Origin of the sequence: Marinilactibacillus sp. GCM10026970 (assembly GCF_042660675.1) — a bacterium.
Lineage (GTDB): Bacteria > Bacillota > Bacilli > Lactobacillales > Carnobacteriaceae_A > Marinilactibacillus.
Genome location: NZ_JBHSUL010000002.1, coordinates 173,015 through 230,685, shown reverse-complemented (window position 1 = coordinate 230,685; position 57,671 = coordinate 173,015). Strand labels below are relative to the sequence as shown.

At 37.8% G+C, this 57,671-nt stretch carries 57 protein-coding genes and 1 other annotated feature (2 of these 58 running past the window's edge); of the genes, 9 read left to right on the top strand and 48 right to left on the bottom strand.

Translation table 11 applies throughout. The features are described 5' to 3' along the window. The 6 genes from ACFP65_RS01420 to ACFP65_RS01395 form a co-directional block, all read right to left on the bottom strand. Positions 1 to 1,159, bottom strand: partial view of a beta-galactosidase gene (locus tag ACFP65_RS01420; RefSeq protein WP_379915208.1) — the 5' portion only. The gene continues 899 nt to the left of window position 1, outside the view; only the first 1,159 of its 2,058 coding nucleotides appear in the window; it begins with the start codon at positions 1,157 to 1,159; the stop codon falls past the left edge of the window. A gap of 53 nt (positions 1,160 to 1,212) precedes the next feature. Further along, positions 1,213 to 2,067, bottom strand: coding sequence for a sugar ABC transporter permease (locus tag ACFP65_RS01415; RefSeq protein WP_305067558.1), 855 nt, complete (start codon positions 2,065 to 2,067; stop codon positions 1,213 to 1,215). Next, a complete protein-coding gene (locus tag ACFP65_RS01410; RefSeq protein WP_379915206.1) occupies positions 2,063 to 3,319 on the bottom strand; it encodes a sugar ABC transporter permease in 1,257 nt (418 codons plus the stop codon). Before ACFP65_RS01410 ends, ACFP65_RS01415 begins: the two co-directional genes overlap by 5 nt. Before the next feature lie 73 nt (positions 3,320 to 3,392). Continuing rightward, complete coding sequence (locus ACFP65_RS01405) at positions 3,393 to 4,664, bottom strand: sugar ABC transporter substrate-binding protein (protein ID WP_379915204.1); 1,272 nt, start codon at positions 4,662 to 4,664, stop codon at positions 3,393 to 3,395. Between the two features lie 127 nt (positions 4,665 to 4,791). Further along, positions 4,792 to 5,784 carry a LacI family DNA-binding transcriptional regulator gene (locus ACFP65_RS01400; protein WP_379915202.1) on the bottom strand — a complete coding sequence of 331 codons (993 nt, stop codon included), beginning with the start codon at positions 5,782 to 5,784 and terminating at the stop codon, positions 4,792 to 4,794. 71 nt (positions 5,785 to 5,855) lie between these two features. Then, on the bottom strand, positions 5,856 to 7,160 hold the full coding sequence (locus tag ACFP65_RS01395) for a TIGR02679 domain-containing protein (protein ID WP_379915200.1): 1,305 nt from the start codon (positions 7,158 to 7,160) through the stop codon (positions 5,856 to 5,858). A 285-nt stretch (positions 7,161 to 7,445) separates the two neighbouring features. Between ACFP65_RS01395 and ACFP65_RS01390 the strand changes: the two genes are divergently transcribed. After that, positions 7,446 to 9,659: a S8 family peptidase gene (locus ACFP65_RS01390; RefSeq protein WP_379915198.1), complete on the top strand. Its 2,214-nt coding sequence runs from the start codon at positions 7,446 to 7,448 to the stop codon at positions 9,657 to 9,659. A 58-nt stretch (positions 9,660 to 9,717) separates the two neighbouring features. Here ACFP65_RS01390 and ACFP65_RS01385 read toward each other — a convergent pair whose 3' ends face one another. From ACFP65_RS01385 to ACFP65_RS01345, 9 genes are all read right to left on the bottom strand, one after another. Continuing rightward, entirely contained in the window at positions 9,718 to 10,038 is a 321-nt protein-coding gene (locus ACFP65_RS01385; protein WP_225743008.1) for a hypothetical protein, read from the bottom strand. Between the two features lie 103 nt (positions 10,039 to 10,141). Beyond that, entirely contained in the window at positions 10,142 to 10,855 is a 714-nt protein-coding gene (locus ACFP65_RS01380; protein WP_379915196.1) for a hypothetical protein, read from the bottom strand. A gap of 42 nt (positions 10,856 to 10,897) precedes the next feature. Then, a complete protein-coding gene (locus ACFP65_RS01375; RefSeq protein WP_379915194.1) occupies positions 10,898 to 11,578 on the bottom strand; it encodes a hypothetical protein in 681 nt (226 codons plus the stop codon). Between the two features lie 43 nt (positions 11,579 to 11,621). Beyond that, positions 11,622 to 12,500, bottom strand: coding sequence for a hypothetical protein (locus ACFP65_RS01370; protein WP_379915193.1), 879 nt, complete (start codon positions 12,498 to 12,500; stop codon positions 11,622 to 11,624). Further along, positions 12,481 to 13,428 (bottom strand): ABC transporter ATP-binding protein, encoded by a 948-nt coding sequence (locus ACFP65_RS01365; protein WP_379915192.1) that lies wholly within the window; start codon positions 13,426 to 13,428, stop codon positions 12,481 to 12,483. Before ACFP65_RS01365 ends, ACFP65_RS01370 begins: the two co-directional genes overlap by 20 nt. Then, on the bottom strand, positions 13,425 to 14,618 hold the full coding sequence (locus ACFP65_RS01360; protein WP_379915190.1) for a hypothetical protein: 1,194 nt from the start codon (positions 14,616 to 14,618) through the stop codon (positions 13,425 to 13,427). Before ACFP65_RS01360 ends, ACFP65_RS01365 begins: the two co-directional genes overlap by 4 nt. A 12-nt stretch (positions 14,619 to 14,630) precedes the next feature. Then, positions 14,631 to 15,263 (bottom strand): hypothetical protein, encoded by a 633-nt coding sequence (locus tag ACFP65_RS01355; RefSeq protein WP_379915188.1) that lies wholly within the window; start codon positions 15,261 to 15,263, stop codon positions 14,631 to 14,633. A 104-nt stretch (positions 15,264 to 15,367) separates the two neighbouring features. Further along, entirely contained in the window at positions 15,368 to 15,820 is a 453-nt protein-coding gene (locus tag ACFP65_RS01350; protein WP_379915186.1) for a hypothetical protein, read from the bottom strand. Between the two features lie 231 nt (positions 15,821 to 16,051). Further along, complete coding sequence (locus ACFP65_RS01345) at positions 16,052 to 16,534, bottom strand: GNAT family N-acetyltransferase (RefSeq protein ID WP_379915184.1); 483 nt, start codon at positions 16,532 to 16,534, stop codon at positions 16,052 to 16,054. A 127-nt stretch (positions 16,535 to 16,661) separates the two neighbouring features. Here ACFP65_RS01345 and ACFP65_RS01340 point away from each other — a divergent pair, with 127 nt between their 5' ends. Together ACFP65_RS01340 and ACFP65_RS01335 are read left to right on the top strand one after the other, a co-directional pair. Next, the gene (locus ACFP65_RS01340) at positions 16,662 to 17,630 is read left to right on the top strand and encodes an ABC transporter ATP-binding protein (protein WP_379915182.1); all 969 of its coding nucleotides are present in this window, start codon (positions 16,662 to 16,664) and stop codon (positions 17,628 to 17,630) included. Beyond that, positions 17,627 to 19,147, top strand: a complete 1,521-nt coding sequence (locus ACFP65_RS01335) for an ABC transporter permease/substrate-binding protein (protein WP_379915235.1) — start codon at positions 17,627 to 17,629, stop codon at positions 19,145 to 19,147. Before ACFP65_RS01340 ends, ACFP65_RS01335 begins: the two co-directional genes overlap by 4 nt. Before the next feature lie 61 nt (positions 19,148 to 19,208). Here ACFP65_RS01335 and ACFP65_RS01330 read toward each other — a convergent pair whose 3' ends face one another. The 6 genes from ACFP65_RS01330 to ACFP65_RS01305 all read right to left on the bottom strand — a co-directional run bounded on the left by ACFP65_RS01330 (position 19,209) and on the right by ACFP65_RS01305 (position 26,858). Next, positions 19,209 to 19,703 (bottom strand): GNAT family N-acetyltransferase, encoded by a 495-nt coding sequence (locus ACFP65_RS01330; RefSeq protein WP_379915180.1) that lies wholly within the window; start codon positions 19,701 to 19,703, stop codon positions 19,209 to 19,211. A gap of 16 nt (positions 19,704 to 19,719) precedes the next feature. Then, a complete protein-coding gene (locus ACFP65_RS01325; RefSeq protein ID WP_379915178.1) occupies positions 19,720 to 20,898 on the bottom strand; it encodes a M20 family metallopeptidase in 1,179 nt (392 codons plus the stop codon). A 452-nt stretch (positions 20,899 to 21,350) separates the two neighbouring features. Further along, on the bottom strand, positions 21,351 to 21,554 hold the full coding sequence (locus ACFP65_RS01320) for a hypothetical protein (protein WP_379915176.1): 204 nt from the start codon (positions 21,552 to 21,554) through the stop codon (positions 21,351 to 21,353). A gap of 116 nt (positions 21,555 to 21,670) precedes the next feature. Next, on the bottom strand, positions 21,671 to 22,564 hold the full coding sequence (locus tag ACFP65_RS01315; protein ID WP_379915174.1) for a fructose bisphosphate aldolase: 894 nt from the start codon (positions 22,562 to 22,564) through the stop codon (positions 21,671 to 21,673). A 101-nt stretch (positions 22,565 to 22,665) separates the two neighbouring features. Then, positions 22,666 to 25,725 carry an AAA family ATPase gene (locus ACFP65_RS01310; RefSeq protein WP_379915172.1) on the bottom strand — a complete coding sequence of 1,020 codons (3,060 nt, stop codon included), beginning with the start codon at positions 25,723 to 25,725 and terminating at the stop codon, positions 22,666 to 22,668. Then, positions 25,725 to 26,858 (bottom strand): exonuclease SbcCD subunit D, encoded by a 1,134-nt coding sequence (locus tag ACFP65_RS01305; RefSeq protein WP_379915170.1) that lies wholly within the window; start codon positions 26,856 to 26,858, stop codon positions 25,725 to 25,727. Before ACFP65_RS01305 ends, ACFP65_RS01310 begins: the two co-directional genes overlap by 1 nt. A gap of 163 nt (positions 26,859 to 27,021) precedes the next feature. On the opposite strand from ACFP65_RS01305, the gene ACFP65_RS01300 reads away from it, so the two are divergent. Beyond that, entirely contained in the window at positions 27,022 to 27,270 is a 249-nt protein-coding gene (locus tag ACFP65_RS01300) for a hypothetical protein (protein WP_379915168.1), read from the top strand. 115 nt (positions 27,271 to 27,385) lie between these two features. Continuing rightward, positions 27,386 to 28,126 (top strand): tRNA pseudouridine(38-40) synthase TruA, encoded by a 741-nt coding sequence (gene truA, locus ACFP65_RS01295; protein WP_379915166.1) that lies wholly within the window; start codon positions 27,386 to 27,388, stop codon positions 28,124 to 28,126. A 178-nt stretch (positions 28,127 to 28,304) separates the two neighbouring features. On the opposite strand, the gene ACFP65_RS01290 is transcribed toward truA, so the two are convergent. Both ACFP65_RS01290 and ACFP65_RS01285 read right to left on the bottom strand, forming a co-directional pair. Next, positions 28,305 to 28,589, bottom strand: coding sequence for a hypothetical protein (locus tag ACFP65_RS01290; RefSeq protein ID WP_379915164.1), 285 nt, complete (start codon positions 28,587 to 28,589; stop codon positions 28,305 to 28,307). Between the two features lie 105 nt (positions 28,590 to 28,694). Then, the gene (locus ACFP65_RS01285) at positions 28,695 to 29,909 is read right to left on the bottom strand and encodes an MFS transporter (protein ID WP_379915162.1); all 1,215 of its coding nucleotides are present in this window, start codon (positions 29,907 to 29,909) and stop codon (positions 28,695 to 28,697) included. A 175-nt stretch (positions 29,910 to 30,084) separates the two neighbouring features. Continuing rightward, positions 30,085 to 30,321 (bottom strand) — a binding site (T-box leader). Between the two features lie 231 nt (positions 30,322 to 30,552). Between ACFP65_RS01285 and ACFP65_RS01280 the strand changes: the two genes are divergently transcribed. Continuing rightward, on the top strand, positions 30,553 to 31,446 hold the full coding sequence (locus ACFP65_RS01280; RefSeq protein ID WP_379915160.1) for a PhzF family phenazine biosynthesis isomerase: 894 nt from the start codon (positions 30,553 to 30,555) through the stop codon (positions 31,444 to 31,446). A 172-nt stretch (positions 31,447 to 31,618) separates the two neighbouring features. Here the strand turns inward: ACFP65_RS01280 and ACFP65_RS01275 are convergent, their stop codons facing one another. From ACFP65_RS01275 to ACFP65_RS01260, 4 genes are all read right to left on the bottom strand, one after another. Continuing rightward, positions 31,619 to 31,903 (bottom strand): hypothetical protein, encoded by a 285-nt coding sequence (locus tag ACFP65_RS01275; RefSeq protein WP_379915158.1) that lies wholly within the window; start codon positions 31,901 to 31,903, stop codon positions 31,619 to 31,621. Positions 31,904 to 32,348: 445 nt separating this feature from the next. After that, a complete protein-coding gene (locus tag ACFP65_RS01270; RefSeq protein WP_379915156.1) occupies positions 32,349 to 32,897 on the bottom strand; it encodes a GNAT family N-acetyltransferase in 549 nt (182 codons plus the stop codon). Between the two features lie 187 nt (positions 32,898 to 33,084). Next, the gene (locus ACFP65_RS01265; RefSeq protein WP_379915154.1) at positions 33,085 to 33,459 is read right to left on the bottom strand and encodes an ASCH domain-containing protein; all 375 of its coding nucleotides are present in this window, start codon (positions 33,457 to 33,459) and stop codon (positions 33,085 to 33,087) included. A gap of 386 nt (positions 33,460 to 33,845) precedes the next feature. Then, the gene (locus tag ACFP65_RS01260; RefSeq protein WP_379915152.1) at positions 33,846 to 34,874 is read right to left on the bottom strand and encodes a Gfo/Idh/MocA family oxidoreductase; all 1,029 of its coding nucleotides are present in this window, start codon (positions 34,872 to 34,874) and stop codon (positions 33,846 to 33,848) included. A gap of 195 nt (positions 34,875 to 35,069) precedes the next feature. On the opposite strand from ACFP65_RS01260, the gene ACFP65_RS01255 reads away from it, so the two are divergent. After that, positions 35,070 to 35,930 carry a MurR/RpiR family transcriptional regulator gene (locus tag ACFP65_RS01255; RefSeq protein WP_379915150.1) on the top strand — a complete coding sequence of 287 codons (861 nt, stop codon included), beginning with the start codon at positions 35,070 to 35,072 and terminating at the stop codon, positions 35,928 to 35,930. 79 nt (positions 35,931 to 36,009) lie between these two features. Here the strand turns inward: ACFP65_RS01255 and ACFP65_RS01250 are convergent, their stop codons facing one another. The 9 genes from ACFP65_RS01250 to ACFP65_RS01210 all read right to left on the bottom strand — a co-directional run bounded on the left by ACFP65_RS01250 (position 36,010) and on the right by ACFP65_RS01210 (position 44,742). Then, positions 36,010 to 37,125, bottom strand: coding sequence for a lactate oxidase (locus tag ACFP65_RS01250; RefSeq protein WP_379915147.1), 1,116 nt, complete (start codon positions 37,123 to 37,125; stop codon positions 36,010 to 36,012). A 101-nt stretch (positions 37,126 to 37,226) separates the two neighbouring features. Beyond that, the gene (locus ACFP65_RS01245; RefSeq protein ID WP_379915145.1) at positions 37,227 to 37,853 is read right to left on the bottom strand and encodes a class I SAM-dependent methyltransferase; all 627 of its coding nucleotides are present in this window, start codon (positions 37,851 to 37,853) and stop codon (positions 37,227 to 37,229) included. Positions 37,854 to 37,890: 37 nt separating this feature from the next. Continuing rightward, positions 37,891 to 38,109: a DUF6440 family protein gene (locus tag ACFP65_RS01240; protein WP_379915143.1), complete on the bottom strand. Its 219-nt coding sequence runs from the start codon at positions 38,107 to 38,109 to the stop codon at positions 37,891 to 37,893. Between the two features lie 169 nt (positions 38,110 to 38,278). After that, positions 38,279 to 38,986 (bottom strand): HAD family hydrolase, encoded by a 708-nt coding sequence (locus ACFP65_RS01235; protein ID WP_379915141.1) that lies wholly within the window; start codon positions 38,984 to 38,986, stop codon positions 38,279 to 38,281. Continuing rightward, positions 38,983 to 40,479, bottom strand: coding sequence for a CehA/McbA family metallohydrolase (locus ACFP65_RS01230; RefSeq protein ID WP_379915139.1), 1,497 nt, complete (start codon positions 40,477 to 40,479; stop codon positions 38,983 to 38,985). The genes ACFP65_RS01235 and ACFP65_RS01230 overlap by 4 nt, the downstream gene beginning before the upstream one ends. 3 nt (positions 40,480 to 40,482) lie before the next feature. Further along, positions 40,483 to 41,808: an extracellular solute-binding protein gene (locus ACFP65_RS01225; protein ID WP_379915137.1), complete on the bottom strand. Its 1,326-nt coding sequence runs from the start codon at positions 41,806 to 41,808 to the stop codon at positions 40,483 to 40,485. A 41-nt stretch (positions 41,809 to 41,849) separates the two neighbouring features. Beyond that, positions 41,850 to 42,752 (bottom strand): carbohydrate ABC transporter permease, encoded by a 903-nt coding sequence (locus tag ACFP65_RS01220; RefSeq protein WP_379915135.1) that lies wholly within the window; start codon positions 42,750 to 42,752, stop codon positions 41,850 to 41,852. Between the two features lie 15 nt (positions 42,753 to 42,767). Continuing rightward, positions 42,768 to 43,649, bottom strand: coding sequence for a carbohydrate ABC transporter permease (locus tag ACFP65_RS01215; protein ID WP_379915233.1), 882 nt, complete (start codon positions 43,647 to 43,649; stop codon positions 42,768 to 42,770). A 7-nt stretch (positions 43,650 to 43,656) separates the two neighbouring features. Next, positions 43,657 to 44,742 (bottom strand): ABC transporter ATP-binding protein, encoded by a 1,086-nt coding sequence (locus ACFP65_RS01210; RefSeq protein WP_379915133.1) that lies wholly within the window; start codon positions 44,740 to 44,742, stop codon positions 43,657 to 43,659. 168 nt (positions 44,743 to 44,910) lie between these two features. Between ACFP65_RS01210 and ACFP65_RS01205 the strand changes: the two genes are divergently transcribed. Next, entirely contained in the window at positions 44,911 to 45,663 is a 753-nt protein-coding gene (locus ACFP65_RS01205) for a DeoR/GlpR family DNA-binding transcription regulator (protein WP_379915131.1), read from the top strand. A gap of 131 nt (positions 45,664 to 45,794) precedes the next feature. Next, positions 45,795 to 46,337 (top strand): metallophosphoesterase, encoded by a 543-nt coding sequence (locus tag ACFP65_RS01200; RefSeq protein ID WP_379915129.1) that lies wholly within the window; start codon positions 45,795 to 45,797, stop codon positions 46,335 to 46,337. A gap of 126 nt (positions 46,338 to 46,463) precedes the next feature. On the opposite strand, the gene ACFP65_RS01195 is transcribed toward ACFP65_RS01200, so the two are convergent. The 12 genes from ACFP65_RS01195 to ACFP65_RS01140 form a co-directional block, all read right to left on the bottom strand. Further along, positions 46,464 to 47,192 carry an amino acid ABC transporter ATP-binding protein gene (locus ACFP65_RS01195; protein ID WP_379915127.1) on the bottom strand — a complete coding sequence of 243 codons (729 nt, stop codon included), beginning with the start codon at positions 47,190 to 47,192 and terminating at the stop codon, positions 46,464 to 46,466. Then, positions 47,185 to 48,648 (bottom strand): amino acid ABC transporter substrate-binding protein/permease, encoded by a 1,464-nt coding sequence (locus ACFP65_RS01190; protein WP_379915125.1) that lies wholly within the window; start codon positions 48,646 to 48,648, stop codon positions 47,185 to 47,187. Before ACFP65_RS01190 ends, ACFP65_RS01195 begins: the two co-directional genes overlap by 8 nt. 353 nt (positions 48,649 to 49,001) lie before the next feature. Further along, on the bottom strand, positions 49,002 to 49,973 hold the full coding sequence (locus ACFP65_RS01185) for a CehA/McbA family metallohydrolase (RefSeq protein WP_379915123.1): 972 nt from the start codon (positions 49,971 to 49,973) through the stop codon (positions 49,002 to 49,004). 4 nt (positions 49,974 to 49,977) lie between these two features. Beyond that, the gene (locus ACFP65_RS01180; RefSeq protein ID WP_379915121.1) at positions 49,978 to 50,445 is read right to left on the bottom strand and encodes a hypothetical protein; all 468 of its coding nucleotides are present in this window, start codon (positions 50,443 to 50,445) and stop codon (positions 49,978 to 49,980) included. After that, the gene (locus ACFP65_RS01175) at positions 50,430 to 51,296 is read right to left on the bottom strand and encodes an ABC transporter permease (protein WP_379915119.1); all 867 of its coding nucleotides are present in this window, start codon (positions 51,294 to 51,296) and stop codon (positions 50,430 to 50,432) included. The genes ACFP65_RS01180 and ACFP65_RS01175 overlap by 16 nt, the downstream gene beginning before the upstream one ends. Positions 51,297 to 51,406: 110 nt before the next feature. Continuing rightward, positions 51,407 to 52,555 carry an extracellular solute-binding protein gene (locus ACFP65_RS01170; protein ID WP_379915117.1) on the bottom strand — a complete coding sequence of 383 codons (1,149 nt, stop codon included), beginning with the start codon at positions 52,553 to 52,555 and terminating at the stop codon, positions 51,407 to 51,409. Between the two features lie 5 nt (positions 52,556 to 52,560). Further along, positions 52,561 to 53,538, bottom strand: a complete 978-nt coding sequence (locus ACFP65_RS01165) for an ABC transporter ATP-binding protein (protein WP_379915115.1) — start codon at positions 53,536 to 53,538, stop codon at positions 52,561 to 52,563. A gap of 41 nt (positions 53,539 to 53,579) precedes the next feature. Next, positions 53,580 to 54,488: an ABC transporter permease gene (locus ACFP65_RS01160; protein WP_379915113.1), complete on the bottom strand. Its 909-nt coding sequence runs from the start codon at positions 54,486 to 54,488 to the stop codon at positions 53,580 to 53,582. Continuing rightward, positions 54,463 to 55,152, bottom strand: a complete 690-nt coding sequence (locus tag ACFP65_RS01155; protein ID WP_379915111.1) for a glycerophosphodiester phosphodiesterase — start codon at positions 55,150 to 55,152, stop codon at positions 54,463 to 54,465. Before ACFP65_RS01155 ends, ACFP65_RS01160 begins: the two co-directional genes overlap by 26 nt. Positions 55,153 to 55,368: 216 nt before the next feature. Beyond that, positions 55,369 to 56,103, bottom strand: coding sequence for a glycerophosphodiester phosphodiesterase (locus ACFP65_RS01150; RefSeq protein ID WP_379915109.1), 735 nt, complete (start codon positions 56,101 to 56,103; stop codon positions 55,369 to 55,371). After that, positions 56,100 to 57,251, bottom strand: coding sequence for an ABC transporter ATP-binding protein (locus ACFP65_RS01145; RefSeq protein ID WP_379915107.1), 1,152 nt, complete (start codon positions 57,249 to 57,251; stop codon positions 56,100 to 56,102). The genes ACFP65_RS01150 and ACFP65_RS01145 overlap by 4 nt, the downstream gene beginning before the upstream one ends. Before the next feature lie 20 nt (positions 57,252 to 57,271). Beyond that, on the bottom strand, positions 57,272 to 57,671 hold the final stretch of the coding sequence (locus ACFP65_RS01140; protein WP_379915105.1) for an ABC transporter substrate-binding protein. 980 nt of this gene lie beyond the right edge of the window; the window shows 400 of its 1,380 coding nt (coding positions 981–1,380); the start codon falls outside the window, past its right edge; the stop codon is at positions 57,272 to 57,274.

Genomic DNA, 57,671 nt, shown 5'->3' with positions numbered 1-57,671 from the left:
CTTTGAATACTCTATTTTCTGTGGAACCATCATGGTCAACGACTGCACCATGGAATTTTTCTGAAGACCCACGAGATTTTCTCCACTGGAAATATAGATTACTATCAGATCCATGTGCAAGCATCTGCATAGCAGAAAGAAAATGCATACCCGGTCTTTTGGCTTTATTGAACTGATGCCAGTTCACATGGCTTGGGGTCGACTCCATTAGTAACCAAGGTTTCTGTTTCATACTCTTGAATGAGTCATTCATAAAACCAACTTTAGAAGCTAGTTCATAGGTTTTCTCATAATCATTATGCCATGCTGGATAAGCATCCCAGCTGATTACATCGACTTCTTTGGCAAATTTACTGTAATCCAACGCTCTAAATGGTGTGAAAGAAGGATTATCTGACATGAAATTCGTTGTAATCGGCACTTCTGGTGTCAATTCACGTAAAGGTTGGATCTCATCTTTATAGAAACTAATTGTCTGGTCTGTTACAAATCTTCTCCAGTCCAAATTCAATCCATGTACAGCATTTTCTCCGATTGGAGAAGGCGACTCAATTTGTTCCCAGTTTGTAAAAGTGTGACTCCAAAAAGGCCCCCACCATGATTGGTTTAATTTGTCTAAGTCGTTATTATATTGTACTTTTAACCAGTCTCTGAAAGCAGCCTGACATAGATCACAGTGACATTCCCCACCATATTCATTTGAAATATGCCACATCAATAAAGCGGAGCGTTTTCCGTATCTCTCAGCTAATTTCCGATTCATTTCTTGTGTTTTTTCTCGGTAGTATGGAGACGTAAAGCAGTGGTTATGTCGAGCACCGTGAAGTTGTTTCCTTCTTAGCGCGTCCACTCTTAGCACCTCAGGATACTTCTGGGACATCCAAGCGGGTCTTGCTCCACTTGGCGTCGCTAGAATCACATTTCCACCTATCGCTTCTATTCTATCAAATATGTCATCGAGCCAATCAAATGTATATCTACCTTCTTCTGGTTCTAAAGACGCCCAGGAGAACATTCCTATTGAGAAGGTATTTGTATGAGCTTGCTTCATTAACTTGAAATCTTGATCGATAATTCCAGGATAATCTAACCATTGGTCAGGATTGTAATCCCCACCGTGGAGTAATCTTGCTTCTTTAGTTACTTGGTGCTTCTTCATTTAAACTGTCCCTCTCTTTTCTGCTTTTAAATTAAAATCATTAATAGAATACTTTATCCTTTTGTTCCTCCAGCTGTCAGACCAGATACAAAGTGCTTTTGTAAAAACAAGAATGCGATAGCTACGGGTATACTGATTAATATAGCTCCCGCGGCAAATGTTGTGTAACTTGCTCCTTGACGTTGGTTGACCAGATTATAAAGTCCCAAAGGTAGCGTATACGTCTGAGGTGATCTCAAAATAGTTGATGAAAGAATGAAATCTCCTAGTGGTCCAGTAAAACTATTCATCGCCACTACAGCAAGCATCGGTCTAGCAAGTGGCATCAGAATTTGCCAGAATATACGCGTACTTCCTGCACCATCGATACGTGCACTTTCATCTAATTCAATTGGAATCGAATCAAAATATCCTTTCATCAAGTAGGTGTTCATTGGAATCTGCCCGCCTATATATAAAAGAATCAATAACCAGTGATTGTTCATCATTCCGAGCATCTGAGCTAGTACATATAGCGCAATTAACGCGGAAAACTGAGGAATCATTTGTAATAACAGGAATAAAACCAGTCCATTTTTTCTACCTTTGAATCTGAAACGAGAAAAGGCATAGGCCGTTAGGGATACACAAAACAATGTACCGACCATCGTAAATATACTTACTTTCATAGAATTAAAGTACCATTGAATATACTGGATACTATTATCTCCAGAAAATAATCTCTGGTAATGAAATAAGGTCGGATTATCCGGTATCATTTTCGTACTTACGAGACTGTTGCCCGGATTAAAACTAGCTCCGATTGTCCATAACAATGGATAAATAATCATAATCATAACGACAATCAAAAAACTATAGGTGAAGAATAATCGTGTTAACTTACTTTTTTTTGAAGAGATCATTTTAATTTACTCCTTTAAATGACTTTGTTCTTCTAAATTGCCATAGCGCAATCGAAATAACGAAAATAGACAATAGGATCGTTAATGCCGCTGCCAAAGCAAACTGACTCGATGACATAGTCAGAGAATAGATCCACGAGACTAATATATCTGTTCCTCCTGCATTGGAACCTGATACCGCTGGTCCACCGCCATTGAATAGATAAATGATATTGAAATTGTTAAAATTGAATGTATATTGAGTGATGATGATTGGTGAAATCGAAATAAAAATTAATGGTAAAGTGATGGTTTTAAACTTTTGAATAGCTGATGCACCATCAATAATAGCCGCTTCATACAAATCATCAGGAATGGATTGAAGTACGCCTGTCGTGACAATAAATACGTAAGGAAAACCTAACCAGCCTTGAATTCCGATCAATGCAACTCTTGACCAAAATGGATTTGTTAACCAAGGAATAGCTTCAATACCAAAGAACGAAAGCAAGCCGGTGTTGATTACACCAAAACTATCATTAAATAGTCCTGCAAAAATTAGGATAGTTACAAATCCTGGTACTGCCCACGGTAATACTAAAATAGTTCGGATCAGCTTTTTAAACTTAAGGTCTTTTTGATTCACTAAAACTGCTAAGAAAATTCCTATACTAACTTGCAGCGTTGTTGCCAATAATGTCCAGATGATTGTCCAACTAAGTACATCAAAAAATGTGGTTCTCCAAATATCTACTGTAAATATTTGAATAAATGTGTCGAAACCTACCCAGTTAATTAAATTAGCAGGAGGAGAATTATAAAGATTATAGTTTGTAAAAGCGATTGAGAAACTGAATAAAATTGGAAAAACAACTGAAAAGATCAGTAATAATAACGCCGGTCCACTAATTAAATACGGATAACCTTGATCTATTAAATTGAGATATTGTTCTTTTAAAGTGAATAAAGGTAATGACTCATCTCTTCTTTTTCCCACTCGGTATGCATCTCTGATGTTGAATCCATAGAAAGCTATACCAAACGCGACGACGATTACCGCTAAAATTCCCTGTGCTAATAGGAAAACAGAATTATCTCGAGGAACTTCTGTACCAAGTGTCACAATTCCCCATAAACCAATATTGAGTAAATCTGCAAAGACAAAGCCAAAAGCTATTGTCAGTACCAAAAATATAGCGCCTTTCAGCCATTGTCGATTGTAAAGTTGTCCCAATCCCGGAACGAGAGACAAAAGTGCTGCCTTATTTTTATGTTGCATGTTTCATGACCACCTTTTCCTTCTTCTTAACAGCAAAGGTATCTCCCTTAAGAGATACCTTTTACAAGCTCTATTAATTTCCGCTATGGTTTGCTTCTATCTGACTCTTGACTGACTCAACTGCCCCATCTAGTGCTGCTTTTGGTTCTTCAGAACCTGTCGCAATTGTTTGTAGTGCTGAATCTACAGGGGTCCATACTTCATTCATTTCTGGAATTCCTGGCATCAATTCTGCATATTGAGATTGCTCAGCTATTGCTTGTGCTGACTCACTTTCAGTAACGATTGGATCGTTAGCTAATGCTTCGATTGCAGGTACTTCCATTGTCTTTTCGTAACGAGTTAATTGATTTTCTTCGTTCGTCAACCATTCAACTAATTCTTGAGCAAGTTCAGGATACTGTGAGTAAGAGCTTACGTTGTAACTTTTAACGCCTACAAAAGAGCTCATCTGATCACCATTTCCTAATTTAGGAAGTGCCATTACACCGTAATCGATTCCAGCTTGTTCAAATGGTCCAAGGTTCCATGGTCCAGATATAACTGCTGCTGCTCTTCCTTCACTGAATAGGGAATCCAAAACGTTAATACCTTGTTCTCCGATAATCCCACTTGGAAAAAGACCTTCTGCATAAAATTTCTGAATATATTCAGCTGCTTCAACAGCACCATCATTGTTCAGACCTATGTCTGTCGTGTCGTAGTTACCGTCGTTATCCATACCGAAAACATAACCACCATAACCACCCATAATACTTTGCGCGTAATAAATTTGATCCCACAATGCTAGGAATCCATAGTCATCGCCTTCAGTAGCTTCTTTAGAGAATTCATACCATTCGTCCAGCGTTTCTGGTAGATTTTCTTCATCCACTAAGTCGCGGTTATAATATAAAATAGTCGTTTCAACTGCGTAAGGTAATCCATATACAACGCCATCTATTGTCTGAGACATCATAGCGGATTCTGTGTACATACTTGTAACTTCTTCATCGACATTCAGAGCTTGAATCAAGCCTTCTGTTACAGCAGTCCCAAGATTATCATGAGGCATGGCGAAAACATCTGGTCCTGTTCCGCCCGGACCATCTAGACGTAAGTCTTCAATATTATCTCCATAAGGTTTTTCCTGAATGTCTACCGTTACATTATGTTCTTCCTCGAAAGCTTTAATGGCTTCTTCCGTTCCTACCATTTTGTCAACATCTTCCCACATAACCAGTGTGGCACCGTCACTATTTTCTGGTTCTGCTGATGTATCACTACTAGATTCACTTGGCCCACATGCTGCAAGAAGGGAGCTGATGATCAAACCACTACTCAATAAGTAAAATTTATTTTTCATAAAGTTACATTCCTTTCATCTCTTAAATCGATTGTCATTTAATTTACCTCTAAAGTATATAAAACCGTTTACCATATGTAAACGGTTTTATTTTACTTTTTTAGTAAAACATTTTACCAGAATGCAATCATATGGTTGTTTTCCGGACAATTAAATCAGATTCTATAAATAATTTTTTCCTGAAGGTTCTTTCTTCGAGAATTTGTTCCGACAAAAGCTTCATCGCATTCGATACTAAGGCGTTTACATTTATACTAAAGGTTGTCAGCGGCGGAGTAACGAATTTAGCTAAGCTGATATCATTGATGCTAATGATGCTGACTCTTTTAGGCACAGCGTACCCCCGCTTGTTCAAAACTTGAAGACATCCTAAGGCTATAGCATCAGACGCAACAAAAAAAGCCGTTGGCATCTGATCATTCAGTTCAGAAATAGCCTGTTCCATTAGTTCGACACCCGTCTTGAATGTAAATCCGCGTTTGGTAAAAATATATCGTCTATTCAACAACTGAATTTCTTCCATTTTCGCTACAAACTCTTTTTCTCTAATATCGGGGTAATCTTTGTCTATATTTCTATCTACATAAGTCCCACCGACAAATCCAATCTTTTCGTGACCACTTTGAACAAAGTAATCAATCGCTCGGTCTGTTATTTCAAATAGATCAGGTCTAACAGAATCGTACTTAGTGGTTTCTGGAGAAGTATCGATGAACACACCATTTTGAGTGATCGACTTCAAACGGTCCAACTCTTCTTTTTTAAAATTTCCTACTGCTATAAACCCTTGAATCGATGATGGAACAATGTCTATCCCTTCTTCAATCGTATAACACGTAATTTCAATATTATATTTTTTTGCTTCTCTTTCGATTTCTTGTCTCATTTCTCCAAAATAGACATCCTCAAGCTCTGATTCTTGAGTCAACCAATAAAGAAATGCAATATTCAATAGCGGAAAATCAAAGGTTTTTTTCCGATAACCTAATTTTTTTGCAGATTCAATCACTCTTTTTCTAGTAGCTTCCATAACATTCAAGCTAGGATCATTGTTCAGTATCCTTGAAACCGTCGCTATAGATACTTTAGCATCTTCAGCCACTTTCTTTATCGTACTCATGTCTTCACCTTCTCAATCTATTTTACTTTATAACTTGTGATGAGAGTATATTATAAAAGACGCCTAATAGTCTATTGGTAATAATACTTCAATTCACTGATCATCTCATCAAGCAGCATTTCTTGGCAGGCTGGATTCCCTCTATCTTTCATTTCATCTTTTAAACAAGAAAAAATGTCCAACGAGTAGGTATCCAGTATCTCGAGGTCTTTGTCATTCAACTGTTTATCTTTAGACCTCGAAGCAAGATAGGATGGAATATCCATTTTCCAAGGCTGAGAGTTTTCTGGATACCGCATCAGTATGGTTTCCGCTCGCTTGATGCCTTCTGGGGTAATATCTCCACAATATCTAATATCGGTTTCTTCTTCAGCAAGACGATCCAACAGTTCCATTGTTGCCAGTGTCAGCTTCCCGTGCGTACAAATCATAGGGACATTTGGAACTTCATCTAGAATATTTGAAAATATGACCGGATTTTCAATCACCCATACAATTTGAGCTTCATGAGCTGGATAAGCAGCCACAATATTGATCAGCTCTCGTATCGGAGCGTTCATCACACTATGCAAGTGTGCGGCAGACTCCCACATAGGATGGTATCCTTCTATGGTTTCAGCATAAAGATTCACTAGAGTTGTATAGTTCGTCACATCATCTCTCAAGATATTGAACTTCAATAAAAGCTGGTTCACTTCTTCGCTGCTCCCAGGAATGGTGACCGGCTCTATCGCATGGTATCTTGCATCTTCAGCAAGCACGTGAAGTAAAAGCTTTCCAAGGGTTGAATGGCGTTCGAAAGCGTGTGGTTCTCCGACAACGATCTGACCAAACAACGCTAAACGGATCGGTCTTTCCGGTAATAGTCTAATGGCTTCAGAAAGATGCAGGACATGGTCTTCAAACACCTTTGGCGATTCAGAAATCAGCTGATAAATCCACTGGCTATCATAAGTTCCTCTTTTAAGGTAGTTGAACCAGTTTGTCAGTAGAGCGTATTCTTTTTCGAGATAATCGAGGAAATTCTTCATTTCCTGATGCGGCTGCTTTCCTTCTGTTTTTTTAATACTCAGTATATCTTGAAAATATTCTGTCAGAAACGCATCCAATGATAAAGATAAATCAAACTGTTCCTGCATTCTAGCTTCAAATAAATTTGTGTCAATTTTTGTCGTTTCATTTTCTGAATATAGGTTTGTTTTTAGAAATGTTTTAACAGGCTCAAGCTCTTCTTCTGTAAACTCTGAGATATCTACGGGTCCTAAAGATTGTTTTGCAGCGTCATATTCATTTTTGAACAACAAAAATAAATGAAAAAATATTTCATTTGATTTGAAGTAGGTTAAAGCTTTTTTTATAGATTCTGATCTATCCATGGGTCATTACTTCCTTTTTATTGAATTTATAAGTTTGATGAATAAACGATTGTTTTTAATAAGCTGATTTTTTCTCAAAACACTTTGTTTTCCTGATAAGGTCATTATAATAGAACGATAGGGCAATTCTTTAACAAAATATGACAGTTCCCGTTACAATTTGAAAAAACAGAGTGATTTCTCTCTAATATTGTAACACGTCTATGATAAGATATTTTTAATGATTTAAACGATTATCATGATAAATCGATGATTTAGATGACAAGATTCAAAGGAGATTGTTTAGTGAAAAAGCTTATACTTAAATTTGGTTCACTGTTTTTAGCATGTATGTTTATATTTGCACTGCTCGCTCCAACCTATTCCGTGTTTGCTCATGAAGAAACGGCTGACAGTGGCGAACTCGTTGATATTATCGTTCGTTATGAAGACACCGTTCCAGATGCTGAAACGCTTGATCCAAGCTATAAAAATGTGCGAACGCTCGACTTCCTACCGATTCAAACGATGACCGTTCCTGCTTCAGCAGTGAAAGAAATCAGCCAGCAAAAAGGCGTCCGACGAGTCAGTTATGATCAGGAAATGACAACTTCTGAAGATACGGAAGTTTCTAGTAGAGCCTTAACAGATAATGATTGGAATAATGAAATGGTCGGAGCTTTCGATGCTTGGGATGAAGGCATTACCGGAACAGGCATAAAAGTAGCGGTTATCGATACTGGATTTTACAATCATCCTGACATCACTTACTCTGGTGGATATAGTATCTTTGGAGAAGAAGATCCTTACACAAGTGATACCGATGGACACGGAACACACGTTGCGGGTATTATTGGCGCTTCTGCTCAGTCCCGTGTTCGTGGGATTGCCCCTGATGTTCAATTATACGGTATAAAGGTCTATTCTTCTAAAGAAGGAAACTCTACTTCAGCTAGTAACTTGTTAGCTGGAATTCAAGAAGCAGTGAAAATGGGTGTGGACATTATCAACATCAGCTCTGGATTTCAAAATCCGAATCAAGATATTCACGATGCGATTATTTCTGCCAAAAATGCAGGCATCCTTGTTGTTGCCGCAAGTGGAAACGGATCTTCTGGTATAGATTATCCTGCAGCTTACAAAGAAGTTGTTGCCGTTGCTAGTGTGGATAGAAATAGAACAATTGCTAGTGACTCTAAAATTTCACTTGAAAATGAGTTGGCTGCACCTGGCCTTTCTATTCATAGTTTAAACAATACCGGAAGTGGTTATGCCGAAAACTCTGGCACCTCCCAAGCAACACCGCATGTTACGGGAATTGCTGCTTTATTGATGCAAAAACAAGGCACTCGACAAGTTCGTTCATTGCTTCGAAGCAATGCTACCGACCTTGGTCCTGAAGGTAGAGATGACCGTTATGGATTTGGGCTAGTGCGTTATTCAAAAGAAGTCCCTATTGAGGAAGAACCAACTGAAGAAACCCCAGAGGAAACCGTCCCTGAAGAAACGGAACCGGTTGAAGAAATCCCTTCTGAAGAAGTTGAAGAGGAAGCTGACACAGAACAACCTCAAGAAGAAGTAGAGACACCTGCAGATTCACAGCAACCGAGCACTGGAACTGAAATAGAGACCCCTTCTGAATCTACAAATGTCCCTGAAGAAACTCCAGAAAACGAAGAGACTTCAGAGGAAGAACAATCTGTAGATATTTCTGAAAATGCTGTCTGGATTCGTCCGTCAGAAAGCAATGGATCAGCCTTGCTTTCTGAAGAAGACTTTGCGTCTGTTGCGGACAATGGCGTAATTGCTGTATCATTTGATGCTACGATGGAATCTATTGATCAACTTTCCTTAACGTCTGAACAAGTTCTTATGTTAAGAGAAAGAAACATCAGCATCTTGATTGCTAAATTGGATATGGAATGGCTCATTCCTTCAAGTAATTTCCAAGAAGGAGAAACGGTTTTAAGGTTCAGTAAAGATCTTTCACAAGAGGTTTCTAACATCGAAGAAGCTAAAAGCCCTCTTTATCAAATGAATATGACCGTAAATGGCGCAAGTATCACAGAATTCGAATCCGACATGACGTATCGCTTCTTTTCAGATGCTTCAGAAGAAAATCAAGATCACTTATATATCTGGAGTAACGATGAAGAAGAATGGATCATTCTAGATAGTACTTATAAAAATGGTGCTGTCGTTTCTAGTTTAAACGAAGTTGGAACGCTGGGTGTCTTCTCTCCTGCTGCTTTTGAAGAGACTGAAGACGCAGAGGAAGAAGATATTGAAGAAGAAACAGAAGTCGACGAGGAAGAAACAGACGAAGAAGCTGTAGTGTCTGAAGATACACCGGCCGACAATAATCAAAACACAGAAGAGACTGAAGACGCAGAAGCGAATCAAGCTGGCGTTTCTGATTCTGTAAACATCCCCAAGCCAGTTGTTATCATTAGCGTGGTGACCCTCGCATCATTTGGCGGAGGATTCTATTTCTTTGGCGGTAAACCAAAAATAAAATAGCTGAAATAAAGAATAGGAGAACCGAGCGATAGACTGCTCGGTTCTCCTATTCTTATAGTTAACTGAATCGATAAGACCCTCGACGTTTTTGCTTATTTCTAATGTAGTAAATGAGAGGATTTAAAATACTCAGAAATAGTATGGCTAAGTAAGTGTAAAAGCTGATAGAATCGCCTTCCAAGGAAAATCTATCTAGTAACTGATTTTCAATTACAAGCAGTACGCTAGCTATGACCAAATGAGTTACTGAAATCAACAAGATAGAGACCATGTTGATTTTGGAATCTCTTCCTTTGGGAATAAGAGAGACAATCAAAGTCAGCACCAGAAATCCTAGTAAAATATAAAAGATTGGACGAAATAGTGTAAAAGCTTCCATAGTTGCATTCAAGCTCCTTTCTCAGTAGTCTAAACTATATTTTACAGCGTACTGAGAACAAACACAATATCCGTTTGATGCTGAACAGATTACAATATACCTTCTAATATCCTAAACTCGTCCCTTTCGTCGGCTGGTGCCCTAAGTTCCAATTCTTAAACACTTCTGAAGGATGAATAATCGTGACTGGAATATCGCCTGTTGCTTGATCGGCATCTGTTTGATTGATATAAAAAGTACTCAAATAAACTGGCGATTCAGCTATAAATCCTAACGATTCAAACCGGTTATCCAATAGTCGGAACTGACTACCTGAAAGATGCGTTGGTTCGCTTGTATAAACGACCTCTCCTGTATAACGCCAAGCATATTTCTCTTCTTCTCCCATAGAAAAATAATGTTGCCGCCCAGTTGTTCCCAAATAGGTATACTCTATTTGTTCTTCTACTGGCTGTTCTCCATACATATCCAACTCTTGAAAACGATCCAGCAGGTTCATAGACTGATAACTTTTTACGAGTTCTGGACTTTCCAAGACTTCGTAACCCATTATTTCGTAACGGTCTCTAACCCCAGCATTGACTAGGCTAGATTGCTCTAGCCAGTGACGATAGCTTGTGTGCTGAAAGTATCCATATCCAATAGCGCCAACTGCAGAAAGCAAAACAATCGCCGCTCCTATTTTTCTATTCTTACTTTTTTTATCTGTATAGTAAAAAAGAAATACGATGACAATTAAAAGAACCATTAAAACAACAAGTAATACCGGCAAGATCATCGTGTAAAGCGTTTCTCCTTTTACCCAAAATTCATACATTTGTTTACCTTCTTTTTATTCAAATTTAACGCTGCAACCTCGTTACGATGTAATCCATTCTGTGAATGCCTCTGAAAACGGAAAAACTTCTGACGGAATCTCTTGTTCCGCTTGGTCAAACTCTTCTTGATTGATATAAATGGTTTCTAAATAATTCGGGGTGATCGGTGTGAATCCAAGTTGTTCAAATCGGTCATCATTCAATTCAAAAGAAATCCCTGTCATGTGAGTATTCTCTTCTGTAAACTCGACGTCCCCTGTATACCAGAAGGCATACCGTTCGTCGCCACCCAGCGAAAAGTAATGACGGTTGTCTCTTAAGCCTAAGTAGCGATTCGACAGTTCCCTGCTCTCTTCACGAACACGATACATATCTAGCTGGCTATATTGTTCTCTTAAATCAATTCTCTGATAAGCTAAAGCCATCTTGGGATCTTCTAGTACAACGCTTCCCATAATTTCTCTCTGATTTCGAACACCGGGGTTGATATAAGCCGACTGCTCGATCCAATGTTGGTACTTTATGTGTTGCCAGACAGAAAAGACTAAGCTCCCTACAAAAATGGTCAAAAATAAACTTCCCATGATCTTTCTCTTTTTGCTATGTTTGGTCGTATAGTAAAAGATAAAGAGACCCACAATCAGGACTATAAAAAAAATAATGGCTACAATCGGCAACACTGTTCCATAAAAATATTCTGCTTGCTTCCAGAACTCGTACATTTGTTTCTCCCCCTTATGACCTTCTGATTCCCTTGCTTTTATATCATTCTACTTTAGTCAACTCTAATATATGAACCATCGGCAGAGATAAACGATCTCCTGTCTCAAGGTTCACTTTCGGTCTTTGTGTTTCAGCTTGTTTTATCGCTTCAAGTTGAAGCTGATATTCTGTTTCATTGAGATAACCTGCTTTTAGTTCTTCTGCGAGTTCTTCTTCAGTCATAGTAACTTGAGGTATGGACAGCTCAATAACTCTAGGCATCTCTTCCCCTTGAAACCAGTACATCATACCTATTCCAGGAGTAATGACATTCGCAATTTCATAGGTACCGGAATCAATCTGTTTTCCTATTTCATATTGACCAGTTATCAGTGTTGTACTTGTATCCACTTGCATCGGATCCTCATAATTAACCATGATTTCCGGATTTTCTCCGACTACTTTAATCCTATGACCTTCATGAAGATCTATATAAGCTTCTTTGATTCCTGCCGCATCATTGAATAAAGTTTCAAAGTAAAGATGGTCTTCTTCATCCATTATCGTTACTGTTCCTACATGAATGATCCGCTGATCAGGAGCAAAATTACTATCTGCCCCCCTCATATAAACTCTACCAGCCGGTAAATCTTCACCAATTATATATTGACCGGATTCTAAAAGAACGGGATCTTCCCCCGTAAAGTCCAGAGCCGGCTCGTTCAACGAAGGACTAAAAGGTTCTTTTAAATACAGTTCTTTATTTTCTCCAATGATTTCTCGGTGGTCTCTATAAGCAGCGACAGCTTCTTCGTCTACTTGAACAGGTTCTCCGTCATAAGTTGGTGTTCTAATACCTGCATACCCCGAGCAGCCAGACAAGAACCCTATCAGCATAATCGTTCCAACCATTTGAGTGAGTTTATTCTGCTGTTTCAGCATTCGTCTGACTCCCCCTATCAAACGAGTGAATATCTAGTCCATAAATGTGCGAGTAATATTCAGACGTGCCTAGCGGTCCAACTTTTAACTCTGTATTTTTCAGCGATCTAATTTGTTTAAACAACGCTATCTGTTCTTCTTCGGTCAATGCGTCAACCGGAATACAAAGCATACTATTGCCTAAATGAATGGTCTCTTCAGGTAATGACATTGTCTGTTCCAGCATCCCCACTTGTTCCTTTGAACAAACGACCTTGTAAAAATCTGGTTTTTGCTCATGATGATCATTGATTCTAAATAAGGTCTTGTCTTTTAAGAAAAAGACTTTATCGGCATACTCATCTAAATTGTCCAATAAATGAGAAGCAACGATAATGATTTTCCCAGATTTCCTTAACTCAATTAAAATGTCTGACACTAGTGAAACATTTTCTGGATCTAGACCATTCATTACTTCATCCATGAACATGACTGGTGTATTGGCAGCGACCATCATAGCAAAACAGAGTCTTTGTCGCATACCAAGAGAATAGGTTCTTACAGGTCGCCCGACATAGTCTCTCATCTGTAATTGATCAATAATATCATCCACAGCTAATTCTTTTCCTGACCAGACTTTTGCATACATTTGAATATGTTCGGTACCAGTAAAGTTTTCATAGAGATCATCTTGATTTGGGAAAAAAGTGATTTGTTTATGAAGAGCTAGTACATCTGCTTCTTTTTCTGTATATTGTTTCTCGTTCAAGTAGACTTCGCCTTTTTGGACTGGAATAAAACGCATCACTGCATTAAATAGGGTTGTTTTTCCTGTGCCATTTGGCGCGACTAAACCAATGATGGTTCCTTTATCTACTGTAAAGCTGATATTTTCTAGTACCGTTCTCTTTCCATAAGCAATCGTTAAATTTTTCACAGTCAATGTCATAATGATTTCCTCCTTTTCAATCCGAGCGTCTGTGTCGGAATTAGATTAAAAATATAGTTGAAAACAAGCTCTAAAACTACCCAGAATATAAACAGTATGATCGGTAATTTCCAGATTTCTATTGCCTCTATTCCATATAGTCTAGCGCTCGTTCCCTGCACGACTTGCTGAATATTAAAATAAAAAGAAGGTTGCCAAGAAGAGAGGGGCGCTCGTTGCCCCCAAGTTGCTGGAAGAAAATATAAGCTTGTTACAAGTAATATGGTTAAATAGATATTTCGAATCATCCAGCTTAACCCGTTTGCAATCAGTAATACGATAAAACTCAAAATCATACCCGAACCTAGCAAAATCAATGTATATTGCCAAATTGGAAGATATTCTGTGGTCTGATTCAAATAAATGGGGACTGGATAGTTTAGTGTTCCTGATGTCTCAAAAAACAGACTACTTAAATAACTTGTAACGACTCCTAGAAATGTCACAGACCAAATAATTCCCCACAACATCAAACTCCGTGACCGCCATTGCCACTTCCAAGAGATCGGAATCCCTTGCGTCACACTCCAGTTTTTGACTTGATCCCTAGTAAACTGATCCCCCGCTAGAAGTGCGATGAAGATGAATAAAATGACTCCTGTTACTAACTCTACTTGCTGTTTCAAAATTTGTGAGGAGGCTAGAGGATTCCATTCAATATTCAAATCATCGACTTCAAGTGCTTCGTAAAATTTCAAGTCTTTTTCTATCTCTTCTTCTACTGGTAGATACACTTCTTTTAGAAGATCGAGTGACTCAAATTCCGTCGCGTTGTACAAAAATTGATTGTTTTCAGCAATCTGACGACCGTTACTTAAATAATCCGATACCACCTCTTCGACACCAGATACTGTATTTCCTTCTTGTTGTGCTAATATGTATTGATTCAGTCCTATCAAAGTTGCATTTCGGCCAAGTGCCCGCTGAACGTCTTCGCCCGTCTCTCCTTCAAAGTGCTGATCGGGTATGAGCCTAAAGATTTGCTGTGCATCTGCATATTCTCCTCTTAGTTGCATAACCGGCAAAACCACTTCTTGCTGGCGATACAATAAAGAAAAAGTTCCGAAGAATAATAAAAACCCTACCGCTATGACTCTGGTTTTCCAATCTCGTATAATCTTTAACCACTCGAAATAGGCAATTTTTTTCATCCAACTCTCTCCTTATCGTACAAATTTCTGTCTTGTGATGTGTTTGGCAATCAAATAAACCAAAACTTCCGCTATCAAGATGGTTACGCTTAAAACGATTAGGCCTCGCAAATAGTAATCCCCTTCTAACATCGCTTCATTGACTCTTCCCGTAACGATTTTCCCAAAATCCAAATACGTTTGAGGAAACCAGCTGATATTGATCCCTAACAACTCAGTTGTTTCTACTCCATAATACAATTGCTGGAATAAAATCATGAAGGCACCACTGATCAAAACAACGACTTCTTGCTTGAATAGGAGACTAAAGATTGTGTTTAATTTACTGATCAAGTAAAGAATCAAAAGGAAAAATGGGATTGACCTAATTAGAAACTGACCGATAGAAAATAGCTCCAGCGGACTCGTGTAAATACTTTGATTCGTCTGATCAAACTGGAACAGACCTACAGGTAAAGAAAGGGTCTCGAAGCCATAAAGGAGACCGTTTAAGATAAAAAATATGCCCGCAGAAAATAGATAAAATAGCAGAACAAACGACACTGCAGTTATTGACTGGACAAACAAGTAACCGGCCCACTTCATAGGTACGCCTGCTTTTTGAGTTGTTAACTTGCGGTCTTTTACCGTAATATCGCTGATCATAAAAATTGCACCTAAATATAAAAGAACGGGTCCTAGACCAATGAGAAAAAGATGGATTTGCTGAAGACTCGTTCGGTCGTGCACGATATGGAAATTCAATGCGTCTACTTCATATGATTCTTTAAAGGCTGAAAAACATTCTCAGCTTCTCTCCCCATTACTGGAACGTTTAAATCAAGTGAGTCTTGGACGGTTACGCGCTCCGTAATGTCTGGCCTATAGTTGATTTCCAGGTACCGCCTTGCATCTCCCTGCTTCAGTGCCGTGAGTAGTTGTCGTTGATTAAGGAATTCCGTACGAGCTGCTTCATAAGCTGAAGTCCCTGTCATAACAGCCGGAACAGTCTGTCCTTTTAGCAAAGCATCTTTATACGTTTGCTCATTTCCAAGCAGTTCTCGTTCAAGTTGCTGGACATCCACTTCTTCAAGCCCGGCCGTATTGGGTAAGAGGACTATTGAGTAGACTAGCATCACTCCTAGAGTTAAGATCATGAAAAGACGATTCTTTTTACTACGCCACATATATTTAATTGTTTCAAATACAACTTCTCTGACCATTTAAAAAGCTCCTCTAAAATATAAAAAATGAATAATTTATCATCTTATTCTTATTCAAAACTTACTAGATAAGTGTACCACAACCCAAACCTAATAAAAGGAACAATTTAACATAAACTTCTAGGATAACGTCTTTTATTAATAGTTATATACATAAAATGTTTTAGTTACCCTATTTTTATTTTATTTATATGTCCTAGAAAACTTTCTAAAAACTATTGAATTGTAAGATTATTTGGATAGTTTTTTTAATAACCATGTATCACACGCTCCGTGTTCAGAACCTTCTAATGGTTGACTCAGGGAAACAAATCCGTATTTCAAATAAAGTTGATTGGCAGTATTCAGTGACTTAAACGTTTCAATATACAGTTCTTCGTAGTCTTGTTTAGCCGTCTCAATAATTTGCTTCATTAGCATGTGCGCGTACCCATTTCCTTGTTCTTCGTCAAGAATATATAATTTCTGAAGCTCTCCGATTTTTTTATATCGACCGAATGGACCAAAACCGCCGCCACCAATGATTTTTCCATTTTTTTCTAACACCCAATAGTCTGATTTTTTTGCTTTGTATACTTCAGATAAATGGAATAGATACGGATCGAAATAGGCTGTCCCAGAAATCGCTAGCCCTCTGTTTTCCAAACTATTCTGAACAATTTCACCCATTGTCTGATCATCTTGTGGTTCAATGTTTCTAATAGTCAAATTCATCATCATCTCTCCCTTTCTAAAAATTATAGTGAAGTAGTATCTCGTTCTCAAGACATATTTATATCGATTAAGGAATCGCTTTTGATATACTCAAAAGTAATAGAAGAACTAGTAAAGGAGAAAATAAATGATACGGTTCGAAAAAGTTTATAAACGCTACAATGAAGAAGCAGTTGTGTCAGATTTTTCTTTAGAAATTAAAGAAGGTGAATTCTTCGTTCTAATCGGTCCAAGTGGAAGTGGGAAGACAACGACCCTTAAAATGATCAATCAATTGATCGATCTTTCAGAAGGGTATATTCGAATTGAAGGAAGACCCATCAGCGACTATGACTTGCAGGAACTTAGATGGAATATCGGATACGTTCTACAACAAGTAGGGTTATTTCCAAATATGACAATTGAAGAGAATATCCTAGTCGTACCGGAAATGAAAAAGTGGTCCAGAGAAGATATGACGAACCGCGTAACAGAGCTACTGGAGAGTGTCAAAATGGACCCTGAAAGTTATAGACATCGTAAAACAACAGAATTATCCGGTGGTGAACAGCAACGAATCGGCGTCGTCAGAGCTTTAGCTGCTGATCCAGATATCATTTTAATGGATGAGCCTTTCAGCGCATTAGATCCAATAACTAAAAATAACCTTCAAAAAGATGTACTGCATTTACAGCGTCAACTTAAGAAAACTGTTGTCTTCGTTACACATGACATGCAAGAAGCCATCACTCTTGGAGACCGTATTTGTTTGATGAACAAAGGTAAAATTGAGCAAGTCGGAACTGCTGAAGAAATCCTGAAGCATCCTGCCAATGATTTTGTTCGTCAATTTATTCAGACCGGTCTTCCAAATTATAAAGAAGAAAAATACGTACAGGATTTAATAGATGTAGGATTTTGTAGTCAACCTCAAGATTTGCCAGATGTTTCCGTTTCTGCCCAAGCAACTGTTGAAGAATTGACGATACTTCTTTCAGATCATGAGACAGTTTCCATCAGCCACGAAAATAAGGCACCTACTTACGCTATATCCAAATCTAACCTGATCAGCTTTCTTGCAGGAGAAGCGTCTGCATCAAAGGAGGCTAACAGATAATGAACCTTATAGAAACGTTCCAGCAGCGTAGTGGTGATTTTTGGACAGCTCTACTCGAACATATGCAATTATCTTTCATTTCTTTACTGATTGCTGTTTTAATTGCTGTCCCCTTAGGTATTTTCTTAATTGGACACAAACGGATCGCAGAACCGATTATTCAAGTCACAGCCATTTTCCAGACGGTTCCTTCATTGGCTCTTTTAGGTTTGTTGATACCGCTTATCGGAATCGGTACTTTGCCAGCTGTCATTGCACTTGTCGTCTATGCCTTACTCCCTATTCTGAGAAATACGTACACTGGACTAGCAGAAATCGACCCTGCGATAGATGAAGCAGCCGATGCTATGGGAATGAGCCGTTTTAGAAAGCTCATTCAAGTTCAAATTCCTATTGCACTTCCGGTTATCATGGCCGGAATCAGAACAGGTATGGTCTTGATCATTGGTACAGCCACAGTGGCTGCACTAATTGGTGCTGGTGGACTTGGTAGTTTGATACTTCTTGGAATCAACCGTGGGAACAACTCCTTGATTTTGCTAGGTGCTATACCCGCTGCTTTATTGGCGATCTTTTTTGACTGGTTACTGAGCTACCTTCAAAAAACTTCCGTCAAAAAGACAGCCATTATATTAGGATCTGGTCTTGCTTTGATCGTAGGTATTATTTTTGTACCGTACCTTATCAACGAAGAAGATGACTTGATTATTGCCGGTAAATTAAATACCGAACCAGAAATTTTAATGAACTTATATAAATTATTGATTGAAGATCAATCTGATCTTACTGCTAGAGTTGAACCAAACTTTGGAGAAACGTCTTTTGTATTTAGCGCTTTACGATCAGGCGATATCGATATCTATCCAGAATTCACAGGGACTGTTATGGCTACTTTCTTTGATGATGTTCCTGAACCCGGCGCTTCAGCTGAATCCGTTTATATGGATGCCGCTGAACAATTGAATCAAGAATATGACTTAGCTTTTCTTGAACCAATGGACTACAACAATACCTACACTTTAGCTGTTCCAAGAGCCTTCGCAGAAGAAAACAATTTAGAAACGATTGCAGACCTTGCTTCCGTTGCTGATCAAATCAATGCTGGATTCACCTTAGAATTTAATGACCGCGAAGATGGTTATCCAGGCATCCAAGAAATGTATGGCATTTCCTTTGGAAACGTCCAGACAATGGAACCACAACTCCGTTATACTGCCGTTGAGCGTGGAGATATTAATTTACTTGATGCTTATAGTACAGATAGCCAAATCGAAGAATATGATCTTGTTGTACTAGAAGACAACGAGGAATTATTCCCACCTTATCAAGGTGCTCCGCTTTTAAAAAATGAGCTCCTAGAAGAATATCCGGAACTAGAGGATATATTAAATACACTAGGCGGTCAAATCACTGACGATCAAATGCGTGCTATGAACTATCAAGTTGATTATGATGGTCAAATAGCAGAAGACGTAGCTAGAGAGTTCTTAATTGAAGAAGGCTTACTAACAGAATAATATACGTTAAAAAGACCCCAACTACCCGTCAGTTTTGAACAGATGGATAGTTGGGGTCTTTTTATACGTTTATCCAGTAGCGACTAAACATTTTTTCGTCTTTAATATCTGAGGAGATTTTTTGTCCCTGATGATTTTTAATCGTTCGTACACTACCCAAATTATCATCATCGGCTGTCAGTAATATACGCTCAATTCCTTTCTCTTTGAAGAGCGGTAACGTTTTACCCAGCATCAGATGAGCCAGCCCTTTTCTTCTGTGTACGGGAGATATTCCATAGCCAATATGACCACCGATATGTTTTAACTGGTCATTAAGCTGATAACGACAATTTATGGCACCGGCTATCTCTTGTTCTTCAAGAAACAGAAAGTATGTTTCAGAGGGTACCCCTTGTTCTGTTCCTTTTTCTGCTTGCATCAGTTTTTGTAGAAAATCTTGATATGTTTTTTCACCATGATTCGAAGAAGTTGGAATAATCCTTTCGTTTCCCCAAGTTTTAATGTAGTTTATATACGCTATTTCATCTGTAACTTTTAATTTCCTCAACTCCAAAACGAGGAAACCTCCTTTAGAACTTAGAATTGAACTCTGCTTTTACATCGGCTAAGAGTTGTTTGTCCATTATCAAATCAAGAGCTGTCTGTGTAAAGGCTGCAATGGTTTTTTCCATTCCTTCGTAAGCTGGTTCTGTCTTCGTATATTCTCTAAACTCGACTGTGTGCGCAGTCACGCTATTTCCGTTACTAATCTCAAAATATGGATTAATAGCTGGAACGACTTGACTCACATTCCCCATATCCATGGAACCCATAGAATCTTTTTCTTCTGTGTCCATTTCAATTCCTAAACGCCTCATGTTCTCATTGTATTTTTCAGAAAGGGTTTTGTTTGTAATGAGATTTTGATAGCTTGCTTCGTAATGACCCCAATCCATCTTACAACCAGCTGCTAGTGCTCCTGCTTCGGCACATTGAATCACCTTTTGTTTGAGTTCATTTAAATAGGGCATATCCATCGCACGCACATAAAACTCTGCTCTTGTGAAATCTGGAATAATATTTGCTGCTTCTCCGCCTTGTTTAATGACACCATGAACACGTGCTGAAGGGTGAAGCTGCTGTCTAAGCGCATTGATATTGTTAAATGTATTCAAACAAGCATCCAACGCATTTTTTCCTTCAAAAGGAGAAGCAGCGGCATGAGCCGTCTTTCCATGGAAACGGAATTCAATTGCTTCCATCGCCATAGACGTACCGCTCGCATAATACCCGTCAGATGGATGCGTACAGAAAGCAACATCAATATCGTCAAATGTTCCAGATTCTGCCATCGTCACTTTGTCGCCATTTGTTTCCTCGGCCGGCGTACCTAGCACAACCACTGTTCCTCCAACTTCATCGACCAATTTGGACAATACAATACCCGCTCCTGTATCCGTAGATCCCAGTAAATTGTGACCACATCCATGGCCAATTCCAGGTAGTGCATCATATTCTGACAAGTAAGCAATGGTCGGTCCATCTTTCTTACCTTTATACACTGCTTTGAATGCTGTGTCGATTCCAAGATACGGATATTCCACTTCAAATCCATGCTTTTCTAGTAACTCGACATGCGCTTTTGAAGAAAGGAACTCTTTGTGCCCTAGTTCTGGATGATCATAAATATATTCGCTTAATTCTCTTAATTCCGGACTTACGGACTGGATCAATTCTTGAATGTTTTCTGTATGCTGATTCACTGACATAAAATTCTCCCGCTTTTAAGTTTTATTGATTAGTTTAATCTTGTTCTACTCAAAAGTCAATTCATTTTGCATAAATATTCAAAATTTATACAAATAAACCTTGGTTTTTCAGGTGATTCCGTATAACATAATTGCTCTAATAACATCCAATGCGATAATGCAAACAATTCCTAATAGAGCCCAGTCGATCTTTTTTTCTGAACTTGTTCGCTCCTCTTCATTAGACTTTTTATACCTTATTTCATCGTAAACTTGCATGCTCAACCATCCAAAAATAATTACCACATAATAGGGAGTCGCCTCTCTTATCCTTGCATCTATAAAATAACTATAGACCATTAAAATAACCATTATTACGACATATATCAACTTAAATATATACCCTTTTTTCAACTACAGCCACACCTTTCCGTCTTATCAGTTTTAAACAATGAACGTTTTAAATTTCTATTTCACTCTTTTTTCATGAAATGATAGAGATTAAATATAAACCAGATGAGATGAATACCGAATAAAAAGACAGACTGCCATGGCCAATTACTAAAGAATTGTAATCTCAATTTGTACTGTTCGTAACTCAGGTACGCTACATACAAATTGCCGATCATCACGACAACAAGAAAAAGTTTTTTTCTCCCCACTTCATCTCTTCTCACTTTATTCACTCCTATCCTTTACCTTAGTTGGATTTCATCTTATGTATAGACTACTATAATGATACGCAAAAAGGGAGCAACGATTCGTTGCCCCCCTAGCTACCAGTGCTATTTTTCTATTCTGGTGACACAGATGCTTCATAAATTGATTTGATTGCATCAGATAAATGTTGATCAAATTCTTCTGTTGTCTGATCGGCATTTAAGTCTTCAGATAATGCTCTAGAAAAGCTTGCAATGACTCCTTTATTTTGAGAAAGTTTTTCATTTGCTTCTTCTCTGCTATATCCGCCTGATAAAGCGACAACACGAACAACATTTGGGTGTTCCGTGAAGTCAACATACGTATCCACTTTACTTGGAATCGTCAGTTTGAGCATAACTTTTGTTTGTTCGTCTAACTGATCTAAGTTAGCTTTAATTTCAGCTTTCAAGATTTCTTCTATCGCTTCTTTATCTTTACTGTAAACATCTACTTCAGGTTCTATGATTGGAACGAGTCCAGCATCAAAAATCTGTTGCGCTACTTCGAATTGTTGATTTACAACTTTTTTGATTCCAGATTCATTCGCTTCTTTGATCACTGAACGCATTTTAGTACCAAACACGTTATGGTCAACGGCTCTTTTCAGTAACTGATCCAAGTCAGGCATAGGTTTCATAATCTGAACACCATCTGCTTCTTCAGCTAAGCCTTTATCTACTTTAAGGAAAGGCACGATACCTTTTTCATTCCATAAGTAGTCTGCTGTATATTGATCGTCAATCATACGGTCCATCGTATTTTCAAATAAGATAGCGCCTAGAATATGGTCAGAAGTAAATGAGGGACTTTTGATCACGCGCGTTCTCATTTCGTGGACAACCGTAAACATCTCGTCGTCTGTGGAATAAGCCGTCTCAGGAACACCATACGCTTCAAGTGCTTTAGGGGTACTACCACCACTCTGGTCTAGTGCCGCAATAAATCCTTTTCCAGATTTCATTCGTTCCAATTGTTCTTTATTCAATTAAATCCTTCCTTTCATCTAATAACTTCTATTTTCTACACGCTCATTATAACGCTCATTTATCAGATGTTTAAAGGAAAGACACTTCTTAAAAGAAAGACTTAATTTTTTATGCGTGCCGTACTACCTGTAGCCGTTTTCTCAACCACAATATGCGCTGGAATTCTTGTTTTTAGCTCATCTACGTGTGAAATGATTCCAATTAGTCTACCTTTTTGATGCAGATCCAACAAGGTTTGAACCGCCATGTCTAGTGAATCTGAATCAAGCGTTCCAAATCCTTCATCCACAAACAAGGTATCTACACTGACGCCTCCATTTTGATTTTGTATCACATCACTCAAACCAAGCGCTAGCGCTAATGAAGCTTTAAAAGTTTCGCCTCCAGACAAGGTGTGCACGCTTCTCGTTTTCCCTGTATAGTGGTCAAATACTTCCATATCTAGCCCTTGTTTTCCAGATCCTTTGCCTTTTTCTGTCTGTCTCTGTAGTTCATAGCGATGATTGGTCATTTGACTGAATCGTTGATTGGCCGCAAGTAAGATTTCCTCAAAATAAATCCCCAGAACGTATCGTTCAAATGAAATATAGTCTGTTTGCTTGGCGCCATTAGCCATATCAGACAGTAAGCCGTAAAGTTGATACTCTTTTTCCACTTCTCCACTTTGTTTGTGATACGTTTCGATTGTCTCTTTTGCACGCTTATTTTGAGCAGTCGTTGTCAGCAATGTGTCTCTTTTTTGTTCCGCTTCCTGAATTTCCGTGTTGATTTGAGTGGTCGCTTCCTCGTAAACTGATTTGGCTTTTAGTGATTCCAGCTGATTTAGTTGCTGATCTAATTGACTGATTCGGTCTTGATTGACGAGCACAGCCTGTTTGTATGCTTCTACTTCTTCTGACCATTTTTCTTGCTGAGATTCTTCTAAAACATACTCCGCAAATTGGGCTCCTAACGTACTGCTATCTTTAGCTTGGCTAAATTCATTTTCGAGCTGATCTTTACGCAGCACCGTTTCCTGAATTTGAGCATCGGTCAGTTCAATGGCTGTTTGCGTTGAAGCTAAGTCACTTCTGGTAGCATTAACGACTTTTTGAAGACCTTCGTATTCTATTTCTGTCTTTTCCATCCACTCTTCTTTTCCTTTGATGGCTTGCTGTATCTCTTCTCTGTTTCCACCAGTGATGTTTTCTTGTAGTTGCGTTTTTTCATCTGTTAGTTCTTTTGATCTATTTGTTGCAAATTCAATCGTCGACTGGCATTGTTGCTGTTCTGTATGAAGCGAACGTTCTTCTTTGCGTAAGGCTTCTAGCTTTTCTTTGATTTCAGCTTCTTCACTAACTTGCTGTTTTGCTGTTTCAAGTTCTTTTATAGATGCCTGACATTCTTCACTCACTTCTTGCTCTTTTGCCGTAACTTTTTTAAACTCTGTTTCCGCTGTTTCTCCTTCAATCTCTAGCGCTTTACAGCGACTAGAGATATCTGCTTGTAGACTATCCAGTTCTACCCCTAGCTGTATATAAATGATATTGGTTTGTTTTTCTTCTAATTCTAAATTTTCTACGTGCTCTTTTGTTGAACTGGTTTCCTCTGATACAGCTTTGTTTGGATGGTCCAGTGATCCGCATACTGGGCAGGCTTCTCCTTCAACAAGGTCTTCTGAAAGGATACTAGCAAGATTGGTATAATAGTCGGCTTTTCCTTGGACGAGTTTTAGATAAGCCGCTTCTTTTTGTTCTTTTGCTTTTTCATACTGAACGACAACTTTTTGTTCTTTCTTTTGAAGCTCACAGATTTTTTCTAGCTGTTCTTTGCGTTGACTCAATTGTTGTAAGGTCTCTTTGGAAAGAGTCATTGCTTCTTTGAGCTCAGCCATCTTCTCTCGTAACTGTTCAATGGATCCAAGTGCCGCTTCATTTTTTTCAATATCTTTTATGACTTTCAGATACTCTGTTTTGAGTGTTTGATTTGATTGTTGGCTTTTCTCAATGAGCTTTTCTTGTTGTTCGAGCGACTTTTCTATCGTTTCTATTTGTTCCGTTGTTTTTAGTTCTTCTGTCATCTTTGAAATTTCTTGTCGGATATTGTTCAACTGATCGAAAGCTTCTTTAGCAAGAGTTAGCTTTTCTGACTGAGTTTTTTCCTCTTTTATCAGTTCTTGCTGCTGCTCTTTGAGTTCTGTCAATTTGGCTTCTTGTTTGTTCTGTTGATTCATCGCTTCGTCGAGTTTCGCTTTAACCTCTGCAACTTTTATAGCTTCTATATGCTGTTTTAGGGCTATTTCTTTTTGCTGTATATCTTCTTGTTTTTGTTCAAGGACATTTTGTTCTGCAACATTCTTTTCTTTTTGCTCTAACCAGCTTAGAATCTGTTCGTTCGTTTTTAACTCACTTTGAAGTGTTGCAATCGTTTCTTTCACCGCAGTTAGTGTATCTTCTTCTTGTGTGATCGTTTCTTGTAATTTTTCCAGAATATTTTCTATATCAAACTGTTCAATCGCTTTTGTCCATGCTTCATCTTCTTCCATCGCAATGGTTGAAAAAGCTTGTTTCATAGCTTGTTCATTACTTTTAAATTGATCAGATAAGGTTTTGGCTTTGGCTTTCAGCTGATCCTGAAATTGTTCCATTTGCTTTGTCTGGAAGATATTTCGGAAAATTTTCTCTTTATCTCCGCTGTCTGACTCCAGCATTTTCTTGAACGAGCCTTGCGGTAACATCACGATTTGTCGGAACTGATCGTACGTTAAGCCAACGATTTGTTGAATTTCATCATTTGCCTCTTTTACTTTTGTTGTGACTTGATCCCCTTTATGAAAAGCAACATTAGACTGGATTTGTTTTGTTTTTGACCGGGTTCCTGGACCGATCTGCGTTGGTTCACGGCGAATAAAATACCGTTTCTCTCCTAACTCAAATTCCAGCTCCACATAACTGAGGTCTGTATCTTTGGCAAATTGCGATTTAAAGGTATCTTTTTGCCGATCGTCTCCACTGGCTTGATCAAAGAGTGCGTAAGCAATCGCATCAAAAATGGTTGTCTTACCCGCTCCTGTCGGTCCACTGACAAGAAACAAAGAAGACTGCGCAAGTTTTGTGAAATCAATTTCCACTTTTCCTTTATATGGACCAAAAGCATTCATCACTAATTTTAAGGGACGCATTATCTTTCTCCTTTTTGTACATCGTGCATAATTTGTTCGATCGCTGACTTTTGCTTACTATCTAATGCTTCCTGATTATAGGTAGCATAAAAATCTTCAAATATTTCTACCATTGATTTCTTCTGTAACGTTTCTTGAGTCTGTTGGGTCTTTTCTGTTTCTGCATTCTCTCGACCGACATACTCCAGACCCATCGCGAAAGGATACCGTCTTCTCAACTGGTTCATCGCATCCATCACATAGTCTTTATCTTCCAGCTCGAAAAACACATAATCTGTTGATTCACTTTCCATCAACGTTTCAAAGAAGCCCTTTAAGACTTTCATATCTCTTAATGGCTCAATTTCGACCGGTTCAATCTCTAATTGATTTTTCTCAATCTCTACAATCCAGCTTTTCTTTTTATGCGGTACTTCAGATTTTGAATATTTCAAAGGTGAGCCACTATATCTGACTTTGTCCCATTTCACTTTCTGCGCTTTATGCAAATGACCAAGCGCCACATAATCAAAGTCCTCAAAAATACTGGCGTCGACAAATTCAGCAGTCCCGATACTTAATGGTCGCTCAGATTCTGAGTCTTCAACGGAATCTTTTGTCTGATTCACAATATAGCCATGCGCAATCAAAATATTGATTTCATCCTGATTCATGTCTGCTTGGATCAATTCAACCTGTGTCTTGGTAGCATCTTCCAAATCTTTTATGTCTTCTCTTTCTAGTAACTGTCTAATCGTGACATGGTCCGCGAACGGTAATAAATAAAAGTTCACACCGTCAATTGTCACTTTTCTTGTCGTCTTTTTAAGTGTACCTTCTATAAACAAAGAGCTTGTTTCCAGTAATTCTGCACCATACTCTAGTCGTTCATTGCTATCGTGATTTCCTGCAATCGCTAGAACCGGTATGCCCACTTCTTTAATCAAGCGAGTGATGATTTTGTTAGCCAAAGTCACAGCTTCTTTTGGTGGAATCGCACGGTCGTACAAGTCTCCTGCCATAATTAAAACATCAATATTTGATGTTTTCACTTTTTCGACTAGTTGATTCAAATAATATTCCTGATCTTCAAGCATTGAAAATTCATTGACAATTTTCCCAATATGCCAGTCAGCTGTATGTAAAATTCTCATTTTAACGTTCTCCATTCTCTCTTTCATTAACGCCTTTATTTTAACAAAAACCTCTTTGCATAGAAACATATATTTGGTTTACAAGAATTTAACTGCAATTACATAAACATCCTGTTATAATAAAGTCTACCGCTTACATCCACTAAAGAAAGGTGAATTTATCATGTCAATCATTAAAAATATGCGCATACCAGAAGGTGAACAAAGCTATGGCACTTTTCAAATCGATGCCATGGGCGATTTGTTTTTCAAATACGAAATCACGTTAAATGGACGTCCAAAATTACTACCTGAATTACTCATGGACGATTCCGTCTACTTGAACCATCAAAGCATTCGGCTGAATCCAGATTCCAACTTGTTTAAAACAGCTGAACGAAACCTAACACATTATTTTCAGGAAAACGAATAAACGCTATGGGCATCGTTGATACCCATAGCGTTTTTGTTTTGGATCAATAATCCCTTCATGTTTTTGGTATACTAATATCAATCAAAGATAGAATCCATAGATTAAGAGGGATAAAATGAGAAATATTAAAATGACAATCGAGTATGATGGCGGTCGGTATTCCGGTTGGCAAAGACTTGGCGATTCAGATAAAACCATTCAAGGTAAAATAGAAAATATTCTTTCCGAAATGAATGGAACAAAACTTGAAATCGTCGGATCAGGTCGAACAGATGCTGGCACGCATGCCCGCGGACAAGTCGCTAACTTTAAAACAGAATCGACTATGAATCTTGAGTCCATGCAAGCACATCTGATTCGTTATCTTCCGCAAGATATTATTGTTAAAGAATTAAAAGAAGTTCCCGAAAGATTCCATTCACGCTATCACGCTAGTGGTAAACAATATAGCTATTATGTCTGGAACCAAGTTGTGCCTTCTGCGTTTGAACGTAACTATAGCTTTCATTATCCTAATCAATTAGATATAGATAAAATGAACGCTGCTTGTAAAAAATTACTTGGAGAACATGATTTCATTGGCTTTTCCGCACTCAAAAAAACAAAAAAATCAACCATCAGAACGATAGACGAAATTACGATTCAAAGAGAAGGTGGTCTTTTGCATTTCACTTTTGTCGGCGAAGGCTTTTTGCATAAAATGGTGCGCATCATCATGGGTACTTTGCTGGAAATCGGTACAGGAGACTTAGAACCTGAGAGTATCGACGAAGTCTTTGAAACTGGCATTAGAAGTAATGCCGGAGTAACCGTTCCTTCTCAAGGTTTGTTTTTGGATGAAGTGTTTTATAAATAAATTTCTAAGTATTTTTAAATATGTCCAGACACAAATCTAGAATAACTTCATTCTTTCTAATAATGTACAATACCTAACAGTACATGAGCTAATGCTTCCGTAAGTTGACCAGACTCAACTGTAGTTATTTCTTAAATTTTATTTTAAAGAACATACTCGATTTTTAAATAGTTCAATTTTAATTTCCCCAAAAAGGATTATGAAAACCAATTAAGTAGTGTAGCGCCATATAACCTAGCCATAGGAAAGCAAGAAATAGAACAATAGCTCTAAACGCTTTTGTTATAACCTTATCCTTACCAGATAGCCCCACGAATAAAGCAAAAAATCCTGGCAAGTACGAAAAGATCACACTTCGAGTAGTATCACCCATCTCGACATTTATATAAACGGATATTGCTAAGACAATAAGACAAATTAGATAAACCATTTTATCTCGCCTGCTTACTTCAAATTCCCACATTATTAACGTCCTCCTTATAAGAAAAGTATCACATAAGCGTTGTTATCAATCAAATAATAGTCATTATTCTTATTAATTTTGTAGCTTGTTATATCATTCTAAAATTTAAATATTCGGATGACTAACCCTGATCTTTTTCCCGTAAGCATAGATAAAGATAATCATCGTAAACATAATGATTTCTACTGCAATCAGTACTAACCGCATCGGATAGATAAGGGATAAACTGCTGGTTACTGCTACCAGAATCATTTGCAAGGCAGAACTGACTGTTCCTAATGCCGTTGTTAATTGTCCGATTTTATTGACCGGAAAAGCGAATTGTATGAAGGTTCTGATTCCAGTATTAATAAAGGCTAGAGCGAATGAGATCATAAAAAATCCTATAGAGGCGACTATAAATCCATGGGAGATACTATACAAGAAATATCCCAAAACATATAAGACGCCACCAAAATTAATCAATCGATAGATTGTTGTATTTCCGACTACAGTTGTATTGATGATCGAACCCACTACGAAACCAGCCCCAGAAATACTCACAATTAATCCATATTCAGCTTCAGTTAAATTGACTACTTCTAATGCAAATGCTGCTTCCACAGAGTTAAGCCCTGCCGCAAAAACAAACAAAAGAGAAACCAATAGGTAAAATATGAGATACACTCTTTTAGTGTCAAAGAACGTTTTCAAATAGACCATTGACTCTTTATTGATCTCAAAAAAGGTTTTTTCAGTTGAAGGCTCTTCTTCAATCATCAAATGCGGTAAAGAGAGATTAATCAAACTGGCTATAATCAACATAACTGAGTTAACCAGTATTGCGACGTCCACATTACTGAAGGATAAGATCAGTCCAGAAATAGCTGGTCCCACTAGAAAGCCACCTGAGTTGACTAGATTATCCCAGGAATTGTATTTTTTTAAATGACCTTTTGGGATGGCTAATGTAGTGTACCCAATGGAAATAGGAACATACATACTACTACAAACTTGAACAAAAAAGACCACTATGTAGATACTCCAAATACCTTGACTGAAGATCAAAGAACCGATTAAAATGGCATTCATTAAATCTAGTGCAAACATGGTCTTTCTTTTATTGAATTTGTCAATATGAGCGCTCACCAATGCATTCGTTACAATATCTGCCACTGGCCTAATGATGTATAGTATGCCGACAGAAAGCACATTTCCGCCACTACTTAGTATGGAAACATTCAAAGCTATAAAATAGATCCATTCCCCCAAGCTCGATAACCCATTCGTAGATAATAATTTTATAGCGATACTTTTATCGAACTTATTTAAATCACTCATTTTATTCCCTCCACTTATCTATAATTTGATACTACTTTTTGCTTAAATCAACCTTGAGACTTTGCAGGTATGCCTACTAGAAGTTTCAAAACTTTTACGATTATTCCTCCATTCTGTGAGTCGTATTTAAAGAGATAATCCTCAGTAAACGCAAAAAAACTCCTAGGGAAAAATCCCTAGGAGTAATTAAACAATTACGGTGCCATCCTTTATGAAAGTATCATACTTTCTCTCAATTCGATATCCATTAATATCTAGTCTTTTAATGGAGACAACCATCTATATATCAATCTAAAATATCCATATAGAAGCTCAAAAGACTTGTTTCATCACTCTTCCTGTACCTATTCACACCAACCATAGGCTCTCTTAGACATTTCAAGTAACTACTCTTCTTTCTTAACGCTTTTTTAAATCGTATGAAGTTATAAATGAGTATATCATTGTTTTGATAGATGTCAAATTGATTTATAAAAAAATCCATCCCTACTATACGATGTTAATATTATCATAATTTCGCGTAGACTAAACACTTTCCAAAAGCTTTTCACTCCATAGATCGTTGCGACGCTAGTTGAGCAAGAACAGGTAAACAATGGTAAAATAGTTTAAATTACAGAGATAGAATCGGGGGAAACGAAGAGTGAATTCAGTAATGGTGTATCATTATGATGTATTCAATAAAGAAGCAAACAAAGGAAATCCTGCAGGTATTGTCCTAAATGGCGATGACTTAACAGATGAGATGATGCAAGAAGTTGCTTTAAGAGTAGGGTTCAATGAAACGGCTTTTCCAGTTAAATCTGATGTAGCTGACCTTAGAATACGATTTTTTACGCCAGGTTCTGAAGTAGATCTCTGCGGACACGCAACAATAGCGACAATCTTCGCGTTAAAAATAGAAGGATTATTGGGAGATAAAACAGCTATTACCATTGAGACGGCATCAGGCATACTTTCAGTACAGATCATTTTAACTTCAGATAATGAAATACTTATAGCGATGAAACAAATGCCTCCTCAATTCGAAGCTTTCAAAGGATCAAAAGAAGCCTTAGCAGATTTGATTGGGTTAACAACGGATGATTTTGATAATACCTTACCCATTTTATACGGCAGTACGGGTGCTTGGACCTTACTACTTCCCATAAAAAATCTTGAAGTATTCCGAAAGATGAAATCAAACAATACTTTATTCCCTGCTATATTAAGAGAAATACCTAAAGCAAGTATCCATCCTTTTTGTTTAGATACTTATAACCCTGATGCACACATGCATGGTCGCCACTTCTCTTCACCTTACTCCGGCTCAACAGAGGACCCCGTGACGGGAACTGCCTCCGGTATAATGGGCGCGTACTATGCCCAGTATATAAACAGCAATCTTGAAGACACACTCGATCTGATAGTGGAACAAGGACATGAAATAAAAAAAGAAGGTCAAGTAATGGTTCGGGTATCAAAAAACAAAGATAATATCGACGTAGAAATTGCTGGTACTGCAGTTTATGTGAATGAGTTTGAAGTAATTATTTAATAATGCTGTGCCATCGAGACGAGTGACAATCTAATTAATCTTTTTCTACGAAATAAGTATAAAAAAGAGCAAAATCTCTCAAAAGATTTTGTTCTTTTTATTTTAATATAGATTAAAGTAATAGTCATTTACAATTAAATAATACCGTCATATTTTTTAATTGTATTTCTAATTAAAATATAGTTGATACTCGCGCTTCGCCACCCTTGAAAATATTTGCAATACTTTTGCCTTTTATAAATAATTTGCTTAGATTTTCTTCAGTAACATCTGTAAAAGCTTCACCTATCTGAGTTGTTTTTTCCCATAGCGTATGCTGATCTGGACTATCGCTATCCAGAAAGTACAATGTTTCAGAATAATAGAATTCTATTTCTCTTCCTTTTTTCAGGTAATGGATTAAAGTATCTAAATTCATCCTTTGGTCTGAATTTTCAATATCATATTGAATAGCCATTATCTTTCTCCATTCTATTTTTGTTTAGTCTTATCACCATTTAGAAAAGTATGGTTATATGGGAATTTATAGGGGCTATCATGTAAGTAGTCAGTATCTTTGTCAGCTTTACTATTCTTGTCATAATACTTTCTTTGGTTAAGATTACCATCTTATATTGACTTTTTAGAAGATAAACTATCACCAGTATACAGTAATGGGCTGTCTCTTTGCTCTACTTTTTAGACGTTTAGAAGAGTGATCACCAGTTATTGTTCCACTTTCTTAGTATTATTATAAGCTCTTTCTGTAACAATAAGGTCATCATTTTACGTAAAAATTATCAGCTTTTAAAATATCAAAAAAGAATCCTATTCAAGTAGGATTCTTTTTTGATATTTAGGGAAGATTCGATAAATAAACTTTGATATGCAAGGTTGTGCAAACACTTAAGTATGCTATGTGATTATAGAAAATCTGATTTCAAGAGATAATACTCATTCATATCCCTGTATTCATCATACATAAAAACATCTTGTAGCTTAACTCCAACTAACTTAAACCCTGTTTTTAAAGCAACTTTATTGCTAGCGATATTCTTAGTATCAGCAAAAATAATTAATTTATTTAGTCCAAGCACCTCGAAAGAATAGGTACATAATCTTTTAACAGCTTTAGAAATAACATCCCTACCGGAATAACTTGAATGGATCCAGTATCCAATTTCAGCCTTTCCAGTGTTCAAATCCACTCTATGTAAATCAATACAACCAATAATTTCATTATCCATGGCTATGAAAAATAATTTATCTGTTCCGTTTGCTGCGCCAGTCATTTTCATTTTGAAATAATCGATTTGACTTGTTACATCAACAGAGCTGTCTACAAAACTTAAAAAAGTTCTTAAATGATCCCTGTCAGAATCGATTAAACTAAACACTTCGTCTGCCATACCTAATTCTGGAATCACTAGATTAAAATTTTTATCAATGCTTAACCCAAAGTACTTTTTCATAAAATATCTCCTTAAAAAATGTGTTTTTCGCTTCAAGACCCCTTAGAAAAGTAGTTATTGAACGAAATACTTGATACACGAGCTTATATACTTTCATACGCTTTACTATGACTATAAGAGACTATTTGTAAACTACTTCAAATTCTTCACAAACGACGGGGATATTTTCATGGATCTTAAGATTCTCTTATTCATACCATTGTGTAAATAATTTTGTATGCTCTTCTCTCCAAAATTTTAATGATCTATCGCCTTCGCCTTCTTTAAAAGCATGATCCGCTGAAACTTCCATGAATGGAACAATCGAGACCTTAGTCGTTTTCGTTATGCAGACAGCTTCATCTTTGCTGTTCAATATAATATTAAACTCATTCTCTTGCGGAATAGGATCGTTATCTACTGCGTATAACTCGTATGCAGAAGCTGTAGTCGTTTTAATATTTTTCACAGTCAGTTCCGCAAGTTCATCAACAAGTGTTCCATAGCACCATGCACTGTAATGACTATCCTTATATTCTGGTTGTTGCTTTACAAAATTCTCCCACATTTGTTCTGCGTTCATAAAAATCGCTCCCTTTACTATTTATAATTATAAGTTAGTATAGTTTAATTTCAAGCTCAGATTGTTACTTGATACTTGAATTATATAAAACAATATTCTAACTAGATTTTTATTGATTAAATTCAAAAAAGCAACATTCTATAAGTTTATTGCGTCTAGAACCTTGAGAAATCAAGGTTTCTCTTTTTTGATAAACTTAAAGACAAATAACGCAACGTTTCATTGTTGGTTGTTGTGTTTCAGGAATTAGAGTTATAAGTATTTTAAGTCTCGTGAAAGATTGAAAATTCACGAAACTTAATAGATCAAACAGCCCTAAGAGATTGGATTGAATCTCTTAGGGCTGTTTAAGGCTTGCAATTTCGTTCATAGCTTTCTTTTGAATTTTAACGGTTATTATCCAGCATTTGCTTGATGCCTTCTTCTAAAATCTCTATCTGACGAATCGTTTCTTCATCTTTCACGATTTTCTCTTTTCCATTGATCAGTGTTTCGTAAACACCTTGATAGATCCGGCTGTAGTCTCCTACTTCCGAAACCACTTTTTCTTCGTGGTATTGGCCTTCATCGTCTGTGTAATACAGTGTTCCATAATGTTCTGGTTGATCGACACCAAAGTCATCCTGTTCAGGCATGTAAAACAATTTTAAATGCTCTTCTTGACGGTCTTTTGTTTCTTTCACGAAAGTCCCTTTAGTCCCGTAAACCACAAAACTTGGACGTTCTTTCATTCTGAAATAACTGGATTTCACAGAGACCTTCAAGTTCTTTTCATAATGGAAATCTAAATCAAAGTAGTCATTCATTCGGTCAGCTCCTAAAAGTTGACGGACATCGTAATTGATTTTTCTTGGATTGCCAAAATAAGACAACACTTGATCCACTGTGTGACAGGCATGCGTATACATAAAGCTATCTAAAACATTAAAAGAAGTACTGGCTTCTGGCACTTCTGGACGGAAATAGTCAAAGTGCATATCCAATTCAAACACTTCTCCTAATACGCCACTCTCAATGATTTTTTGAACCGTTAAAAAGTCTGAATCAAATCGGCGATTTTGATAGCATTGTATAAATAAATCTTTTTCTTTTGCCAAGGCAAATAGTTCTCTTGCTTGTTCAGAAGTTTCTGAGAACGGCTTTTCGACTAACACATTTTTCCCGTTGTTCAGTGCTTCTTTCGCTAATGTATAATGACTTTGCGGTGGTGTAGAGATGACAACCAGTTGAATTTCTGGATCAGTCCAGATGTTCTGGATATCTTTTACATACTCTACACCGGGTATAGCCTCCCAAGGAGACTGATCTTTACGGGATAAAATTTTCTTGATGTTAATATCTTCAATTTTACTAGAAAATGGAATATGATATCGATTGGTACTTTTACCATTTCCAATATAAGCGATTGTAAGCATAAGCTTTCCTCCTATATAGTGAGCTCTTTTATTCTCATTTAACCATTTCCAAAAAAAGAAGTAAATGGAAGTCACGGAATAGGTACTTTATTCAAGCTCGGTCCATTTGAAATGAGTTTTTCAGGAATATTTTTTCATTCAGTCTAGATTGACAAAAAAAGCTAACTCAATCAGAATATAAAGAGGAGGACGACTATGCTGATTTCAACTGCACTTCAAGAACAAAAAGAATTCAATAATTCAGAAAAAACTCTGGCAGATTATATTTTGAACCATCGCGAGAGTGTCTTGGAATTTTCTATACAAACCTTAGCCCAACAGACTTTTACTTCCACCTCTACTATTGTTCGCTTTTGCCGTAAAATCGGGCTCAAGGGATACAAGGATTTTAAAATTAAATGGTCTGCGGAACTGCAAAAAGAATACAATGAGATCACCAACGTAAATCCGGATTTTCCTTTTACGGAAGATGATACTTATCCAGAAATTCAAAAAAAGATTTTAGAATTACTAACAGAATCTCTACATCAGACACATGCCATTACCTCAAATGAGCGTATGGGGAAAGCCGTTGATCTTTTACTGAACGCTAAACGGATTGGTATTTTTGCTTATGGCGATACGTATCTTCCTGCTTTGAATTTTCAAAATAAACTAATGAAGATTGATATGCCTGTTCAACTCTCTGTAATCCCTGGAGAAAATCGTCACCTGGCGGCTAATTTTGGCAAAGAAGATTGTGCTTTGATTCTCTCTTACAGCGGGGAAAGCAAAAACAATTACTTTATCACCAACATACTGAAAAAGAATAAGGCCAAGATTTTAGTGATTTCTGCAAATCCAGATTCTCATATCGCTCGTCTAGCTGATTTGCTTCTTCCTGTTGCTAAAAGCGAAAGCACTTCTGTGAAACTCTCAACCTTTTCATCTCAAGCCGCGATCGATTTTATTTTAAATACTCTCTATGGTTGTATTTTTGTCGCAAACTATGAAAAGAATCATACAAAGCGGATTGAATCGGAAACCTTACTTTTAGATGATCGATTTGACTCTTAAAACAGTACATTAAAAACCAGACTCACGAAACCCATTCCTTCTAAGATGGATTCGCTAGTCTGGTTTTATATAGATTTTTTTATTGAATATTACCGAATAATTTAGCTTTTTTAATATCTTCTACAGTCTGCGTTCCTGCCAGCTGCATGACACGTTTCAAGTCTGTCTCAAAGTATTCCAGCACAGAACGGACACCTTTCCATCCCCCAAGTGCTAATCCATAAAGCATTGGACGTCCCAGGGCTACGATATCCGCTCCACTAGCTATCGCTTTAAAAATATGCTCTCCGCGGCGAATCCCACTGTCAAAAATCACTGGAACTTCTCCTCCAATAGCTTTAGCAATCCCTTCAAGCGTATCGAATGAACCCGGTGCACCGTCTAACTGACGGCCTCCGTGATTGGATACCCAGATACCTGAAGCACCTGCTCGAATGGCAATCAAAGCATCTTCTGGCGTTTGAACACCTTTTACGATTATAGGTAATTCAGAGTAACTCGCTAAAAACTCCACATCTCTAGGGCTGATTTTCTGCTTGGATTGTGCGTAAATATTATTCAAAGACATGTTTTCTCCACTACCCGTTAAATAACGAGAAACGATCGGCATACCGAATGGATAAACAAATTGATTTCGGATGTCGGTTTCGCGGTTTCCACTTAAAGTCGCATCCGCAGTAAGAATAATCGCCGTAGCACCGTCTTTTTTCGCTTCATCTACAATCAGTTTGTTCAGTTCATCATCTTTACTCATATACAGCTGGAACCAGCGCGGCGCACCGTTTAACCCTTTTTCGATTTCTTCGAAAGTTGCTCCTGAATAAGCACTGATCGACATGATGGTGCCAAACTCTGCGACTCCCTTGGCTGTTCCCGCTTCTTTTGTTTCGTGTGCTAATCCATGAGCTGCGATTGGTGCCATAATAAACGGCGCTTTGATTTTGTGTCCTAAGATGGTCGTTCTCAAATCCGGATTCTCTACATCTGCAAGTACACGGGGCAAAATGCCTTTATGGTTAAAAGATTCTACGTTTTGTTTCTTTGTGTACTCATCTCCAGAACCACCAGAAATATAGCCGTAACCGCCTTTTGGTATGACTGCTCTAGCCTCTTCCTCCAAATCATACACGTTCACAATGTCTAACGCTTTAATTTCTGTTGGTGCATCGTATGTTTTTTTGCTTTCTACTGTCATCTTATCCCTCCTATTTTTTATAAACGTTAGTTGTATTTGATACCTTTACTTCCTTAAACGAAGATCCTCTGTAAAATATGCTTATACTTATTATAAACCCGTCATTTTGTGATAACGAATACTCCAGCACAATGGGATTTAGCGTAAAAACTACAATTAGCCAGACCTTTCAAAGCTTTTGTGATTTCGTCAGCAACTAGGTAAAATTCATCCTCATCCCAAGAACTCTGGTAAATTTGCCTAGACGCATTTAACGCTTCTCTTGTCTGATAAGCGACGTCTCCAATAAACAGTTCACCTTCATCTTTCAGTGTACTGATCAACTTTTTAATAAAGGTCACTTTATCTTTATCAGATAAATGATGTAGTGCATATGTACTCACGATAAAGTCATACTGATTTGTCGTGACCTGTTCAGGTAATCCATTAGAAATATCCCATTCCATTAGGTTGGCTGAGGGCATTTTCTCTTTTGCTATAGCCATCATTTTAGCTGAAAAATCAATTCCGCTTATTTCATAACCTTTTTCGTATAACTTTTCCGTCAACGTACCTGTACCAAATCCTATATCCAATACTTTCGAATTTGGACGCTTCATGATCTCGTTATAAATACTGTTCAAGACACTTTTATACCCAGCGAATGGATACGCATTATTTTCTTCCGTTACTTCTACTGTTTTATCATATTCTTCTGCCCACAAATCAAAGCCTGTGCTATCTAACAAATCATTTCCCCCTATGTTTCAAAAATCTTTACCTTTTTTAGTTGTTCGGATGGTGCTCTATCACAACTCTACCTTGTGCATCCAATAAAGGCGTTATACTACTCCCAGCCCCTACCCATGTTTGTAAATAATGTACGCCGGTTACTTGATCGACGACAATAGAATATTGTCCTAGATCATCGACTGCTTCAGTCGTTTTCACAACAAATCGTTTTTCAGTTGTATTCTCTGCAATATTTTTGTCTTTTCCAAACATTTAAGCTCACTCCATCCTTAAATTGAATCATTAATGAACGCTAGACTATTTGCACATTCTTAATCTAACTAGGTAAGTCTACTGTATACCTTTACATCTATTATTTCAATCATCTTTCACAAAAAAATCTACAGCTAAGAGTTCTCACTCATTAACTGTAGATTATCTTTTAACGACCCATTTTAAATGTCTCTCGTAACAGAGGAATCAAATCATCTAGCGAATCCACGATATAATCTGTATACTCCGAAAGCTCTGCTCGTGTCCCCGCTCCTGATAAAACCGCGATTCCTGCATAACAATGTTTGGAAAATTCCATATCCGCTACTGAATCACCGATATGAATCACTTCGTTTTTTTTCAATCCCGTACTCATACAGAATGCATCTAGCATCTCAACATCCGGTTTCGCTCGGAACTGTTCACTTGTCCCTAAAAAGTCGATATCCTCTCTCACGCCAAGATACTGTGCCGTCCACTCTGTTACATCCAAGTCATCTGCCGTAGCAATTCCTATTTTGATGCCTGCCGATTTCAATTCTTGAAAAAGGGCTTTTAAATTTGTCAGCGGAATTAGTGCTTCTGGGTGCGCAATCGTCCATTTGTGGTAATGCTCACGCAACTGTTTTAAAATATCTTCTTGATCCATCTTGTTCTCTAGTGATATGACTTCAGCGATATCAATCGATGTTCCGCTAGCAATCGGACTATTAGGAACGAGCTCTCCATTGACAAAACCGATTTGCTTTAATGTTCGGTCACTAGCTTGCTCATCAAGTTCAAAAGCATTTTTCAAAAAATCAATTGTTCCTAGTTCCCATGTCTCACTGAACTCTACTAAAGTACCATCCTTATCAAACAGAATTCCTTTAATCATACAGATTCCACTACATCCTTCCACGTCAGTAGCTTCGGCTCTTTTTCACCGAAGAATACTGGATTTGAAAAGGCGAGTAGTTCTCCCTTTGAGCTGCGTACAGTCACACGAATATAATGATACTGATTTGGCTCCAGCGTAAAGATTTGGCTATCCTCTTTTTGACTCGTCGTAGTGATAACCGAACCATCTACTGTCCACTCGATTTGAATACCTGTGGCGTCAGTAGGTGTTTGAACCACGCAAGATGCGGATATTTCTTTCTCCCAATCTAAAAAGTGATCTCCAATGGTACCACCATTAACGGTTAAGTCAATCTCGTAGCCAAAACGACTGACAAATACCTTCCCTGCAGCAACACCAGCTTTCAATGCTTTTCCATTCAAGGCTTCAGACCAAACATAAGTGGCAGGATCCCCAATAAGGGATGGTAGACTACTATCCGGATATTTTTCCACTGGCAACAGATGAGAATCTGACCCTCCGATTCCAGTGATTTTGTGTCCGTCTTCAAGTAATCTATCCCAAGTCTTCAGAGCCATCTCTGTTGCTTCGATATTATCTTTGTATGTTGGATCATTCCAGATTTCCAGACTGTCCATCTTTGATATTGGCAGTGTTTCAGCTAACCATTTCCACTGTGTTAAAAAAGGATGATTAACCGAATTGAGATGTTGCTCTTCTATCTGTTTGTTGAATGACGAAACAAGTTCTGTTTCTTTGTCCAATACCTGGTACCCTTTATTCTGGAAAGGATGTGTCAATCCAAACAAGCGATTGTAATGACCTAAATCAGAAGTGACTTCAACTCCCGGCAAGACTAGACAATTAAAAGAAAGCGGCCATGAAGTCGGCATCAAATCATGATCCGTTGCCACAAAAAAGTCGAGATCTTGTTTAACGGCTTGTTCCATATTCTGTTCACGTGTCATTTTTCCATCTGAAAATACCGTATGTGTATGGAAGTCTCCTTTGTACCATCTGGCTGTTGTTTCCAGCGTTCGTTCCAAGACTGCTTCATCCAATTCAAAGATGCTAGACCCTTCTTTTTTCCAACTTACTTCATAAGGACGGTGGTTTGGTACTGTACCTGCTTGTCCACCCGTAAGATATTCAATGTCTATTTCTCCAAGAATCGCTTCTGTTTCTTGCTTGTCTGAAATATTGAGTTTATATTCAATTCGCCATTGACCTTTGTGAATGGTGCCCGGCAAAGTGTTCAAGTCCCCTTTTTGAAAAGAAAGATTTTTGATTTCTTCGATATCTGTTCGCTGAACGATGTCTGTGTCCAGTATACTAACCGATCCGGTCGAGGCAATACCACTTTTTTGGGCGCGCAGAATACCTTTATCGTCGAACACTAAAAATCTTAACCAGGAAACTTGCTTTAATTTATACTGAACCTTGATTTGTTCTATCTGTGCTGGCACGTCAAAGGTATGGACGGCCTGATAGCTTGTTTGTTCTGCTTCTTTTTTAATTTCCCACGTCATACATTATTCTCCTTGTGCAGCATCCAATGCTTCTTGTGCAACTTGTTTGGCTTCTTTTAACGCTTCTTCGGCAGAAATATTTTCAAGCTCTACTTTGTCCGCTGCAATCGTTAAAGCATCTGTTATTTGTCCGCCTGTTGGATCCAAGAAGCTTGCTGAGGCAGTCTGTGCTTGTTCAAACGGTATACCAAAAGCTGGATTTTCTTCAACGTAGGTCATGTATTCTTCGTTCGCCAACGTTGATTCTCTTACAGGGATATATCCAATCGCTTTTGTCCATTCTACTTGTGACTCTACACTTGTAAAGAATTCAGCGAAAGCAAATCCTGCAGCTTGTTCTGCTTCATCAGATGAACTTGGCATAGATAAATATAGAGCATTGGCTGCCGGAGCTGGAGCATTTCCGTTCATTCCTGGTTGTACTTTTGAGTCAATAATATCAAAGTCCAGATCTCCTTTATCACCTGATGAACCTAGGTACCCACCGATTTGACCTTGAATCACTTCATCAATTGTACGGTACCAGTATTCCCAGCCTTCTCCCCCAAAGTTCAGCTTGAACGTCTCGTCGTCATGAATCGCGCCACGAACCATTTCCCAGGCTTCGATCCATTCTGGAGAATCAATCATCACTTCGTCTCCTGCTTCATTCAAAATCTCGCCACCATTGCTTCGTGCGATGTCCATCAAATTCGCTGCACCCCACATTGGCGCAAATCCATAATCAACTGCACCTTCCTCTTGTAGCGTTTGACTAGCTTCTAACAAATTTTCCCAAGAAGCAAAAGCTTCATCTGCATCTACGCCCGCTTCTTCAAAGATATCGGAGCGATAATACATCACTTGCGTTGTTCCATAAGCTGGAATGGCATACAGCGTATCGTCAACATGTGCCTGTTCCATGAAAGCATCTAAGAGATCGTCTTGGTTGAAATCCATTGCTTGTTCAATAAAGGGGTCTAGTGGTGCAAGTGCCTGGCTATCTCCGAGTGTATTCACGTATCTATTTTCAAGAAGTACTAGCCCAGGTGCAGTTTGAGAAGCAATCGCTGCTTGCAAGTTCTGATACGTTTCTGAGTAATCTGCTTGTTGCACGCCTTTGATCACGTACTGATCTTGAGAATCATTGAAGGCGCTGATGATTTCTTCCATTTTTTCTCCTGCATTACTACCCAAGCCATACCAGAACTCTGTTTCAACGGTCCCTTCTGCTTCAACACTCGTACCCGTTTCTGATTGCGCTCCATTACCACAAGCCGTTAACAACATACCTGCACCTACTAATCCTGTTAGTGCCGCTTTTTTGTTTTGAATCATCCATTTATACATGTATTTTCCTCTTTTCTTTTTATATAATTTTTTAAGTTACGTTAACCTTTGATTCCTGTATCGCCAATGCCTTTAATTAGCCATTTTTGGAAAATCAAAAAGATTATAAATAGTGGCAAAATGGTGATGACGTTCGCTGCCATAATGGCCGGAAGATTATTTGAAAAAGATCCTTGCGAAGTATAAAACTGTCTCAATCCAACGGTCACCAGATAATTTTCCTGACTTCTTGCAACCAGTGAAGGCCACAAGTAGTTGTTATACATTTGGATAAATGAAATCAACGACATAATGAAAATGGTAGATTTTCTAAGGGGTGCTACGATTTTCCACAAAATACTCCAGTCGCTTGCCCCTTCCATTCGCGCGGCTTCAATTAGTTCACCCGGAATCGTTCTAAATGCCTGCCAAAGTAAGAACACGCTAAAGACACTGGCTGCATTAGAGACTACGATCCCTGTCAACGTATCTAGTAGATTTAAACGTGCTAAGATAATGTAACTAGGAACATACGTAACGGCAGTAGGTAGCATATAAGAAATCAGTAGACTGTTGAAAATAAAAGAGCGTCCTTTGAATTTTATATGTGTCAACCCGTACGCCAGCATACAAGAGAATCCTGCCTGTAATAATACAATGGCAATAGAGGTCACCAGACTATTCATCATATAAAGTCCAAACGGTGCGAGTTCAAGTGCTCTTGAGAAGTTACTCCATTGAAATTCTTTTGGGAATAGCGTGAACGGTACTGCAAGAAGTTCACTTGGAGATTTCAAGGAGCTCAGTAACATCCAGACAAGGGGGAACACAGTCATAAAAGCAAATCCTATTAAAACTGAATAAATGATGACTTTTTTAGTTAAGTCAATCGTCTTTTCTTTTTTCCATTCTTTTTCCTGCGCATCTGTCATGGAGACCGGCTGCGATAAATGGTTTATTTTCATGTTTTCACCTCCTGATTATTGATAGTGGACCCAATACTTAGATAAGCCGAATTGTAATAACGAAATCAAACCTGTAATCACTAAGATAATTGTTGCCAGTGCGGTTGCCATGCCCATATCAAACTGCTCAAACGCTAATTGGTAGTAGTAATACAATAAAGTTCTTGTGCTTCCTGAAGGGCCACCTTGAGTCATAACTTGAATCTGATCATAGGCCTGCAAAGAAGAGATAATTGTGGTTACAATCAGGAACAGACTTGTTGGTGATGTATATGGTAAGTAAACCGTTTTGATCATCTGCCATGGGCCAGTACCTTCGAGCTGACAAACTTCAATAATATCCTTTGGAATTCTTTCAATCGCATCACAGTAAAACAACATACACCAACCGATCCCTTTCCAGACCGTTACGATAATGATTGCCCACATTGCATATTCTGAGCTTTGCAACCAAGCTGGTTGCGGAAGATTGAACCATCCGAGAACCTGATTCAGTACACCGATATCTGGTTGAAAGATCCATGACCAAACGATCGAGATGGCTACAGTAGGCGTAAACCAAGGACTGAAAATTAATGTTTTTAAAAGACTACGCCCCTTGTCTATCTGCTGAACTAAGATAGCTGCCAGAAATCCGAGTATGATTGTAGGAACCACAGTCCATAACGTGAACACAAAGGTATTTTTAAGAACTTCATGAAATACGGATGAGCTCATAATCGTTTGATAATTACCAATGCCTACTGATTCTATCACTGGGCTGATATAGTCCCAGTCAGTCGTGCTTAACCAGAACGAGACAGCTAATGGGACAAACCAGAAAATTAATAACGGCACTAGCGGAAGTACAATAAAAATACTCAAATTCCCAAAAAACTTTAAAGATTTGTGTTTCATCACTGATTTATCCTCCTATCTTTCCTCTAGAAAATACAGTTTCTTCCGTTTGCGTATCAAATAAGTACCCTTGATCTAATTTCAAATCGACTGTTACAGAATCTCCTTGTTCAACTTCTTCTATTGCAGGGATTTTGCCAACCACTGTTTGTCCAATCCCTTCCAAAGAAAAATGAACCAATAGCTCTGCTCCAAGTCGTTCTACGTATTCGATTTTTGCCGGTGTTCCCCGTCCTTCTTTTGAAATCTGAACTTTTTCGGGACGAATACCAAATGTATACCTATCTTCCTTTAAATTCTCGCTGACTGTTCCCATTAAATACGAACCAAGATAGATTTGTCCATCTACAACAGTCACATCTAAAAAGTTCATAGAAGGTGTACCCATAAATCCGGCTACAAATTGATTTTTTGGTTCTTCGTAAATCTCTAATGGTGTACCTACTTGTTGGATGATTCCTTTATTAAGTACAACGATCTTCGTTGCCATCGTCATTGCTTCTACTTGGTCATGTGTGACATAAACCATAGTTGCTCCTAATTTTCGATGTAAGCTCGTAATTTCTTCTCTCATCTTTGTTCTCAATTTAGCGTCTAAATTGGACAAAGGTTCATCCATTAATATTAAGTTCATATCTTTAATGATTGCTCTGCCTAGCGCTACTCTTTGTTTTTGACCACCCGAAAGCTCTTTAGGTTTTCGCTGTAAGTAATCCTCTAGACCTACAATTTTACTAACCTCAGCCACTTTTTCTTTCACGATAGTCTTTTTTGTTTTTCTCACGTTTAGTCCAAAAGCAATGTTGTCTGCCACAGTCATATGTGGAAACAACGCATAATTTTGAAACACCATCGCTAAATTTCTATTTTCCGGTTTCACGTAATTCATCAATTGATGATCAATATACAGTTCTCCTGCAGTAATCTTTTCTAGTCCAGCAATCATTCTAAGGGTTGTGGATTTCCCACAACCTGAAGGACCAACTAATACAACAAACTCCTTATCATTTACAGTCAAATCAATTTGGTTAACGGCTAATTCTGTTGAATCAGCATATGTTTTGGATAATTTTTTAAGTTCAATCGTTGCCATTTATCTATTCGCTCTCCTTCCAAGTTCTAGTTTAGAAAACCAGTGTGTATTTTAAGTAAATTAGAAGTAAATTAAGTGGTTTTTGTGTGTGATTTATATGTAAAAACCAAATAACCCCACAAAATTTAGTAAGCTATACACATAAGAAACGAAAGAAAGAGGGACAGTATGAACGCAAGACAAGAAAATATCGTTAAATACTTTCACACACACCGAACCGTCAAAAACAACACACTTGCAGAAGAGTTCAATGTTTCACTGGAAACGATTCGTAGGGATCTGATGTACCTTGAAAAACAAAACATCATCATCCGTATGCATGGTGGTGCTTATTTGAACAGAGAATTTGTACATGAAACAGATTATTTATACCGTGCAAACTTGAATTCTGTTAAAAAGAAAGTCATCGCTGAAAAAGCCATTCATTTTGTGAAAGAGAATGAGGTCATTGGTTTAGATGTTAGTACGACAAATACTCAAATCGCTATTGAACTGACTCAGCATTTTAAAAATCTGACGATTCTGACAAACTCGATTGTAATCGCCATTGAACTAGCGAAAAGAAGTTCCTTTCAATTGATTTTGCCAGGAGGTTCCGTTAGAAACGAAGAACTCTGTTTTGTAGGAGAGTCTAGTGCGGAGTTTTTCAAGCAATTCCACATGGATGTGTTTTTTATGAGTTTCAGTGGTGTATCCTTGGAATCAGGATTTACAGATTACGGCTTTGGGGAATCACAACTAAAGAAGGCGATGTTCAAGCAAGCGAACCGTATCTACGGAGTCGGCGACTCAAGTAAATTTAGTATCCATTCCTTACTGAATGTCGCCCCATTAATGGGGGTTGAGGGTATTATTACGGACGATGCTCTTGAAGAAAGTACACGTCATGATTTTGAAGTCTGTGGTGTGAATATTTTTTAATAAATTAAATAAATAGTAGTATCTAATACTTTATTGCCTATTCAATTACAACTAGCTTGCATCTAACCAGAAATTTTCGGTATATTAAAAGGACAAACCGTTAGGAAAAAAGAATATGAAGGATACAATGTATGAAATATTTTATCGCAGATATGCACTTCTTTCACGAAAATGTCATTGAATTCAGCCATCGACCTTTTAAGGATGTAGCTGATATGAACGATCAACTAATTAATAATTGGAACAGTGTCGTTCAATCTCCGAAAGACGAAGTTTATATAGTAGGAGATTTCTTATATAGAGGGACTGGCGAGCAAGCCAATGCCATATTGAAAAAGCTACGAGGCAAAAAATATTTAGTTAAAGGTAACCATGAACAATACCTTAAAGATAAAGAGTTTGATCATAGTCATTTTGAGTGGGTCAAAGACTACCACACACTCAAATACTATAAAAGAAAATTCGTCTTGTTTCATTATCCTATTTTGGAATGGGACGGCTATTTTCGCGGATCAATCCATCTTTACGGCCATGTACACGATACACAGACGACTCACTTTGAAACAACCTTAGGACCAAGAGCCGTCAATATCGGCGCAGACATGATTGCATATAAACCTATCAGTATTGACGAGGTTATGGAACTGGTAGATACTAAGTTATCTGCAGAATAATCGATTAAATAGTACGCAACAGGGTGACATCTGACAAATACTATAATCATTGAAAAAAAGACCTGCAGAAGAAATCGAACATGATTTCTTTTGCAGGTCTATGCGTTTAAGTGAAACGTTGATTGTTTATAGTACTTTATCTAAAAAGTCACGTGTTCTTTCACTTTGTGGATTATTGAAGATTTGTTCCGGCGTACCGACTTCAACAATATTTCCTTCATCCATAAAGACGATACGGTCTGCCATTTCTCTGGCAAAGCCCATTTCATGCGTTACAACGATCATCGTCATGCCTTCTTGAGCTAATTTCTTCATGGCTCCAAGTACTTCTCCTACCATTTCAGGGTCCAATGCACTTGTTGGTTCATCGAACAGCATAATGTCAGGATCCATGGCTAAAGCTCTGGCTATTGCCACACGTTGCTTTTGTCCACCAGATAATGAACTCGGATAGGCATCCGCTTTGTCTTCCATACCAACACTTTCTAATAATTTCATAGCCAAGTTTTTGCTATCACTGTCAGATACATTCAATAATTGTTTAGGTGCCAACGTAATGTTGTCTGTTACTGATAAGTGCGGGAATAGATTGAACTGCTGGAATACCATACCAATATTTTCACGTACTTTATTGATGTTTTGAGAAGGATCAGTCAGGTCATGATCATCTACAATCACTTTTCCTGCACTCACTTCTTCAAGCAAGTTCATGCAGCGTAAGAATGTACTTTTACCTGAGCCAGAAGGACCGATGATGACAACAACTTCACCCTCTTTTACTTCCAAATCTAGTCCTTTTAATACTTCTAAATCGCCAAAGCTTTTTCTTAATTGTTCTGTTCTAAGTTTAGTCATTTGCTACTAATCTCCTTTCAATCAGATTAGATAGTTTCGTTAACAAAGTAATGATAATCAAGTAAATTAAAGCAACAATGATCCACATTGGTCCCGACTGATAAGAACGGGCAATAATGATTCGACCAGTCTGTGTTAATTCTACAATTCCAATAACCGATAGAATCGATGTATCTTTCAAAGTAATAACTAGTTGATTGATCAAAGATGGAATCATAATCTTGATGGCTTGAGGTAATACAACTTTACGCATAGAAACGCCATAAGGAAGTCCTAAACTGCGAGCAGCTTCAAGCTGACCTTTTTCAACTGCTGCAATACCACCTCGGACTTGCTCGGCGATATAAGCTGTCGTGTTCAGACTAAGCGTCACCACACCAGCCATAAAAGCTGTAATTTGTATTCCAAGCAATTGTGGAACCGTGAAGTACATAAAGAAAGCTAGTACGATCAATGGAATTCCGCGTAAAACCGTTACATACAAATCTGCAATAACGTTCAAAATCTTGCTAGGTGTTGCACTGAACAAACCAATAATGGTTCCGGCAATCAAAGCAATCGCAAATGAAATCAGTGTCAGCACTAATGTACGACCAAGTCCAGACATCAAGTTTCCGAAATTATTTTGAAGCAAACCGAAGAATCCAAGACTTTGACCAGGTTGAACACTATCGCCCAAGTAAGTTTGCACAATTTCTTCATAAGTTCCATTTTCTTGGATATTCACTAGACCGGCATTGAACATTTCAATTAGCTCCGGATTTGCCCCTTTATTAACGGCAAAGCCATAAGAATCTCCATCTTCTGGATTTGTGGGAAAGCTTAACTCAAGGCCTTGTTGAATCGCATAAGCCATTACAGGATAATCTTCGATAACTGCATCAGAGTGTCTAGAGATAACATCTTCATACATACCCGCTGAATCTTCAAACTGGTTGATTTCAAAGTCATAGCTTTCTTGAAGTTCTGCTGCAAGTTCCGCTCCAGTTGTTCCAACTTTTACGGCTACTGTTTTACCATCAAGGTCTTCATAGCCATTAATTTCGTCATTATCTTCACGAATAGCCATTACGGGACCGGCATCGAAATACGGATCCGAGAAGTCAAATGCTTCTTCACGTTCCGGCGTGATACTCATCGCCGCAATCATACCGTCAACCTGGTTCGACTCAAGTGCTTGAAGTCCTGCACTGAAGTTCATCGGTCTCAAATCAAATTCAAAACCTTGATCTTCTGCGATTGCTGTCAAGATATCAACGTCTATTCCGATATAATTCCCATCTTCATCCTGAAACTCAAATGGTGCGAATGTGACATCTGTAGCGATTGTATAGTTCTGTCCTGTTTCAGCTGCATCCACTTTTACAGGAGATAAAACTAAATTTAATAACAATGTAAATAAAAATAGCATTCCTATTGAGACTTTATTCTTCCTTTTAATTTTCATAATATTCATTAGTACCCCTTTCAATTTTCAATACGACAATACTTAATTATACAGCATGCATCCACCTGAAACAATCGAGAGACCCTCTTGAGACACTATAATTATTAAATAAATATGAGAATAACTTTAGATTATTAGTTAATGTGCTTTACATGTCAGTCCTTTTATGAAATTCGACACTGTTAATTAGATAATAATGAATACTTTCAACTGAATATAATCTAAACTGTTTTTCGATTTTTATAAGTTAATCAGTATAAATATACATATGTGCGTATATTTAATTTTTAAAACATACCCACTTTAAGTAAAAAAATCTACCTTGTCGTAACGATAGATTTTTCAAGAGCACTTTTATTAAATTATTTTAGATAGACTGGGTTACCAATCGTTAGTCGAACATCTTCCTGGTTTTGATACCTTCCGCTAATTTCAACTCTAACGTAGCCTCTAACTAATGTTTTATCGAACCGAAACGATGCACTTGTTTTCGAAAGTTTTATATCTTCTATAATCATTTCGTTTTGAATGACACGTATACGCTTTGGCTCAATATCCAACTCCTTTAAAAGCGGTAAATTTGGTTCAAGACAAGATACTGATATAGTATACGTTCCTGCTGGCACCTTATCGCCAAATGAATAGTTTATGTTCTGACTCGTTAATGTCCATTCTAGTCGAGGAGCTAAAGTAATGTACATGGATCCTTTCTTAAGTGCTGCTTTCATTGTGCTTTGTTCTAATTTTTCCGGTACTTGAACATAAGTAATCCCCGGAAGCAATCCTTTTGCATCTGGACGGTGCCAATCCCTTCCGGCAGAACAAGAAATTTCTATACCTGACTTCAATTTACTCGTCCACAATTCATATGCTTTTTCGCTCCAGAACTGTTTGTGCGGAGCCGTTCGATTCCATATCTCAATATAATCTACTTTCGACCAATCTCGTACTTGAAACTCCCAATGACAACCGGTACAAATTGGATTCCCAATAGCGAAAGGATGTGCAATACCTACTAATCCTTCTGCCTCTTTTACTTGATTGATATGATAATCAATAGACTCAATCGTCGCTGTTCTCCAGTCAACAAATTTTTTCGGATCATGGACTAGCATATGTCCAAAGTAGGTTGTCCATTCAATTCCTCTAAGGATAATCAATTTTTGATCTAACAATTTATCTACTATTTCTTCGTAACCTGAATACGTATTATGATCCGTTAAAATCAATCCTTTATATCCAAAGTCCAAAGCGGATTCAACTAATTCTGTTACTGAAAAATCCCCATCACTATGGTGGGTATGGGCATGTAATTCTACTGGATACTGATTCATCTGCTTATCTTTCCACCTCCACTTGTACGGACACATTAACTTCTTTGGTCGCGATACAATGCGCATTCAACTGAATTTCCCAATCGCCTGCATCTATAGCTTGTTTGACAAAGCCTTTGTCAGATCCATGCTCAGATATGACAATTGTTTGGCGGTTCTCTTTTCTGTGATGTGCGCCTATGTAAGTCTCTTCATAGTTCAGCGAAAGTGTAATCAAATTTTTGAGTGGAAGATATCGTTCTATATTCCCCCATTTTTTCTGTTCGCCTTCTGGTACAAAGCGTTGTAAAGCAGCTAAAATTTTCTCTTTTGCTACTTCCTCTTCTGCTTCATCCGGGTCGTAAGCAAAATGAATGGTGAGCTTACTAGCTGGTTCAATCACGTCAAATGGTAGTTTAATATTGGTTTGGTGGTGATCTTCCGTTAACTGAAGTTCTCGTCTTAGAATCGTTTCTTTCATGATTTTTCCCATTCCTGTTCTCTCATATTGTTGTAAATATATATGCCGGCAGAAACCGAGCAAATTAGGAACATAATAACAGAGAGTGCTGCTGCTTTTTCATAGTCCATATAGCTATTAAACTGATCATATAGTGCAATACCTAACATTTTAGGTGCATTCCCACCCATAAGGTATGGCGTTGTAAAGGACCCTACATTACTCATAAAAACAAACGTTACAGCAATGAGCGCATCTTTATAAGATAACGGAAAAATCATTTTCCAGAAAATCATCCATTTATTCGATCCTACATCTTTAGCACTATCAATAATGGCATCTTGAATACCTGAAAGAGCAGCTAAAATAATCAAAGTAGCAAACGGAATATTAAACCATAAATTCATCAAAATAATGCCTCTATAGTTATACATCCAGCCCAATTGAATTTCGATTCCAATAATTTGACCTATACGACTGATGACACCCGAATCTCGTATAACCATGATGACTGAGTAGACAGCTACCATTCCAGGTATAAACCTTGGTAATAAGTTCATTGCCGCCATCCACTCACTTAATTTTGAATCACTGAACCTAATATATAGAGCCATAATGTAACTAAACAAGATTGTAAGAATGACAGTAGCCAATACGATTCCTAATGTGTAAATAAGATTGCTTTGCTGCAAGGGATTTGTTAAAAAGTAAAGGTAATGCTCCAATGTAAATGCGCCGGTTTCTTTAACCTGAAAACTACGTATTACAGAATTCATGATAGGATAGATGACGAATATCGTTACAACTAGCATAGAAGGTGCAACCATGATATAAGGTAACATCCATTTGTAGTTTTGATGATTTCTTTTGTTTGGTTCGACCAATTTCTTCCCCTCTTTCTAACGTCATACACCTTCCGAACGATTCCTCCCTCGAAGGTCTGAATCGAACTGAAGGTGTATGCGAGATAGTTATACAATTTTCTATGATGAGGTTAGTCTAGTGGTGCGATTTCCTCATCCCATCTTTCTGTTAATTCTGTTCCTAGAGTTCCTGTACTTGTTACACGGAATTTTGAAATATCTAGTCCTTCTAATAAAGTTTTATTATTTGAATCAAAATCACTACTATCAATTAATGGAATAGCTGCCATCTGATCCAGTAAGATTTCTTGTACTTCTTTTGATACCATAAAGTCCATTACAGCGTGGCGAGCTTCGTCGCTGGCTTGACCAATAGATGGCATTGAAAGAGCATCAACATTTCCCGTAAATGCAGGATCTATTTGAGTGATCTTGATAGATTCTGGCAATGTACCTTCACCTAATTGTTGAATGGACATATCTGCCCAAGCAGGAATCATATCGACTTCTTGTGCAGCCAATAAATCAAGTGTTCCTTGGTTTGTATTCGGGTAAATCGTTTGTCCACCTGTTTGATACAAGTAAGGATGTAGCTCTTCTAACAAATCAAACCCTTGATCCCACTCCGTTTTCCACTCAGGATCGTCAGACGTTAACGCTTCTTCAGGTAAGAAGTTATAAACAGACGTTGCTACAAACGAAGAACCCGCTCCACCAGAACCTGGACTGTTATAAGAAAAGCGTCCTGGATGATCTTTGATCCATTGATACAATTCTTCAGATGTTTGAGGTGGTGTTTGAACAACGTCAGAGTTGTAAGCTAAAACAACCGTTGTTCCTCGGTAAGGTAATAGATATTCTTCTCCCACAGCTACAGAAGATATTAAGTTTTCTGCGTTTGGAACTTTACTGAAATCAATTGGATCAAACAAATTTTCGTCAGATTCTGATATGTAAGAAGCATATTCAGCATCAGATAGTAAGACCATATCAAAATCTGTGTTCTCTTCTCCAGCTTCATAAGCAGCTAACAATCTATCTTGAACACTTTGAGCTCCAGCACCTGACAAAACAAACTCTACGTTTAATGAATAGTCTTCTCCATATTCACTATCATTGAACGCTGTCTGAATTTCACTCATGGCCTGACGTACATTGTCGGACCCTCCAGCCCAAAGTGTTACTTCGTTGGGTGAACCTTCACTAGCTCCTCCAGCCATATTACATCCAGCTAATAATGCTGCACACGCAAATACTGATAATCCCCATTTTTTATTCATTCTATTTATGCTCCTTTTTTATATAATTGAAATTTTTTAATATCGAAGAAAACCTCTTGTCTTTCACTTAACTGAGTTGCTTGCTCCCTTGGTACAAAAGCTTTAATGACTAAACCTTCGTAGTCAATCAATACAGATGCATAATGTCCTAGCATCATAATAGATTGCACGATACCTCTAAATTCACTAGCTTCTGACTCAGTAATCTTAATATCTTCTGGTCTGAATGCTTTACTGCTGTTATCTACTTCTAAGAAATTCATTTGACCAATAAAAGAGGCCACATAAGCGTCTTTTGGTGCATCGTAAATCTCAGACGGGGTTCCAACTTGTGCCATTTCACCTTTATTCATAACAACGATACGGTGAGAAAGCGCCATAGCTTCTTCTTGATCATGGGTTACAAATACAACTGTGATATTTAATTCTGATTGTATTCTCTTTAACTCTTCACGCATCTGCATTCGAATTTTTGCATCCAAGGCAGAAAAAGGTTCATCAAGTAAAAGGACTGCCGGCTTCAGTAATAAAGATCTGGCTATCGCAATTCTCTGCTGTTGTCCGCCTGATAACTGGGTAGGATATTTTTTCTCAGTTCCTTCCATTTTCAACAAAGCGAGCATTTCTGTTATATCTTTTTTGATTTCTTTTGCTGGAATTTTTCGTAATTTCATCCCAAAAGCCAGGTTCTCGTACACCGTCATATGTGGCCAGAGGTTATAACTCTGAAAGACCATGCCCGTCGGACGCTTTTCTGGTGAAAGGGTTGTGACATCTTCTCCGTCGATTTTCACCTTCCCTGATGTCACTTCGTTGAAGCCACCTAAAACTCTTAAGATCGTTGTCTTTCCACATCCAGATGGACCTAATAGTGTTAGAATTTCTCCTTCATAAATATCTAAGTTCACATCTCTAACGCCATCTCCATTAGGATAGGTTTTGAAAACTTGTTCGATTTGTACTTTAACTGGTTTTTGTGACAATATCGTTACTCCTGTTCTTTCCAAATAGTTTATTTAACGTGTTAATTGATTTTGATCCCTTTTGAAAGTGCTTTTGGTCCTATATATTTCCTGAATAAGAATAAAACAATCGCAGAAGGAATCATTAGGATAAGTGCAAATACGGCTCCTGCAGCTGGTGGATAAGAAAAGATGATGCCATACATAGAGGTCGCCATGGTTTGGACTTTCGGGAATCCTACTAAAAGCGTTCCTTGTGCTTCATCCAGTGAACCTAAAAATGTGTAAATTGACGCAATGGCTATTCCGGGAGCTGCTAAGGGGAGTGTCACTTTCATAAACGTTCTAAAAGGCCCGGCACCTACATCGCGAGCCGCTTCCTCTTGCTGTTTATGCACGCTTCTGAAAGCACCCGCGGGCAACCAGACCATAAACATCAATGTATTAATTAAATGAATGATTAATACTCCTTGGAAAGTCCCCATTAAATTCAAGCGATAAAACAAAATACCTATAGATGTATATAATCCAATTTTTGGAAAAGCGTTTGAGAATAAAAAAGAAAACATAATCATTTTTTTGCCTTTGAAATCAAATCTTGCTAAGGCATAAGCAGCTGGTAAGCAAATGATTAGTGATAATGAAGTACTTAAAAATGCAATCAAGAATGAATTTACAATGGAATCAATCAAATTCTGCTGGCTTAAAATAAAGTCCCACCATTGAAGTCCGAATTCTCTTGGGATAACATCGGGAAACTGGTAAACATTGGCGAAGGCTAGCATAAATGTATTCATCAAGGGGCCATAAAAGATTAATAGAAACACAGAGAAAATGATGAATTCAATGAATTTCTTTCTACCGACTGCGTAGTAGAATCGTCTAGGATTCAACATTTTAATCATGTCTACAAAACCCATTGAAATACTTGAAACAATATATTTTTTACGGTCTTTCGGTAAATTGGCCAATCTGTTGTCTAGCTCCCTTCTTTTCTATATATTCAAGCGTTCGCTTGCTTGTGACGTTGTACAACTCTTGTTGTTCAAATGCTTGAATCATTTCTAAATTATCTACTGTCCATACAGATAGTTGGATATTATTCTGATGGCAGAGCTCGATCCACTCTTTTGTGCAGAATCCATAGTAAAGGTTCAAAGTATGTAATTTATACTTTTTACAAAAATAATGGAGTACATCGAAATGAGCTTTCTTCAGTTCTTGTATTTTGTAGATATTTGGTAGACAATTTTCAATATTGTAGAGTATTTTGTCTCTATCCCAGATAGAAAGATGAGAAGGTTCAACCGTTCCTGAAAAGAGCACTTGATCAAAAAGATTTCTCTTTTCTGCAGTCCACTGAACTTCTGCTTCCAATCCTTTTTCTTTTAAATCACAGTTGATGAGTATTTTAGAACTTCTTTTGGAAATATGCTTGAATGCAGCGTCTAATTCAAGTAGACAATTCGTTGAATCCATAGAACTAATGGCATCATGACTTAAATAAAGTTGACCATTTTGAGCACGTCTCACATCTATTTCAAGGCAATCCACATTGTAGTCAATCATTTTATCAAGAAATTCTAAACTATTATTCGGTGTACCATCACTTCCAGAATGAGCGGTCAGTAACATTTATGATTCCTCCCTTTCTTTAACTGTATGTTCAGTATAAAAACCGGCTGTAAAGATTCCTCCCTTTCTTTTGTTAATTCCCATATCTCTACTTTATAGATTGTGTAAATTCGCCACATTTTTGTGTGCTTTTGTGGATATTCTTGAATTTTTGAATAGACAAAAAAGTAGAGGATACATGCTAGTGCACGTATCCTCTACTTTTTCTTTATTGTCTCAAGTTGACAGATTACCTTGTATTTTTTTCAATCTATCAGGATAATCTGTTATGATTCCATAAAGTTTGGCGGCTTCCGCTTTTTCTAAATCAGATTCTTCGTTAATCGTCCACATGTTTATTTTCAGACCAAATTGATGGATCTGTTCAATGACTGTCTCGTTTAGCTGACTTGCCACTGGATGAAAATAATCCATCCCTATATCAACGGCTTTTTGAATCGTTTTTTCACTACAATCAATCGTCAGCAAGCCCGTTTGAACGTCAGATTCTAACTGCTTCACTCGAATCATATTCTCAACGTAAAAAGAAGATATAATTATTTTTTCCTTTATATCGAACTGCTCTAATAGTTCAAGTACTTTCTGTTCCAGACCTGTTGGATCACCCGAAGCTGTTTTCAGTTCAATATTGGTAACTATTCCTGTGTTCGATACCCAGCTTAAGTATTCTCGAAGTGTAGGAATGTTTTGGTCTTGTATTTCCGCATTCTTTTGGGAGTGTACAGATAGTTTTTGAAGTTCTGAAAGGGTAAACTCTGTTAAAGTCCCTTTTCCATTCGTCAACCGTTCCAGTGTATCATCATGAAAGATGACTACTTCTCCATCACTCGTTAACTGCACATCCAGTTCAATACCATCAGCTCCTGCTTCAACTGCTTTTTCAAAAGCAAGCATGGTATTCTCCGGAAACTGACCACTGAACCCTCTATGTGCGAAGTTTAAACTACTCATGATACTAGCACCTCCTCTTTAGATGTTTCTTCTGATTCAAATGGCATACGAAGTAACGATTGTTCGGTCTCTTGGTCGAATAAATGCCATTTATTGAAATTGACTTTCAAGTGCACCAAATCTCCATAAGCAATTTCTGCATCTGAAGGAACTCTAGCAATCATTAACTGTTCTCTGTCTTCTACATGGAAAAAGATATAGGTATCGCTCCCCATGTTTTCAACATTTTCTACCGTTACACTAATGGTTTCGCCGTTTTCATCTTCTGAAAGTTCGAACGCTTCCGGTCGGACACCTGCATAGACAGGTTGCGTTACCGCTTGTTTTGGGAGTCTGTTTTGAATACTACTCCCCATCGTCATGCTTTGGTTCTGGAAGTAGATATAACTTTTATCATCTTCCACATGTAAAGTAGTAGGAAAAATATTCATCTGAGGACTACCAATAAATTCTGCAACAAATTTCGTCTTTGGAAAAGCATATAGATTCAGCGGTGTATCCACTTGTTCTAAATGACCATCATTCAAGACAACGATACGATCGCCCATTGTCATTGCCTCTGTTTGATCGTGCGTAACATAGATAAACGTTGTCTGTAGTTTCCTGTGTAATTTAACGATTTCAGAACGCATAGCTACTCGAAGTTTGGCATCCAGATTCGATAATGGCTCATCTAGTAAAAACACTTTAGGATTACGAACCATAGCTCTGCCTAATGCGACTCGTTGACGCTGACCGCCTGAAAGTGAAGCCGGTTTTCTACTAAGATACTCCGTTAGTCCTAGCACTTCTGCCGCTTCTCGAATACGCTCGTCTCGTTCTTCTTTTTTGATTTTTTGCATCTTCAAAGAAAAGCCAATATTATCGTAAATCGTCATATGAGGATATAACGCATAATTTTGAAAAACCATTGCGATATCGCGATCTTTAGAAGGCATATGGTTCACTAATTGATTTTCAAAATATAAACCACCATCAGAAATTTTTTCTAATCCTGCAATCATTCTTAAAGTCGTTGACTTCCCACAACCAGAAGGTCCAACAAAAACAACAAATTCTTTATCTTTGATTTGTAAGTTCAATGGCTTTACTGCGACTGTGTTATCATCATAAACTTTACTGACCTGTCGCAATTGTACTTCTGCCATACCTGCACACTCCTTTTGAATTATTCTGGGGAATTCACTAAGTTATAGTTTTCTAGCGCTTCATTGATTTGATCAGCCATTTCTTGAGCAGCTGCTTCGGGAGTAGATGAACCATTCAACATATTCTCAATTTCATTTTCAACGATTTGACGTGCTTCAGGGAAGACGCTTAGGAAAGCTCCTTGAGATTCTGGATTAGAAGCATGTAACTGATCAATCGCTGTCTGGAATTGAGGGAAATTCTCGATATTTTGTTTAAAGACTTCTTCTTCATGAGTTGCTGTTGTAATCGGGAAGTACCCAGTTGCAGAAGCCCATTCAGCTTGAATTTCAGGTGAAATTAGATATTTGATAAACTCCCAAGATGCTTGAGCTTTATCTGAATCTTCATTATCAAGAGCCCATACAGATGCACCACCG

Excerpts from the sequence above, each read along its gene's own strand:
- ACFP65_RS01410 (WP_379915206.1), bottom strand. The coding sequence starts at position 3,319 with ATGCAACATAAAAATAAGGCAGCACTTTTGTCTCTCGTTCCGGGATTG.
- ACFP65_RS01405 (WP_379915204.1), bottom strand. The coding sequence starts at position 4,664 with ATGAAAAATAAATTTTACTTATTGAGTAGTGGTTTGATCATCAGCTCC.
- ACFP65_RS01400 (WP_379915202.1), bottom strand. The coding sequence starts at position 5,784 with ATGAGTACGATAAAGAAAGTGGCTGAAGATGCTAAAGTATCTATAGCG.
- ACFP65_RS01395 (WP_379915200.1), bottom strand. The coding sequence starts at position 7,160 with ATGGATAGATCAGAATCTATAAAAAAAGCTTTAACCTACTTCAAATCA.
- ACFP65_RS01385 (WP_225743008.1), bottom strand. The coding sequence starts at position 10,038 with ATGGAAGCTTTTACACTATTTCGTCCAATCTTTTATATTTTACTAGGA.
- ACFP65_RS01380 (WP_379915196.1), bottom strand. The coding sequence starts at position 10,855 with ATGTATGAATTTTGGGTAAAAGGAGAAACGCTTTACACGATGATCTTG.
- ACFP65_RS01375 (WP_379915194.1), bottom strand. The coding sequence starts at position 11,578 with ATGTACGAGTTCTGGAAGCAAGCAGAATATTTTTATGGAACAGTGTTG.
- ACFP65_RS01370 (WP_379915193.1), bottom strand. The coding sequence starts at position 12,500 with ATGCTGAAACAGCAGAATAAACTCACTCAAATGGTTGGAACGATTATG.
- ACFP65_RS01365 (WP_379915192.1), bottom strand. The coding sequence starts at position 13,428 with ATGACATTGACTGTGAAAAATTTAACGATTGCTTATGGAAAGAGAACG.
- ACFP65_RS01360 (WP_379915190.1), bottom strand. The coding sequence starts at position 14,618 with ATGAAAAAAATTGCCTATTTCGAGTGGTTAAAGATTATACGAGATTGG.
- ACFP65_RS01355 (WP_379915188.1), bottom strand. The coding sequence starts at position 15,263 with ATGATCAGCGATATTACGGTAAAAGACCGCAAGTTAACAACTCAAAAA.
- ACFP65_RS01350 (WP_379915186.1), bottom strand. The coding sequence starts at position 15,820 with ATGGTCAGAGAAGTTGTATTTGAAACAATTAAATATATGTGGCGTAGT.
- ACFP65_RS01345 (WP_379915184.1), bottom strand. The coding sequence starts at position 16,534 with ATGAATTTGACTATTAGAAACATTGAACCACAAGATGATCAGACAATG.
- ACFP65_RS01340 (WP_379915182.1), top strand. The coding sequence starts at position 16,662 with ATGATACGGTTCGAAAAAGTTTATAAACGCTACAATGAAGAAGCAGTT.
- ACFP65_RS01325 (WP_379915178.1), bottom strand. The coding sequence starts at position 20,898 with ATGTCAGTGAATCAGCATACAGAAAACATTCAAGAATTGATCCAGTCC.
- ACFP65_RS01310 (WP_379915172.1), bottom strand. The coding sequence starts at position 25,725 with ATGCGTCCCTTAAAATTAGTGATGAATGCTTTTGGTCCATATAAAGGA.
- ACFP65_RS01305 (WP_379915170.1), bottom strand. The coding sequence starts at position 26,858 with ATGAGAATTTTACATACAGCTGACTGGCATATTGGGAAAATTGTCAAT.
- ACFP65_RS01300 (WP_379915168.1), top strand. The coding sequence starts at position 27,022 with ATGTCAATCATTAAAAATATGCGCATACCAGAAGGTGAACAAAGCTAT.
- truA (WP_379915166.1), top strand. The coding sequence starts at position 27,386 with ATGAGAAATATTAAAATGACAATCGAGTATGATGGCGGTCGGTATTCC.
- ACFP65_RS01290 (WP_379915164.1), bottom strand. The coding sequence starts at position 28,589 with ATGTGGGAATTTGAAGTAAGCAGGCGAGATAAAATGGTTTATCTAATT.
- ACFP65_RS01285 (WP_379915162.1), bottom strand. The coding sequence starts at position 29,909 with ATGAGTGATTTAAATAAGTTCGATAAAAGTATCGCTATAAAATTATTA.
- ACFP65_RS01275 (WP_379915158.1), bottom strand. The coding sequence starts at position 31,903 with ATGGCTATTCAATATGATATTGAAAATTCAGACCAAAGGATGAATTTA.
- ACFP65_RS01270 (WP_379915156.1), bottom strand. The coding sequence starts at position 32,897 with ATGAAAAAGTACTTTGGGTTAAGCATTGATAAAAATTTTAATCTAGTG.
- ACFP65_RS01265 (WP_379915154.1), bottom strand. The coding sequence starts at position 33,459 with ATGAACGCAGAACAAATGTGGGAGAATTTTGTAAAGCAACAACCAGAA.
- ACFP65_RS01260 (WP_379915152.1), bottom strand. The coding sequence starts at position 34,874 with ATGCTTACAATCGCTTATATTGGAAATGGTAAAAGTACCAATCGATAT.
- ACFP65_RS01255 (WP_379915150.1), top strand. The coding sequence starts at position 35,070 with ATGCTGATTTCAACTGCACTTCAAGAACAAAAAGAATTCAATAATTCA.
- ACFP65_RS01250 (WP_379915147.1), bottom strand. The coding sequence starts at position 37,125 with ATGACAGTAGAAAGCAAAAAAACATACGATGCACCAACAGAAATTAAA.
- ACFP65_RS01240 (WP_379915143.1), bottom strand. The coding sequence starts at position 38,109 with ATGTTTGGAAAAGACAAAAATATTGCAGAGAATACAACTGAAAAACGA.
- ACFP65_RS01235 (WP_379915141.1), bottom strand. The coding sequence starts at position 38,986 with ATGATTAAAGGAATTCTGTTTGATAAGGATGGTACTTTAGTAGAGTTC.
- ACFP65_RS01230 (WP_379915139.1), bottom strand. The coding sequence starts at position 40,479 with ATGACGTGGGAAATTAAAAAAGAAGCAGAACAAACAAGCTATCAGGCC.
- ACFP65_RS01225 (WP_379915137.1), bottom strand. The coding sequence starts at position 41,808 with ATGTATAAATGGATGATTCAAAACAAAAAAGCGGCACTAACAGGATTA.
- ACFP65_RS01220 (WP_379915135.1), bottom strand. The coding sequence starts at position 42,752 with ATGAAAATAAACCATTTATCGCAGCCGGTCTCCATGACAGATGCGCAG.
- ACFP65_RS01215 (WP_379915233.1), bottom strand. The coding sequence starts at position 43,649 with ATGAAACACAAATCTTTAAAGTTTTTTGGGAATTTGAGTATTTTTATT.
- ACFP65_RS01210 (WP_379915133.1), bottom strand. The coding sequence starts at position 44,742 with ATGGCAACGATTGAACTTAAAAAATTATCCAAAACATATGCTGATTCA.
- ACFP65_RS01205 (WP_379915131.1), top strand. The coding sequence starts at position 44,911 with ATGAACGCAAGACAAGAAAATATCGTTAAATACTTTCACACACACCGA.
- ACFP65_RS01200 (WP_379915129.1), top strand. The coding sequence starts at position 45,795 with ATGAAATATTTTATCGCAGATATGCACTTCTTTCACGAAAATGTCATT.
- ACFP65_RS01195 (WP_379915127.1), bottom strand. The coding sequence starts at position 47,192 with ATGACTAAACTTAGAACAGAACAATTAAGAAAAAGCTTTGGCGATTTA.
- ACFP65_RS01190 (WP_379915125.1), bottom strand. The coding sequence starts at position 48,648 with ATGAATATTATGAAAATTAAAAGGAAGAATAAAGTCTCAATAGGAATG.
- ACFP65_RS01185 (WP_379915123.1), bottom strand. The coding sequence starts at position 49,973 with ATGAATCAGTATCCAGTAGAATTACATGCCCATACCCACCATAGTGAT.
- ACFP65_RS01180 (WP_379915121.1), bottom strand. The coding sequence starts at position 50,445 with ATGGGAAAAATCATGAAAGAAACGATTCTAAGACGAGAACTTCAGTTA.
- ACFP65_RS01170 (WP_379915117.1), bottom strand. The coding sequence starts at position 52,555 with ATGAATAAAAAATGGGGATTATCAGTATTTGCGTGTGCAGCATTATTA.
- ACFP65_RS01155 (WP_379915111.1), bottom strand. The coding sequence starts at position 55,152 with ATGTTACTGACCGCTCATTCTGGAAGTGATGGTACACCGAATAATAGT.
- ACFP65_RS01150 (WP_379915109.1), bottom strand. The coding sequence starts at position 56,103 with ATGAGTAGTTTAAACTTCGCACATAGAGGGTTCAGTGGTCAGTTTCCG.
- ACFP65_RS01145 (WP_379915107.1), bottom strand. The coding sequence starts at position 57,251 with ATGGCAGAAGTACAATTGCGACAGGTCAGTAAAGTTTATGATGATAAC.